This window comes from Rhizobium sp. WCS2018Hpa-16 (assembly GCF_031843705.1).
Classification (GTDB): domain Bacteria; phylum Pseudomonadota; class Alphaproteobacteria; order Rhizobiales; family Rhizobiaceae; genus Agrobacterium; species Agrobacterium tumefaciens_C.
In genome coordinates this window covers 228,293-275,692 of sequence record NZ_JAVTIX010000007.1, presented here as the reverse complement: position 1 = coordinate 275,692, position 47,400 = coordinate 228,293, and the positions used below count along the sequence as shown (strand labels likewise).

Sequence of the window (47,400 nt, the reverse complement as noted above, 5' to 3'; positions counted from 1 at the left end):
TCATAACCTGAAGGCCGCAGGTTCAAATCCTGCCCCCGCAACCAAAAATATTGGTTAACACCCTAAATTGTTAAGCCTGTGAGCAATCGCTGACGGGCTTTTTTTATCTATGAATAAAGCGCAGTTCCGTCTTCGCGATATGCCATCCTGACTGTTTAACGCAAAATCGCATTGAGGGTTTGCGGTCTTCAACCGCAGAAAACCCTCACAACGGTCGACTTGGGATTTGTAACGCTTTCGACGGCTGTACCACTATGCACAAAGTTCAGCCGTGACGGTGTATCAGCCGCGGTGCGTTCATGCCGTCCCTAATGGCGTGAGTTGTCGGGAATCTTCAAGGCGGATGTAGCGGAGGATGGACCGCCGACATATTTTTGATATTGAGACGCGCCGCAGGCATCAGAATTTTGATTAGAGCCCAGTGGACTGATCGGCGACGTTGTGCAGCTGTTTAGGGACATGAGCACCAGTGACAGGGGCACAGTGAGGATTAGCTTCATGTATGTTCCTTGGATTCAGTTGTTGTGGCAGCAAGCACTGAGAAAGTTCTCGTATCGGCAAATACTTCGTTAGGCGTAGCGTCTCACCTTTCCACATCGGAAATAATGAAATCCGAAGTAAATCATGCAACTTTTGCGGATAGCTTCGTATTTTGTTTTGGCCTTGCTCCGTTGAAATATTGCACTTGACGTCAACTTGGGCCCATCGAGTGGACTAGGGAGTGAAGCGAACTCGGCTCGGAACTTTGCCCCGACTTCTCGGTCGCAAAGCCCAATTCCCTATCTAAGGGTCGACGCACCGTTTCTCCTCCAACACAAACGGGATTGCTTGCTGTCATAGACGCGCTATATTTCCTAGGCTGACAAAGAAAAGCCTGGGAGGAGCATTTCATGAGACGGACTTGGCCTGATGAATTTAATTCTATTTTGAAAGATGCGCAGGAGGTGACGCTGGATGTGCCTGCGTCAGCACCCGCTGGGCAACCCAATGGGCAAGCGACCCGGCGGCAGGCATTGAAAGTGCGGATGACGCAGAGCGATTATGAACGTATCTGGCCGCTTGCGGAGGCGCGTTACCGTCTCGAGGGACAAATGTCTGGTAAGGCTATCACGCTGATAGCCAACAATCCTCACTATCAGAAATGGCATCCCGTCGATGGCGGTTCTGAGGAAGAAATGTCAGATAGCGGCAAGCCGTTCCAGATACCTTATGTAATCGTGCACTTCTTGCTCGATGATGTCAGCGAGCCTGTTGCTGCCTAAGACACGCGTTCTGATCCGCATAGTCTTGCCCATTTAGATCCTGTCTCGTGAGGCGGTGGCTTCCACCGTCTCATGATTGATCATCGGGACTGAAACTCTGCGATGACTTCCAGAAAAGCGGGGCCGTATCGGACCAGTTTTGCCTCACCAACGCCAGGCACTTCTGCCATTTCACTGCGGGAGGTGGGTCTGGCGCCCGCGAGTTCGATAAGCGTCTTATCGTGAAAGATGACATAGGGCGGGAGGTTCTGCGTGCGTGCGATTTCCATGCGCCGCTCCCGCAGCGCCTGAAACAGGGCCGCATCTTCGACTGGCAGATCGACCGTTTTGGCACCGCTTGATTGCCGGTCACGGCTGGTTTTGCGAGGGGCCTGTGGTTTTCGCAGCATCAGAGTTGGTTTTTCGCGCAGAAAATCCCGTCCCGTGTCGGATATCGATAGCCCGCCATGGCCTGCAAGATCGACTTCGATCAGGCGCGCAGCAATGAGTTGGCGCAGGATTGCGCGCCATGTGCGGTTATCGTGCTCCTTGCCGATGCCATAGGTAGAAATCTTGTCGTGGCCGAAGCGTGTTATGCGCTCATCTTCAGCACCGAGCAGAACGCTGATGATGTAGGCCTGTCCAAAGCGTTCTCCCGTTCGGTAGACGCAGGACAGGATTTTCTGGGCCGCGATGGCCCCATCGAACAGTTCTGGTGGTTCGGCGCAGGTATCGCAATTGCCGCAGGGTTCGCAGCTATCACCGAAATAGGAAAGCAGTGCCTGTCTTCGGCATCCCGCCGTTTCGGCAAGGCCGAGCAGGGCGTCCAGCTTTTGCCGTTCCATATGTTTGCGCTGGTCGGGCGCATCGGACTCTTCGATAAAGCGATTGCGCAGGGCAATATCGTCTGAGCCATACATCATCAGAACATCTGACGCCAAGCCGTCGCGACCGGCGCGGCCCGTTTCCTGATAATAGGCCTCGATGCTGCTTGGCAAATCGATGTGCACCACAAAGCGGACATCGGGCTTATCGATGCCCATTCCGAAAGCGATTGTTGCCACCATGATGATGGCCTCGCCGTGCTGAAAGCGGGTCTGGTTTGCTTCCCGATCTTCACGGGACATGCCCGCATGATAGGAGAGGGCATCGTAGCCTTCGCTGCGCAACCACTCGGCTGTCTCTTCCGTCTTGCGTTTCGACAGGCAGTAGATGATGCCGCTTTGATCCTGATGATCTCTCAGGAAGCGTTTGACCTGCGCCCTTGGATTGTCCTTTTCCATAATCGCATAGCGGATATTCGGCCGGTCAAACCCGGCAATAAACGCATCCTTGGCGTCGATCCGCATATGTTCGAGAATTTCGGCGCGGGTCGGCTCGTCTGCCGTGGCTGTCAGCGCCATACGTGGCGTGTTCGGAAACCGCTCTGTCAGCAAATCCAGTTGCCGGTATGGCGGGCGAAAATCATGACCCCATTGAGACAGGCAATGTGCTTCGTCGATGGCGATGAGCGACAGGGATACGCTTTCCAGTGCATCGAGCACGTCCGCTTTCAGCAATGTTTCGGGCGCGGCGTAGAGAATGCTCACCTTACCGGCGCGGATATCGGCCCATAATGCGCGGCGCTCATCCGGCAAGAGATTGGAGTTGAGCGCTTCGGCTCTGACACCTGCCTGGCGCAGAGCGGCAACCTGATCCACCATCAGCGCGATCAGCGGAGAAACGACAAGCCCCATTCCGGGGCGGCACAGGGCCGGGATCTGGTAACACAGGGATTTGCCGCCGCCTGTTGGCATCAGCACGAAGGCGTTGTTACCGGCAATCACGTGTTGGACGATGTCTGCCTGCTGGCCACGGAACGTATCGTAACCATAGACGGTTTTCAGAATATGGAAGGGATCAGTGTGCACGCATGTCTTCTTTGAGATTCGGTTCTGCGGCACCACAGTCCATATCGCCGCCAATCGCAACCCTTTGCAGTCACTGCGCGGCGGTTTTCAGACAAACATCGATCAATCCACGGATTTCAGCGCGACACGAGCCGCAATTTGTTCCAGCACACGTAGCTGCGCCCACACTCTCAACGGATCGGCAGCCTTCACGGATGGCAGCCGTGATCTGGTTGATACCGACACCGAAGCAGGAGCAGACGGTGGCACCCGGATCTGCACCATGTGCGCCCGGCCTGCCAGCAACAAGGCCAAAGCGGGCGCGGATATCATCATGGCTGGCTGAAAGTTGCGAGACGGCCCAGCTTCGCGCAACGGAAACGGGCGTGTCTGCGATGAAAATTGCGGCCAGCAGCTTGTTTCCGTCAAAGAAGGCAAGGCGGACCTGCGCTCCCTTTCTGTCGGCATATCCCACTGGTTCGATATGGGGAGCAATACCTAATACCTTGCGCGCCCATTGGGTCCAGTCATCCGGCGTTTCATCAAAGCCCAGTTCGAGGCGGTAGCCGTCTTGCGCCCTGGCCACCGCCCAATAGGCGCAATCGGGCGTGTCCGGCATTTGGCTTGATACAGCAAAGCCATAGGATTTCACGTCAAAGCGCCGCATTTTTACGGCAATGTTTTTCGATGCTGGCTGCCCGGAGAAAGCGTCGGTCAGCGGCGGAACTAGTTTGTCCACGCGCGCATTGGCCGCGAACTGATCGTTCCAGTGCATGGGCACGAAGACGTTGCCCGCTCTTTGCCGTTCTGTGACGAGGGCGCGCACGATGATGTCGCCAAGCGGGCTTTCGACTTTCACAAGATCAGCTGTCTCTATGCCCGCCTCCATGGCGTCACGAGGGTGAATTTCCGCAAAGGGCTCGGCCATATGTGCGGAAAGGCGGGCGCTTTTTCCGGTCCGCGTCATGGTGTGCCACTGGTCACGAATGCGGCCTGTATTGAGAGTGAGCGGAAAGGCGGCGCTGATGCGCGATGTCCGGGGCAGGGCGGTGGTTATGAAGCGGGCCTTGCCATCGGAATGGAAGAATTTTCCGTCTGCGAAGAACCGTGTGGTTTGCGTGGCTCCAGACACAGGCTGCGGCCAATTGAAAGGTAGCAGGTCCTCGTAGGTCGCGGGCGTCAGCGCCGCAAAGGCCCCGATATCGAAATCGCGCGTGCCGTCGTTTTCGAATGCCGACAATGCCGCATGTTCTGCAAAAATATCTGCGGGATTTGTGTAGGCGAATGCGTCTGTGAACCCCATGCGCTGGCCAACCTGCGACAATTGCCACCAGTCTGCCGCAGCCTTTCCCGGTGCGGGAAGGTAACCGCGCTGGCGGGAAATCCGCCGTTCAGAATTGGTGACCGTGCCGTCCTTTTCCCCCCAGCCAAGCGAGGGCAAGAGGACATGGGCGTATTTTGCAGTGTCTGTGGTTGCAAACATGTCTGACACGACGACGAATGGGCAGGCCTTGAGCGCCGCTTCAACCGCACTTGCATCCGGCATGGAAACAACGGGGTTGGTGGCCATGATCCAGATTGCCTTGATGCGGCCATCGGCCACGGCTTTGAACATGTCCACGGCTTTCAAGCCCGGCTTGTCGGCAATGACGGGTGAATTCCAGAAGCGCTGGACGCGGCTGCGATCCTCAGCACTTTCGATATGCATATGGGCTGCCAGCATATTGGCAAGGCCGCCGACTTCGCGGCCGCCCATGGCGTTTGGCTGGCCTGTCAGAGAGAACGGCCCCATTCCCGGCCTGCCAATGCGGCCGGTTGCCAGATGGCAATTGATGATGGCGTTGACCTTGTCCGTGCCGCTGGCTGATTGATTGACGCCCTGGCTGTAGCATGTGACGGTCTTTTGCGTGCGCTCGAACAGATCATAGAACTCGGTGAGTTCGGCAATGGTCAGCCCGGTTGCTTCTGCGATATCGGTGAGGCTGTAGTCTCCGGCGGACTGGACTGCGGCGTCGAAACCGCTGGTGAAGTTTTCCACATAGGTCTGATGGATGGCGCGGCACTTGGCCAGATGGGCCAGAAGTCCGGTAAACAGCGCCACATCGCCATCCGGTCGGACGGCCAGATGCATGTCGGCTATATCGCAGGTCATGGTTCGGCGTGGGTCGATCACGACAATCCGCATCTGCGGTCGCTCAACTTTGGCCGCGGCCAGACGCTGGTAGATGACAGGGTGACACCAGGCCAGATTGGAGCCGGTGAGGATGACCAGATCGGCTTCGAATATATCTTCGTAGAGACCCGGTACCGTATCCGAGCCGAAGGCGCGGCGGTGGCCTGCGACGGATGACGACATGCAAAGCCGCGAATTGGTATCGATATTGGCTGATCCGATGAAGCCTTTCATTAGCTTGTTGGCGACGTAATAATCTTCCGTCAGCAATTGGCCCGAGACGTAGAAGGCAACCGCATCAGGCCCGTGTTCGGCAATGGCCTCGGAAAATTTCGAGGCCACGAGATCAAGCGCACTGTTCCATGTCACCTGCTCACCATTGACCTGCGGATGCAGAAGACGTCCGTCCAGATCGATGGTTTCGGCGAGCGCCGAACCCTTGGAACAGAGCCGTCCCAGATTGGCGGGATGATCAGGATCGCCTTTGACGGTAACAGCGCCATCGTCTTCCATCTTCGCGATGACGCCGCAGCCAACGCCGCAATAGGGACAGGTGGTCTTGACCTCGTTTGCCATGGTCACTCCGCTGCAATCATGAGGCTTTCAAACGCAATCGAAAGCTTGCCGTCCACATTGCGAACTGGGATGGTGCGCACCGCACCCTCATCCGCGCCCAGCGCCTTGCCGGTTTCCAGCGAAATCACCCAGTTGTGCAGCGGGCAGGTGACCGATGCGCCATGCACGATGCCTTGTGAGAGAGGCCCACCCTTGTGGGGGCAATGGTCTTCGATGGCATAGACATCGTTTTCCGCCGTGCGGAAGACGGCGATCTTGCCGGAGGGTGTTTTGACGCAGCGCGCGCCGCGCAAGGGAATGTCTGAGATATCGCCAATATCGACCCAGTTCATCATTTTCGTCCCGTGTTTGCCGTGAGAATTTCAGGTGGGGCGAAACTCCTCTTTTCGCCCCACCCGATTGCCCATGTGTCCGGTCTGCCTCATTGGCCGGCGGTCACTCCGCGGCTTGATTGAAGCCAATGGTCGCCATGGGTTTGAACTCGTGCTTGTGTTCGCCCGACACACGCTCAGACCATGGATCGACCTGCGCGAATTTCTGGCTGAAGACGAAGCGCTCGAAATAGGCCTTGCGCTTGTCCGCATCATCAATGATCTGGCGTCGAACTTCGTCGTAGCCGATGCGCTTGGCCCATTTGTAGATGCGCTCGAGGTAGCGGCCCTGTTCGCGGTACATCTGCGTCAGTGCTACAATGTGCTCCAGCGCCTCATCCTCGGTTTTGACGAGGCCGAGAATTTCCGTGCCCTTGATGTCGAGGCCTGCTGCACCGGCGAAGTGGATTTCATAACCGCTATCGACGCAGATGACGCCGATGTCCTTGCAGGTGGCTTCGGCGCAGTTGCGCGGGCAGCCGGAAACGGCCAGCTTCAGCTTGGCAGGCGTCCATGAGCCCCACATGAATTTTTCCACGCGAATGCCAAAGCCGGTCGAATCCTGCGTGCCGAAGCGGCACCAGTCTGAGCCGACGCAGGTTTTGACGGTGCGCAGGCCCTTGGCATAGGCCTGACCGGAAATGAAACCGGCCTTGCCGAGGTCGGCCCAGACGGCGGGCAGGTCTTCTTTTTCGATGCCCAAGAGATCGATACGCTGGCCACCGGTCACCTTCACCATCGGTATCTCGAACTTGTCGACCACATCGGCAATGGCGCGCAGCTCATTGGCATTGGTCACGCCGCCCCACATGCGCGGCACGACGGAATAGGTGCCGTCCTTCTGGATATTGGCGTGAACACGCTCGTTGATGTAGCGCGACTGGTAGTCGTCGGCATATTCATCCGGCCAGTCGGATACGAGATAATAATTGAGCGCGGGGCGACATTTGGCGCAGCCGCAGGAGGTCTTCCATTCCAGTTCCTGCATCACGGCAGGAATGGTTTTAAGCCCCTTGGCCTTGATCAGACGGCGTACATCGTCATGGCCAAGGTCCGTGCAATTGCACATCGGCTGAACAGCAGCGGGATTGTAGCTGTCGCCCAGAGTCAGCGTCATCAATTGCTCGACAAGGCCCGTGCAGGAACCGCAGGAGGCCGATGCCTTGGTGTGAGCGCGCACATCATCGAGAGATGTCAGCCCCTTCGATGTAATGGTTGAGGTGATCTTGCTCTTGCAAACGCCGTTACAGCCACAGATTTCCGCATCATCCGGCAAGGCTGCAACGGCCGCCATAGGGTCCAGTGGGGACCCTCCCTGATAGGACTGGCCGAAAATGAGAGTGTCGCGCATGGCGGAGATATCGACGCCCTTTTTCTTCAGGTCGTTGAACCAGGCGCCATCGGAGGTTTCACCGTAGAGAACCGTGCCAATGATACGGTTGTCTTTCAAAATGACGCGTTTGTAGACGCCGGCGGTGGCATCGCGCAGCACGATTTCCTCGCGGTCATCACCATCGGCAAAGTCACCGATGGAAAAGAGGTTGATGCCGGTGATCTTCAGCTTGGTCGGAGTGTCCGCATGGACGAAGGCAGGCGTTGTATCGCCAGCCAGATGTGCCGCCGCCACCCGCGCCATTTCGTAAAGCGGTGCGACGAGGCCATAGACCATGCCGTCCACTTCAGCGCATTCACCAACGGACAGAATATCTCCATCCGATGTGCGCATGCCCGCATCCACGACAATACCGCGATTGACGGCAAGGCCCGCATCCTTCGCAAGGCCAATATTGGGGCGTATGCCGACCGCCATCACCACCAGCGTGGCTGGAATGATGGTGCCATTGTCGAGTTCGATGCCTTCCACCCTATCATTGCCGATGATCTGCTTCGTGTTGGCCTTGGTGATGACCTTGATGCCACGGTCTTCCATGGCCTTCTGAAGAAGGTAACCCGCCGCCGGGTCGAGCTGGCGCTCCATCAGCGTCGGCATCACATGCAGCACCGTCACGTCCATGCCGCGCATGGAAAGTCCGGCTGCCGCTTCGAGCCCCAACAATCCGCCGCCGATGACGACAGCCTTTGCGCGGGATTGGGCCGCCAACAGCATGGCATCCACATCATCGAGATCGCGATAGGTGATGACGCCGGGCAGGTCCTTGCCTGGAACCGGAATGATGAAGGGCACGGAGCCGGTGGCGATGACAAGCTTTTCGTAGGGTTCGGTTACGCCATGGTCTGACGTCACTGTCTTGGCCACGCGGTCGATGTTGACGATGCGGTGGCCCTTATAGAGCGTTATGCCGTGCTGGATGTACCATCCATCGCCATGGATGATGATGTCCTCATAGGTCTTCTCGCCCGAAAGCACCGGCGAGAGCATGATGCGGTCGTAATTGACGCGGGGTTCCGCGTTGAAAATCGTGACCTGATAATGATCTGGGGCTTTCTCGAAAAGTTCTTCCAGCATCCGCCCTGGGGCCATGCCGTTTCCGATGATGACAAGTCTTTCTGTCATGGGTGTTTACTCCGCAGCTTCGACGAAGCGGTGACGTTCGTAGAGGAACTTCAGCACGGCTTCGCGGCATTTGAGGTAGGTTCGGTCGGAGGCAAGCTCGATGCGATGGCGCGGCCTTGGCAGCGGCACGTCGAGAATTTCACCGATATGGGCGGCAGGTCCGTTGGTCATCATCACGATGCGATCCGACAGCAGAACGGCCTCGTCGACATCGTGGGTAATCATGACCATGGTGTTGCCAAGACGGGAATGGATTTCCATCACCGCATCCTGCAAATGGGCGCGGGTCAGGGCATCGAGCGCGCCGAATGGCTCATCCAGCAGCAGGATTTTCGGCTCCATGGCCAGCGCCCGAGCAATGCCGACGCGCTGTTTCATGCCGCCGGAAATTTCCGATGGTTTCTTGTCTTTCGCATGCGCCATCTGCACGAGATCGAGATTGCGCATCACCCAGTCGTGCCGCTCCGCTTTGGACTTGGAATAGCGGAAGACCTTTTCGACACCGAGATTGACGTTTTCATAGACCGTCAGCCATGGCAGCAGGCTGTGGTTTTGAAACACCACGGCGCGTTCCGGGCCGGGTTCGTTCACCTCTCGATTTTCCAGAAGCACGACGCCGGAGGAGACCTCGGTCAGGCCCGCAATGAGGTTGAGCATGGTGGACTTGCCACAGCCGGAATGGCCGATGACGGAGACGAATTCTCCCTTGTCGATGGTGAGGTTGATGCCCTTCAGCACCTCGGCGCGGACACCGCCCTTGTCGAAATATTTGTCGATGTGATCAAGCTTGAGATAGGCGTTCATGCTGTTCTCCTTCTCAGTTTGCCGCGCCGCGGGTGACGACATTGCCGAGTGCTGCCACCAGCTTGTCGAGGACAAAACCGACGACGCCGATATAGGCGAGTGCAACGATGATGTCGGGCAGGCGGGAGGAATTCCACGCGTCCCAGATGAAGAAGCCGATGCCGACGCCGCCGGTCAGCATTTCCGCTGCAACGATGGCGAGCCACGAGAGGCCGACGCCGATGCGCAGGCCCGTGAAGATGTAAGGGGCGGCGGATGGCAGCATGATCTTGTAGAAGAATTCCAGCTGGTTCAGCCGCAGCACCTGCGCCACGTTGCGATAATCCTGCGGAATGTTGCGCACGCCAACGGCGGTGTTGATGATGACGGGCCAGATGGAGGTGATGAAGATCACGAAAATCGCGGATGGATTGCTGTCCTGAAAGGCAGCTAGCGACAGTGGCAGCCAAGCCAGCGGCGGCACGGTGCGCAGCACCTGAAAGATGGGATCGAGGCCACGCATGGCCCAGATGGATTGCCCGACGACGGCACCGAGGACGACGCCGGCAATGGCGGCAAGACCGAAGCCATAGGCGACGCGTTCCAGCGAAATCAGCACCCGCCAGCCAAGGCCGATATCCTGCGAGCCATAGACGAAGAAGGGATAGGCTATCAGGTCATAGCTTTCCTGAAACACCTGGCTTGGCGGGGGCAAGGTTGCGCCGGGGGCGGAACAGAGCGCCTGCCAGAGGCCAAGCAGCAGCACCAGCACGACGAGCGGAGGAAGAACATTGCGGGCAATGGCCCCGGCAATCTTTCGCGGGTTGAAACCCCTCGCGGGGCGGCGGGCAATCGCAATCACGGTGCCGCTCTTCGGAATTGGGGTGGCCGTTGCCATGCTGTCTGTCTTGCGGGCAGTTGCGGTCATGGTTTTATCCTGTCGTGATTACGAGGCGGCCTTGATCGAAAGGCTGTCGAGATAGGCAGATGGGTTTTCCGGGTCGAAGACCTTGCCGTCGAAGAAGGTTTCCTTGCCGCGAGACTTGGATGCCGGGATATCGCTAGCAGCCACGCCCAGACCCTTGGCGGCCTCGCGCCACAGATCTTCGCGGTTAACCTGCGAGACCAGCGCCTTGATGTCGGTATCGGGTGCGAACTTGCCCCAGCGAATGTTTTCAGCCAGGAACCAGCTGTCATGGCTTTGGAACGGGTAGGACGCGCCGTCTTTCCAGAACTTCATCTGTAGATCGGTGCCCTGCGCCACGCGGCCGTTGCCATAGTTGATGTCACCCTTCAGGCGGCCCAGAACGTCTTTTGGCGGCACGTTGAACCATTGGCGCTTGCCCAGAATGGCCGACATCTCTCCCTTGTTGTCCATGCTGTCGCACCATTGCTGGGCTTCCATCACGGCCATCAGGATGGCCTTTGCGGCATTCGGGTTCTTCTCCACCCAGTCGGCGCGCATGCCGAGAGCCTTTTCCGGGTGGCCTTTCCACAGTTCGCCCGTGGTGCAGGCCGTAAAGCCGATGCTCTGATTGACGAGTTGCTCGTTCCAGGGTTCGCCCACACAGAACACATCCATGTTGCCGACCTTCATATTGGCAACCATCTGCGGCGGCGGAACGACGATGGTGGAGACATCCTTGTCAGGATTGATGCCGCCAGCGGCTAGCCAATAGCGGATCCACAGATCATGCGTGCCGCCGGGGAAGGTCATGGCGGCCTTGATTTCGTTGCCCTCGGCCTTTTTCTTCTCGAAAGCGGCCTTCAGTTTGGACGCATCCAGTTGCACCCCCGTCTCGGCATATTCCTTGGCAACCGAGATGCCCTGGCTGTCGAGGTTGAGGCGGGCGAGAATGGCCATCGGCACGGGCACATTGTTCTGCGTGACCTTGCCGGTGTGCATGAGGTAGGGCATGGGGGTCAGAATATGCGCGCCATCAATGCCGTTCGACGCGCCGCCCAGCACCAAGTTATCACGCGTGGCACCCCACGACGCCTGCTTGGCCACCTCGACATCGGGCATGCCATATTTGGCGAAGAGGCCTTTTTCGGCGGCAACGACGAGAGGCGCTGCATCCGTCAGCGCAATATAGCCGAGCTTCGCGCCGGTCACTTCAGGCGTTGCGGCTGCGGCGAATGCGCCGGATGGGAAGGCTGAGCGGATGGCGGTGATCAGGGCGGCGGTTGCCGTTGTCTTGAGCATGCCACGGCGGCTTATAGTGCTTGTGAATGTCGGTTTCATTCATGTTCCCCATTTTTAAGCCGCCGTCAGGGCGCCTGTTTCCCAAGTGCAAAAGCGAAAGTGCAAAAACAAAAAAACGCCGCTCGGAGATTGCATTTGCCGGGGGATACCCCTGGCAGCAAAAACCTTGCGACGTCTGTGTCGTTGGTAAGCAGCGGTTACGCGCTTTTATCTCCGATCGCCGTTGACCGGATATTTTAAACAAAGCAAACGCCGTGCCAGTTTTGGTGGCGTCAGACTATGCGATTGTTAGAAAAGGCTAAATCTGGAAAGGAAGAGGCGTTGATGGGTGTTTTACGAGGAAAAGCGACGGCCTAGAAATTGCGCAGCTGAGTGCGCGTGATCCATTTTTGCGCAGCATTTGTGCAGGAAGCCGAATTCAGGCCTCGTCGTTTCCAGAAATATTGCCGTCTCCTGCGCGCACTGGAAAGGCGCGGACATAGGCCTCTATGTCCGAGGGATCGAACACATGGCCATCCATGAAGCGGTCGCCATCCCTATCGCCTTCCACGCGGATATCCGGCTCGACGGGGACGTTGCTCGATCCCAGCGCGTGCCGATAAAGATCGGTCCGGTAGGCCGATGCGGCTGCCTCGGCTGCTTGCCTTGAGAAGCGCGTCTGCCCCCAGCGGATCATCTGGCTGTAGATCCACAGCGCCTGACTTTTGCGCGGGTAGTTGGCGAATGTGTCGTGGAAGGTGAAGTAGCGTTCAATCACCCGCTGATTGCCTTGCGCATCCACGCTGAAGCGACCGGCCAGCACCTGGCGCAGGATCTCCACGGGTGCGCCAATATATTTCGCAGAGCTAAGCGTTTCTGAAAGGGTGGCGTGATTGTCGATGTCGTCACACCAGTGTGCCGCCGCATCTAGCGCCACCAGCAGGCGTGAAACCGCCTCCGGCTGTGTTTCCGCCCAATCGGGTCGCATGCCCACCACCTTTTCCGGTGCGGATGGCCAGATATCCTGCTTGGCGGCGACGATGCGGCCAATGCCGCGTGCGCTGGCAATCATGTTCCAGGGTGCGCCGACGCAGAAGCCTTCGATGGCACCGGCGGCCAGCGCATCCGATGTGAGCGGTGGCGGGACGACCACAAGTTTGACGTCGCGATCCGGGTCAATGCCGCCAGCGGCCAGCCAATAGCGGAATTCGTAATTGTGGGATGAGAAGGGGTAGGTCACGCCAAAGGTCGGCACGGCTTCGCCGCGCAGGCGCATGTTTTGCAGAAGGGTTCTCAGCGCATTTGCGTTTTCCAGTGCGCTTGCTGTCTCGGACAGCCCGGTCAGCTCGCGCATGCGTGAAAACAGCCGTGTCGACAGGGTGATCGCGTTACCGCCACGTCCGAGAGAAAAGGGCGTGATGGTGGGGGAGGGGTTGGAGCCGAGATCCAACATGGATGCGACGGGCATGGGTGACAGCATATGGGCAATATCGAACTGCCGGAACGCCAGCCGGTCACGCACATTGGCCCAGGAAACGTCCTTCACCAGATCCAGCGTCAGGCCTTCACGCTCCGCAAAGCCGAATTCTGCAGCCGCGATCAGCACCGAGGCATCGACAAGCGGAATGAAGCCGGCGCGCAAGGTGCGCTGGCTATCATTGCCGATCAGTGCCGGGGCTTTGTCTACGCGACCGTTGCTGGTCATGGTCTGCTTCCTTTCGCTCCGTCAGCCGTTCACATCAACAGACCGGCCGCCGTCACCACGCTTTGCGCGATATCGGAGAGTTTTTTCTTTTCGTTCATGGCCGTCTGGCGCAAAAGCGCGAAGGCTTCTTCCTCGGAAAGACCGCGCATCTTCATGAGGATGCCCTTTGCGCGCTCAACGATCTTGCGATCCTCAAGTGCCGATTTTGCCTCAGCCAGTTCCTGCTTCAGGCGGCTGAAGGCATTGAAGCGGCTGACGGCCATATCGAGAATGGGTTTGACGCGCTCTTTCTTCAGCCCATCCACAATATAGGCCGAAACGCCTGCCTCCACGGCTGCCTCGATGGATGCTGTGTCGGATCGGTCCACAAACATGGCGATGGGTCGCCCGACAGTGCGGGTGAGCTGGAACAGATGCTCCATCATGTCGCGATTGGGATTTTCGATATCGATGACGATCACATCCGGACACAGCGTTTCTATGATGCGCGCCACGCCGTGCACTTCGTGAATGACCGTCACACGGTCATGCCCCGCTTCGCGCAATCCCTCCTCGATAATGGAGGCGCGGATGGCGTTTTCGTCGATCACCAATATGGTCAGGTCGCGCAGCGTCATGGGGCATAGATGACGCAGCGCCTATTGATTTGCAATCTTTTTCGGCGCGCTTAAAAAATAGGCGTATTCGCTTTTATTGTTTCGTCAAACCGGCTGAGGTTCACTTGGGATGCCTTGACAATGATCTTCTGTTTATAAAAGGTTAGCGACATGAGTGCAGGGGTGGAATTTTTATCAGAAACAAGTCCGATCAGCCGTAAAAGCGCGGCGGAATCGGTCTTTGAGGATTTGCGTCTGGCAATCGTCTCAGGGCGGTTGAGCATTGGCACGCGCTTGCCTGCCGAAACGCATCTGGCTGGCAAATATGGCGTTAGTCGACCCATTGTGCGTGAGGCGCTACGCTCCTTGCAGACGCTAGGAATGACGCAGACGCGGACGGGCAGCGGCACATTTGTTCTGACCGACAGGCCAAGCCCGGAGCTGAGCTATGGCGGTTACTCCGCTCGCGACCTCATCGAGGCCCGGCCCTATATCGAAGTTCCTGCTGCCGGATGGGCCGCCGTTCGGCGCACGGGTGAGCAACTCGCTGGAATCCTGAAGCTTTGCGATGCGATGGATGCGCAGGAAGATGCGCAGAAATGGGTCAAGCTGGACTCCGAATTTCACGGCGCCATTGCCGAAGCGTCCGGCAATTCGGTTTTCGCCAAGGTTCTTTCTGATGCGCGCGATTCGCTCAGCCAGCAATCGGGACTGCTGAACGTCATGGCTGACCGGCGCGCTGCCTCGAATATCGAGCATCGTCTGATTGCGGAAGCCATCGCGGCGGGATCGGATGAAGCGGCCAGAAGCGCCATGGAAGCCCATCTCGGTCGTGTCAAGCAGATCATTACGTCCATCATGACCGATCGCAGGCCACTCGGATAAGGTGGCCTTGTCTGCGTCGCAACCTTTAGCGACGCGATGGTTCCAGACGATCAACAGCCCGCCATAGGGCATTTCGCGTGGGTATCACTCCTGCCGGAGCGCTTTTGCGCCAGCATCATATCTTCAGTTGTTTTCATCCAGTTTGCGGCCTCACTCCGGGGCTTTCTGGTCATTCACGCGTGTCAGACCGTCTGGATGACGCTTGACGTCAGAAAATTTGGCACGTATTTGAGATTACAAAATCTGTCTTACAGCATAACAGACTTATATTTCGCTTTGAAATTTTTAACGCCAAGCCGCCAAAGCCGTTGCGTCTGGCCCAAGATGCCAGACCGTCATGAGACGGATTTGCGGATGACTTAAGCTCTGAGGGAGGGGCGATTGTCAGTAAAGTCAAATCAGCAAAATCACGAACGGGACCTTCAGTCCAAAGAGGACCTTGGATTTCACAAGGCTCTCAAGCCGCGCCAGATCCAGATGATTGCCATTGGCGGCGCCATCGGAACGGGGCTTTTTCTTGGGGCAGGCGGCCGTCTTGCCGCAGCGGGTCCCGCATTGGTTTTTGTCTATGCCATCTGCGGCTTCTTCGCTTTTCTGGTGCTGCGCGCACTGGGAGAGCTGATCATGCACCGCCCCTCATCCGGCTCCTTCGTGTCCTATGCCCGTGAGTTCTACGGCGAGAAAATGGCCTTTGCCGTTGGCTGGATGTACTGGATGAACTGGGCCATGACGTCAGTTGCCGATGTGACGGCGGTGGCGATCTACATGAATTTCTTCAAGCAATATGTGCCTTGGATGCAGGGTATCGACCAATGGGTCTTTGCGCTTGGCGCGCTGGTTATCGTGCTGGGCATGAACATGCTGTCGGTGAAGGTTTTCGGTGAGCTTGAGTTCTGGTTCAGCCTGATCAAGGTCGTCGCTCTTGCTACCTTTCTGGTTGTTGGTGTGTATTTCGTCATTTTTGGCACGCCCATTGAAGGCCATGTGACCGGGTTCAGCCTCATCAGTGATAATGGCGGTTTCTTCCCCAATGGCATTTTGCCAGCCTTCATCATTATCCAGGGGGTGCTGTTTGCCTATGCGTCCATTGAGCTGATCGGCACTACGGCGGGTGAAACCGAAGACCCGCGCAAGGTTATTCCCGGCGCAATCCGCACGGTGGTGTTCCGGTTGCTGGTGTTTTATGTCGGCTCGGTTCTGCTTTTGTCGCTTCTTTTGCCCTACACCGCCTACAAGGCAGGTGAGAGCCCGTTCGTGACCTTCTTCGGCTCCATCGGCATCGAGGGTGCAGATATCATTATGAACCTTGTGGTGCTCACGGCGGTTCTTTCGTCGCTCAATGCCGGGCTTTATTCCACAGGCCGCATCCTTCATTCCATGGCAATCTCCGGTTCAGCGCCGGCGGCACTGGCGAAAATGAACAAGGCTGGCGTACCCTATGGCGGCATTGCAGTCACGGCAGTCGTCACAGTTATTGGCGTTATCATGAATGCCTTCGTGCCCGCTGAAGCCTTTGAAATTGCCCTCAATCTTTCTGCGCTGGGCATTATTTGCGCGTGGGGAGTCATCGTGTTATGCCAACTCAAGCTGTGGCATCTGTCGCGGCGGGGGAAAATGAATCGTCCTGATTTCAGAATGTTTGGCGCGCCCTACACTGGCATAATGACGCTTGTCTTCCTTTTCAGCGTGCTGGTGCTGATGGCGCTGGATTATCCTGCTGGCACATTGACGGTCGGTTCGCTCGTCATTATTGCGCCAGCTCTTGTTGCGGGTTGGTATATGTTGCGAAATCGCATCCATGAACTGGCGAAAGCCGATGCAGACAGACGCTCTGGCTCCGGGGCAGATCGTGGACACTGATCTTTCGAAAATGCGGGTGGCCGTCATCGCCACCGGCGGCACCATTGCGAGCAAACGCGGTGATGATGGCGCGGCAAGGCCCGCGCTGTCGGGTGAGGCGCTGGTGTCCGGCCTGTCTTCTGCCGATGTGCTGGTCAAGCCCGTGGAGTTGATGGCTAAGGATTCCTCCAGCCTGACGCTGTCCGATATGCAGGATATCAGCGACGCGGTCGGCAAGGAGCTTGCCGATCCCGCCGTGGATGGGATCGTCATTCTGCATGGAACCGATTCCATGGAGGAAAGCGCCCTTCTGGTTCATCTCCAGCACCATCTGACCAAACCCGTCATATTTACCGGTGCCCAGTTCACCGCAGATCACCCGTGCTCGGATGGTCCGGGCAATCTTTCGGCAGCCATCGAAGCGAGTGTCGATCCATCCAATATTGAAAGGGGCGTCCTTGTCTGCTTCGGCGGAACGCTGTTTCCGGCATGGGGCCTCTACAAGTGCTCATCGGATGAGAGCAATGCCTTTGATCTGGCGGGCCATGTTCTCTGTCCGCAAAGCCCCGGCCTGTCCGCAAGCGTCAAAGATGTCAGAGTGGATATCGTCGCCATCTATCCGGGCTGTGATGCAACCCATATCGATGCCAGCCTGAATTCAGGCGCTGACGGTATCGTTCTGGCTGCGCTGGGCTCCGGCAATGCCAATGTGCGCATTGTCGAAGCCGTTGGCCGGTGCCGGGAGGCGAAGGTTCCCGTCGTCGTTTCCAGCCGCGTGCCGACGGGCATTCTCGTTGCCGGTTATGGCGGCGGCGGCGGCGGTCACGATCTGGGGGCGGCAGGCGCCATCCATTCGCAGACATTGAGAGCCGGTCAGTCTCGGATCTTGCTGGCGGCGATGATTGCCTCGGAAAAAACGACTGATGAAATCCGCGTTGCATTCAGCGATTTCGGAAAAGTGGCCAAATCGTGATTTTTTTGGGAACCTTTTAGTAGTGGATTGTGTTTTCGGCGCGGGAGACCACGCCGGGGGCATTTTATGGCAATTACATCCACTGCAGTCGTCCTGACTCTGATTGGTTTAGCAATTTTTGGCTTTGGCTCACAGCTCGCAATGCTGGGCGGCAGCCTCTATTACGCATTGGCTGGCATCGCATTCATTGTGACCGGCGCTCTGCTGTTCAAAAGAAACAAGTTTGCGCTTCACTTCTACGCGGTTTTCGTCATCGCCACGCTCTTATGGGCGTTGTGGGAAGTCGGCTTCGACTGGTGGCAACTGGGTCCACGCGGAGGCTTCATCATCGTGGTCGGCATGTGGCTTCTGATGCCATGGATCAGAAAGCCTCTGGGCTTTACTAGCCCCACAGGTATCTCCTACGGCGCAAATGCGGTTCCACTTTTAACTGCCGTTCTGGTTTCCGTGGGTGCAGCAGCATTTGCGATGACGCAGGACCCGAATGACATCGAAGGCGCGCTGCCCACCGACGTGGTGACCGCATCGCCTTCTTTTGGAAATCCGGTTCCCGATAATGAATGGCATCAATACGGCCGCACCTCCTATGGCCAACGCTACTCGCCGCTGGCGCAGATCAACACGCAGAATGTCGGCGACCTCAAAGAAGCCTGGCGCTACCAGACGGGCGACGTCAAATTGCCTGACGATGTCGGTGAGACAACCTATCAGGTGACTCCCTTAAAAGTCGGCAATTCGCTTTACCTTTGCACACCGCATAACTGGGCCATCGCCATCGATGCGGCCACCGGCAAGGAAAAGTGGAAATATGATCCGAATGCAGGTCTAAACCCGGATCGTCAACACCAGACATGCCGTGGCGTAACCTATTACGCGGATCCGGCTGCACAGGCAGGTGCCGCCTGCGCACAGCGTGTCTATCTGCCAACGTCGGATGCGCGTCTGATTGCGCTTGATGCTTTGACCGGGCTCGTCTGCGAAGGCTTTGCGGATAAGGGCACGTTGCAGCTCGCCAACGGTATGAAGTACAATCCGGCGGGTTACTATTACTCTACATCCCCGCCTGTCGTCGTCGGCAACAAGATCATCATCGGTGGCGCGGTCAACGACAATTATTCAACGCAGTCGCAGTCCGGCGTCATCAGGGCATTCGATGTCAACACCGGTGCGCTGATCTGGAACTGGGATTCGGGCAACCCGACCCAGACGCAACCGCTTCAGGCTGGTCAAACCTATACGACCAACTCGCCCAACAGCTGGTCCATCTTTAGCGTCGATGAAGCGCTGGGTCTCGTTTACATTCCGCTGGGCAATCAGGTTCCGGACCAGCTCGGCATGGGCCGCAGCGAAAGCGTCGAGAAATACTCGTCCTCCATCGTCGCGCTCGATATTAACACCGGACAGGATCGCTGGGTACGCCAGACCGTGCACCATGACCTCTGGGATATGGATGTTCCCGCGCAGCCCGTGTTGCTCGATATTACCAAGCCGGATGGCCAGTCCGTTCCGGCTCTGGTCGGGCCAACGAAGCAGGGCGATATCTATGTGCTGGATCGACGCAATGGCGAGCCACTGCTGGGCATAACGGAAGAGAAAGCACCAGGTGGTGCAATCCCTGAAGATTTCACGTCTCCGACGCAGCCCACATCCGCTCTCTCGTTCAAGCCAGAGCCGCTGGTTGAATCGAACATGTGGGGTGTCTCCATGTTCGACCAGCTGGCCTGCCGGATCAAATTCCATCAGTTGAACTATGAGGGCCGTTATACGCCGCCGTCCCTTAATGGCTCACTGATTTATCCCGGCAATTTCGGTACCTTTAACTGGGGTTCTGTTGCAGTCGATCCGGAGCGGCAGGTGATGTTCGGCATGCCGACATACCTTGCCTTTACATCTCAGCTCGTGCCACGCGACCAGATTCCGCCGAAGGGTCAGGACGAAAAAGGCAGTGAGCAGGGTCTGAACAGAAATGATGGCGCGCCCTATGGCGTGTTGATGGGACCCTTCCTCGGACCGCTCGGCATTCCATGCCAGGCTCCACCATGGGGTTATGTTGCGGGTGCTGATCTGCGCACGGGTGACGTTGCCTACAAGCACAAGAACGGCACCGTCTATGACATGACGCCGCTTCCCCTGCCTTTCAAGGTTGGCGTTCCCGGCATTGGTGGACCCATGATTACCAAGGGTGGCGTTGCCTTCCTCGGTGCGGCGGTGGACAATTATCTCCGCGCCTATGATCTGACCACGGGCAAGCAGCTTTGGGAAGGCCGTCTTCCAGCCGGTGGACAGGCTACGCCGATGACCTATGCCATGGATGATGGAAAGCAGTATGTGGTGATGGTGGCAGGCGGCCATGGCTCTGTCGGCACAAAGCCCGGTGACTATGTGATCGCCTATACGCTGCCATAAACAGCCATATTATCGATAATTCAAGATTGAAGCCGGGAAGAGATTCCCGGTTTTTTCGTGCGATAGGATGAGCCGTAAAACATCGAAAATCAACGCTTGCAAGCGAATATGTAATAACATAACAATTATTCGACTTGACGGTATGTCGCGATTGCGTCTAACTGGTTGCGACGGTTCCAAGCGAGCAATCGTAAGGAATAATAGGGAATACGGTGAGGACTTATATCCGATGCCGTGGCTGCCCCCGCAACTGTGAGCGGATTGTCGAGCCCTATGACGCTTTTTTTAAAAGTGTCATGCCACTGCAAAGCGATTTGCGGGAAGGTTGGGCGAAGGCGCAAATCCGTAAGCCAGGAGACCTGCCGTCATATGTTCAATCCAATTCGCGGGCGGGGATGCCCGGAACAGGAGACGTCGTGATTGCATCGAGCGCTAGCCTGCGCCTTATTCATCTGCCATGTCCCGGTTTCAGATCGTCCCAACGTCCCGTCTTTGCGGGCTGACTGTCTAAACATGTTCATACCCAGTTGCGCCTTGCGCAACTTATGACGATCGGGGACTATCGAAATGACATTACACTTCAGGCACGCCATGGGCGCTGCCATCTTCGCGGTTGCAAGCTCGTTTGCGGCGCTGCCTTCTGCCCATGCGGCGCAGACGTCCTATCCTTTGACACTCAAGAATTGCGGTCGGGATGTCACCTTCACGCATGCGCCTGAGCGTACTGTCGCCGTTGGACAGAGCACCACGGAAATTCTCTATCTGCTGGGCCTCTCAGATAAGGTCGTCGGCACGGCGGTTTGGGTCGGCCCTGTGATCAAGGGCTATGAAGAAGCCAATGCCAAGATCGACCGGCTTGCGGATAATGACCCGAGTTTCGAGAGCGTTCTGGCCAAGAAGCCGGATCTGGTCACGGTGCAATATCAATGGCATGTCGGCCCGGAAGGTGTGGTTGCCAAGCCTGAACAATTCGAAGAGCTGAAAATTCCAGTCTACACATCGCCCGCCGATTGCACCGGCAAGGACAATTCCGGTGGTGGGGATGGCGTGCGCCATTCCGTGTTCACCATGGACCTGATCTATCAGGAAGTGACCGACCTTGCGCAAATCTTCAATGTTCAGGACAAGGGCGAAAAGCTGGTGGCCGAACTGAAGGCACGCGAAGATGCCGCTCGCAAGAAGATCGTTTCCGCCAAGGGCCAGCTTTCCGCAGTCTTCTGGTTTTCCAGCGCAGAGCTTGCAATCGACCCTTACGTTGCGGGCAAGAACGGTGCGCCTGGCTATATCATGTCCGCACTGGGCATCAAAAACGTCATAGACAGCGATGAAGAGTGGCCGACAGTCGGTTGGGAAACCATCGCCAAGGCCAACCCCACGATCGTCGTCGCGGGCAAGATGGATCGCAGGCGCTTTCCGGCAGATGATGTCGCGCTCAAGCAGAAATTCCTGAAGGAAGATCCGGTCACAAGCTTGATGCCATCAGTCAAAGAGGGCCATATCGTCACCATGGATGCACAGGCCATGAACCCGACGATCCGCACCATCGATGGTATCGAAGTTCTGGCCGACGCTATCGTCCAGCTTGGACTTTCCAACTAGGCCATGGGTGCCTGCTTCACAATAACCCGTGCCGTCTTGCTGGCGGTCGGGCTCCTGGGCCTGGCGCTCTGGCTCGGAGCCGCCATCGGCGAGACATCCATTTCGATGGATGTCGTTGCCAAGGCGGTGGCGAACCGCGTGTTAGATGCCGGTTATCCGCTGGATGCGATCGATGAAGGCATCATCTGGAACTACCGCCTCAGTCGGGCGGTGGTTGCGGCCTGCTGCGGTGCAGCCCTTGCGTTGTCGGGTGTCGTGCTTCAGGCGCTGTTGCGCAATCCGTTGGCTGATCCCTATATTCTGGGCATTTCAGCCGGTGCATCGACGGGCGCTGTTGGCGTTGCCATTCTAGGCTTTGGCGCTGGCATGCTCACCATGCCGCTCGGCGCATTCCTTGGTGCGCTCACAGCCTTTGCCCTCGTCAGCCTGCTGGCCTTGAGGGCTGGCAGCGGAAACAGCGCCATCATTCTGGCGGGTGTGGCGGGTTCGCAGCTTTTCAATGCCATCACCTCCTTTATCGTGACGAAGGCTGCCAATGCCGAGCAGGCGCGGGGCATCATGTTCTGGCTGCTCGGCAATCTCTCCGGTGTGCGCTGGCCAGATGTGTGGCTGGCCTTGCCAGTCACACTTATCGGTCTTTTGGTCTGCCTGTGGCATGCGCGTGCGCTGGATGCCTTTACCTTCGGCTCCGGTTCCGCTGCCTCGCTCGGCATACCGGTTCGGCGTGTCTACATTGTTCTCACCGGCATCTGCGCGCTGATGACGGCCATCATGGTCAGCATCGTCGGCTCCATCGGCTTTATCGGTCTCGTCATTCCCCATGCCGCACGCATGATCGTCGGCGTCCGCCATGGGCGCCTGTTGCCCGCTGCGGCCCTGACCGGTGCCGTGTTCATGATTGCGGCAGACATTGTCTCGCGCACCATCATCACCGGGCAGGTCCTGCCGATTGGTGTCATCACGGCGCTGTTCGGTGCCCCTGCCTTCGCGCTCATTCTCAGCCAGCGACGGAGATCGGTATGACCCTTTGCGCGAACGATCTATGCTGGTCTGCCGGTGGCGTCGATATTGTCAGGAATGTCAGTCTGGAAATCCGGCCGGGCGAGTTTCTGGGCATTGTCGGACCCAATGGTTCCGGCAAGACGAGCCTCATGTCGCTTCTCTGCGGCCTTCGAAAGGCTAGATACGGCGATGTCACGCTGGACGGCAAGCCCATGGAGAGCTTGAACCGTCAAACGATCGCACGCTCTATTGCGCTCGTCGAACAGCAAGCCGAAACGCAGGAGCGGATCAACGCCCGTCAGGCCGTGGAGCTTGGCCGCACACCGCATAAGGGTGCCCTGTCGCCATGGTCGGCGCAGGATGATGCCATTGTGGATCAGGCATTGCAGGATGTCGATGCAAAGCATCTTTCAAAGCGCATGTGGCACACGCTATCGGGGGGCGAGCGGCAGCGGCTGCACATCGCCCGCGCCTTGGCGCAAAAGCCGGATATTCTGCTTCTGGATGAGCCGACCAATCACCTCGATATCGGCCATCAGATCGCGCTGTTGCATCTCGTGCGCCAGCAGCGGCTGACGGTCGCCGCAGCGCTGCATGATCTCAACCATGCGGCCATGTTTTGTGACCGGGTGGCGGTGATGAAGGCGGGAACGCTTGTGGCGCTTGGCAAACCATCGACGGTCTTCACGGCTAGCCTGATCGCGGATGTGTTTGGTGTCGAAGTCGATGTTGAAGCGAGTGATGGCGACATGTGCCATATTCGCTATCGGTCTCCGAGATAAGGGTTGGCGCGGCATCTTCGAAAAGGCCTGTTGCCTTTCTCGTCCAATTCCCGCTGCCGCGCCTCTTGAATTGCAGCGACGGCCTCCCACATCTCAACCAACCCGCTGGTCCGGGCCCCTCTGGTGAAAGTCTCGGCGCTTTCACGATGTCGGACCTTTTCCGACATCATCGCCGAGTGTGCAGAGGTTACGCATGATTTCCGATATTGCCGCATGGCTCATCACGCTTTTTGTCCTGAACCCCATTCAGGCAGAGGTGCAGGACCGCCTTCAGGGCGCAAACGCCTCAGCCCAATCCCTTCAGCAGTCGCAGCAATGCGTGGCCGCGCAGGGGCCGAAGCTTCTTCAGCGCGCAGGCGAAGATCCATCATGGGCCATTGCAACAATTGCGGGCTACAGCTTCGGCTGGACGTCACCCGTGCAGTTGCTGGATGCTGATGATCCGAACTGCGCCGAGTTGACGCGGCTGCTCCAGTCCAGCGAGAGTGAAGAGGCCAATAGCTGAACTGCAAGTTTTCAATGCTTGATCGGGTGAGACAAAGGTGCGCGGCACATCACCCTGCTGCATGGGCAGCATGTTACAGATGGCCTTCTGGCCAAGCGTGCAGCCGCTTTTCGTCAGATGATTTCGTGAAAATGTTGTAAACAGGACCAAAGCAGGCCACGCTGCTGGTTCAACGCATGGCAAATGTTTTCACGCGTGCTCAACCGGGACCATCGCCCTCCATGATCCAGCAGTCCAGTCTTTCAGAGATTTTATTGTGGCTATCGCAGCAAGGCTACGAGGGCATTGAAGAGGAAAAGTTGCTGTCGGGCTTTTGCACGCGCTGCAATGAGGTTGGCATTTCGATTTCGTCCGCCCTGGTGCTGATGGATACGCTTCACCCGGATTTCGAGGGGCATGCCTTTCGCTGGGATAGTGGCGATGCGGCAGCGTCATCCAGCGTCTATGATTTTACCGATGATGGCAAAGCCCGCGAGGATTGGGAAAGCTCCGTCTTTTTCCATCTCATCAAGGAAAACACGAGTGAAGCCCGGCATCGCTTCTTCGAAGGCGGGCGCTCGACCTTTCGCAAGCTGAACGACATGATGGAGGCCGGACACACCGATTATCTGGCGACCATTCACCGCTTTACCGACCGTGGCAGTGTGGGTGAGATGAATGCCTTTTACTCCCACTGGCTGACACGCCATGCGGAAGGCTTTCACGATGATGAGCTGGCCGCGTTGCGCATGCTGTTGCCCACGCTTGCCCTTGCCTTCAAGACCGCATGCTGCATGCGTATCATCAGCACCATCAGCGATGTCTATCTGGGACGGGATGCGGGCCGCAAGGTCATCAGCGGAACCATTACGCGCGGCGAAGTGGAAAAGATCGATGCTGTCTTATGGTTTTCCGATTTGCGGGATTTCACCGGCATTTCCGAGCGCGCCGAGCCCGACCAGATCATTCCGTTTCTCAATGACTATGCTGGTGTGGTCATCGAAGCCATCCACGCCCATGGCGGCAGCGTTCTGAAATTGATCGGGGACGGCATTCTGGCCATTTTCCGCGATGCAGATCAACGCTCAGGCTGTGCTGCCGCGCTGGCTGCCGAGATCACCCTTCGAACCAACCTGACCGTGCTGAACCACCGCCGCAAACAGGAAGGACTGCCCATAACGGATGTCTATCTGGGCCTGCATGTGGGGGAAGTCTTTTACGGCAATATCGGCAGCCGCAACCGGCTGGATTTTACCGTCGTCGGCCCCGCCGTCAATGTCGTCAGCCGTATCAGCGGGTTGTGCAGCTCGGTGGGGCGCGACACGGTCATGTCCCGCGAGTTCATGTTGATGTGCCCGGATGATATGCGCGACCTTATGGTCTCCATCGGGCGCTATGCCCTGCGGGGCTTTGCCCGGGCGCACGAGCTCTTCACCATCGACCCGGAAATGAGCTGAGAACGCGCGCGCCTTATATTAGCAACAGGACGGTTTCGCCTGTTTTGCGCCTTGTGCTGTGGTGAGGGCAGGCGTAGCAAAATTGCGGAGATCGGCATTTGCCGTGCATTGTGATTCGTACAATGTCGAACGGCCTGTCGCCCTGATCTGCGTCCGGGATGGGTTGCCATGCAAAAAGGTTTTCTACTGGGGTTGCTCGCTTACGCCAGCTTTTCCTGGGGAGACGCCACCATCAAGTCGCTCGGCTCAGAGGTCAGTGTCTTCGAGATCGGCTTTTTCAGCATCCTCTCATCCGCATCCATGATCTTCTTTTTCAAGCCCAAAGACGAGCATTGGCGCCATTTCTGGCGCATGAGCAGACCGTGGGCTGTCCATGCGCGCGCCATATCCGGGTTGTTTGCCGGCATTCTCGGTATCTATGCCTTTACCAGCGTGCCGCTGGCGGAAGCCTATGCGCTGATCTTTCTGTCCCCTCTTTTCGTCACCATCCTGTCGGCGCTGGTGCTGAAAGAGGATATCGGACTGTGGCGCTGGTCGGCGGTCATGGCTGGCATCGTCGGCGTCATTCTCGTTGTTCGTCCCGGCTTCAAGACGCTGGAACTAGGGCACTTCGCTGCAATTTGTGTTGCCTTTCTGGCGGGCCTCACCATTGTTCTGCTGCGCTCACTGGCAGGGCGGGAAAAGCGGACTTCCATCATGGGCGTGCTTGTTCTCTATGGCCTGACCTTCAACGGCGTCTTGATGTATCAGGATTTTCAGGTGCCGACATGGCATCAGATCGGTGCCTTCATCATCATTGGCGTCTGCACCGCCGTCGGGCAACTGACGCTGCTCAACGCAACTAAGATTGCGCCCGCCAGCCAGATCGCGCCGTCGCATTACTCGCAGATCTTATGGGCGGTTGCCATTGGCGCGTTCTTCTTTGCCGAATATCCGGACACGCTTGCCATTTCAGGTCTGGTCGTGATCGCCGCTGCCGGATTGCTGACGATGATGCGCGAGAAAATCCGCCTTGGTGTGGTGCGCTGGAACCCGTTTTTCCGAAACCGGCTCTGAACCGTTTACAGCGGTTGCCCCACCTGCTCCAGCAACCAGTTCTGAAATGCCCGCGCCAGCACATTGTCCTGCCGTCCTTCGGGCAGGGCAATGTAGTAACTGTTTTCCGTTTGCAGCGGCACATCAAACACCACCTGCAGAAGGCCGGAATTCAGTTCTGCCTCGATCAGATATCGGGGCAGAAGTGCAAAACCCAACCCGCTGATGGCGGCCTCGATGAGCATCGAAAACTGATCGAAGCGGCTGCCGCGATAGGCGCTGTCGGTGGCCAATCCATCCATCTCGAACCATTCGGTCCATAATTTCGGGCGCGTGGAAACGTGCAGAAGCGGGCCGTCCAGCATGTCAGCCCGAGTCTCCACCGGGCGGGAGGCGAGCAGGGCAGGGCTTGCGACGGGAACGATGACTTCGTTGCACAGAAAGGTGCAGGTGCCATGCGCCCAGACCGGCTGGCCGTAATGTATGGCAATATCGAAACCTTCCTCATCGAAATCGAAGGGTTGGGAACGTGATGCCACCGTCAGCACCGTATCTGGCCGGGTGCTCAGGAATTTGTGGAGGCGGGGAGTGAGCCAGCGGCTGCCGAATGTCGGAAGCGTGGCTATGGACAGCGACGCATTGGATGCACCTGATGTGACAGCGCGCACCATCAGCTGCTCGGATTGATGCAGCAATCTTTGCACGTCTGGCAGGAATTTGCGCCCCGCATCTGATAGCACCACCCGTCTTCGAATACGCTCGAACAGCAGCATGCCGGTCTGGGCCTCCAGATCGCTGATCTGGCGGCTGACTGCGCTTTGTGTCAGGTTCAGCTCTTCTGCCGCGCGCGTGAAATTTCCGTGCCTTGCCGCGCATTCGAACGCCTGCAAAGTGACGATATCAGGAACCAGCCGTCTGCGTGTGTCCATTCCAGTCTCGCATCAACAGAACCGGTTTCCTCATTTGAAAACGGCACTTGAACCCGTATATGATCTGGAAAGAGAATGAAACGGGTATGGCCTCGCGTCAATGTCCCGTTATCTGGAACCAAGGAGCTTTTGTCATGAGCCAATCCGCAAGCAAGGTCGATGTCGTCAAGGAAGCCCGAGCACTTCTCGAAAAGATGGGCGTTTCGCCGGCACTTTATCAGGGTGGCGATATGGCGTCTTTCAGCCCTGTCAGCGGCGAGGAAATCGCCCGGCTGAAAACGGTTTCGCCAAGCGACGTCTCAGCCATGGTCGAAAAAGCGGATGCGGCCTTCCGCACATGGCGTCTGGTGCCAGCGCCCAAGCGCGGCGAGCTGGTTCGCCTGCTGGGTGAAGAATTGCGTGCAGCGAAGGATGATCTTGGCCGGCTCGTTTCGCTGGAAGCTGGCAAGATCACCTCTGAAGGTCTCGGCGAAGTGCAGGAAATGATCGATATCTGCGATTTCGCAGTCGGTCTTTCGCGTCAGCTCTACGGCCTGACGATTGCAACCGAGCGCCGTGGCCACCGCATGATGGAAACATGGCATCCCCTTGGTGTCGTTGGTGTCATCTCTGCCTTCAATTTTCCCGTTGCCGTCTGGGCGTGGAATGCGGCGCTGGCCATCGTCTGCGGCAATGCCGTCGTCTGGAAGCCATCGGAAAAGACACCGCTGACGGCCCTTGCCGTTCAGGGCATTTTCGAGCGCGCCATTGCCCGCTTTGGCGACGCGCCTGCTGGCTTGAGCCAGGTTATCATCGGTGATCGCACCGTTGGTGAGGCGCTGGTCGATCATCCGAAAGTGCCGCTGGTCTCTGCCACCGGTTCCACCCGCATGGGCCGCGATGTGGCCCCACGTCTGGCCAAGCGTTTTGCCCGCGCCATTCTGGAGCTTGGCGGCAACAATGCCGGTATCGTCTGCCCTTCTGCCGATCTCGACATGGCGCTGCGCGCCATCGCCTTCGGTGCCATGGGCACGGCCGGTCAGCGTTGCACAACGCTTCGCCGTCTCTTCGTGCATGACAGCGTCTATGACCAGCTCGTTCCGCGTCTGAAAAAGGCCTATGCGTCCGTTTCCATCGGCAACCCGCTGGAAACCGCCGCACTTGTCGGCCCGCTCATCGACAAGGCAGCGTTTGATGGCATGCAGAAGGCATTGGAAGAGGCTGGCAAGCATGGCGGCATCATCACCGGTGGTGAGCGTGTTGCGGACGCTGGAAAGGACACCGCTTTTTACGTCAAACCCGCGCTGGTCGAAATGCCGAAGCAGGTTGGACCTGTTCTGGAAGAAACCTTCGCGCCGATTCTTTATGTGATGAAATACAGCGATTTCGATCAGGCGGTTGCAGATCACAACGCTGTTGCCGCCGGTCTGTCGTCGTCCATCTTCACCCGCGACCTTCAGGAAGCAGAGCGCTTCATGGCGGCGGATGGTTCCGATTGCGGCATCGCCAATGTCAATATCGGCACGTCAGGTGCGGAAATTGGCGGTGCCTTCGGTGGTGAGAAGGAAACAGGCGGCGGTCGCGAATCCGGCTCCGACGCATGGAAGGCCTATATGCGCCGTGCGACCAACACCGTGAACTATTCCAAGGCGCTGCCACTGGCGCAGGGCGTGACATTCGATATCGAGTAGTTTGGCGATATCGAATAATCTGGCGACATCGAACTAGCTTTAAAAATGGCCGCTGGCGAGATTGCGTTCTCGCCAGCGGCTTTTTGTTAGCCTATCGACATCAGGCTTGCATTTCCGCCTGCTGCCGTGGTGTTGACGCTGACGGACACTTCTTCCAGCAACCAGTTCAGATTGTAGGGCTGCTCAGCGCCTTGCAATTGCTCTGTCGTGGCGCATTGAACCAGAACCAGCGGGCCGGGAAGGCCAGCGATGCGGGTGTTGAGCTGCTGCACCCGCTCTGCGTCCCCCTCGATCAATGCACCGGCAAACGGTCCCGCTGTTTCCCAATCGCTGGACCATGTGATGCGGGCAGCCACATTGGATGGCAGACCATCAAGCTCCGCGTCCAGCTTCGTGTCGCGGTCGATCACGACAGTATTTCCGGCTGCAAGGGCGGCTGCCAGTTGGCGGAAAAGCCCGTCCTTAGTCTCCGGCGCAAGCAGCACCTGACCACGCGGATGCAGCGCATAAAGATTGCGCTCACCAACGGGGCCTGCAAGTTCGGTCTCAAAGCCCAGGCCCGAAAGATCGCCAGAAGCCCGCACCACTTGCGCGGCGGCCTTGTCGCCTTTCGTGTCCAGCCAGTTGGCGAGATCGGCAATTGCCGTGTCGGGCTGCTGGCCCTTGCGCTCAACCAGAGGCGGGTTTTTGGTCAGCCGTCCCAGATAGAGCGGGCCGCCAGCTTTCGGGCCGGTGCCGGACAGACCACGGCCACCGAAGGGCTGCACTCCCACGACCGCACCGATGATGTTGCGATTGACATAGAGATTGCCAGCCTTCACCCGCGAAAGCACATGCGCGATGGTCGTATCGAGGCGCGTATGCAGGCCAAAGGTCAGGCCGTAGCCGGTAGCGTTGATGTCGTCGATCAACCGGTCGAGCTTTTCGCGCTTGAAGCGGATGACGTGCAGAACCGGGCCGAAGACTTCGCGCTTGAGATCGGACAGGGATTTCAGCTCGATGATGGTCGGCGGCACGAAGGTGCCCTTGTCCGTTTCACCGGTGGGTGTGATCTGCTCGATCGTGTTGCCCATCGCACGCATGGCTTCGATGTGTTTTTCGATATTGTCCTTGGCTTCCAGTGTAATCACCGGGCCGACATCCACCGATAGCTGGTCGGTTCTGCCGATGCGCAATTCGTGTAGAGCGCCCTTCAGCATGGTCAGCGTTCGGTCAGCAACGTCGTTTTGAAGGCAGAGCACGCGCAGCGCCGAGCAACGTTGACCGGCACTGTCGAAGGCGGATGCTATGACATCGGCCACGACCTGCTCGGCAAGTGCCGAAGAATCGACGATCATGGCGTTCTGGCCACCGGTTTCGGCGATGAGCGGAATGGGGCGGCCATCGCTCGATACACGCTCGGCCAGTTGCTTCTGGATCAGACGAGCAACTTCCGTGGAGCCGGTAAACATCACGCCTGCCGTCTGTGCCGCACCCACCAGCTGGGCTCCGGTTTTGCCTTCGCCGGGAAGAAGCTGGACAGCGTCAGTGGGAACGCCCACCTCATGCAGCATGCGGATGGCCTCAGCAGCAATCAGCGGCGTTTCTTCCGCAGGTTTTGCCAGCACGGGGTTGCCAGCCACAAGAGCTGCCGCAACCTGCCCGATAAAGATCGCCAGCGGGAAATTCCACGGGCTGATGCAGACGATGGGGCCAAGGGCCTGCTGCTGCGGCCCGAATGTAGCGCGGGCTTCATGGGCATAGTAGCGCAGGAAATCGATCGCTTCGCGCACTTCGGCAATGGCGTTGGGTGCCGATTTACCAGCCTCGCGCATGATAAGGCCAAGCAGGGTCGGCAATCGCTCCTGCATGACGTCAGCTGCTTTTTCGAGGCAGGCTGCGCGCTCTTCAACTGATGTTTGCGACCAGTTGGACGTGGCTGCGGCTTCCAGCGCCTTGGCAACGTCTTCTTCGCTCGGCTCGGTCACGGTGCCGACCACATCCGTGTGGTCGCCGGGGTTGAGAACAGAACGCGTTGTATCTGAGGACAGAGGCGAGGCTGCTTTCCATTCCATGGCGACGCTTGCGGACAAGGCTTCGCTGAGCGTTGCCAGAACCATGTCATTGGCAAGATCCAGCCCTGCCGAGTTGGTGCGGGTGCCGAAGAGATTGGCGGGCTTTGCGATTTTTTCGTGCTGCGCGCCGGGAGCGGGCATGGCTTTCACCACGGTGACCGGGTCATCCAGAAGCTGGTCGATGGCGACATTCGGATCGGCGATACGGTTGACGAAGGAGGAGTTCGCGCCGTTTTCCAGCAACCGGCGCACAAGGTAGGCCAGAAGCGTTTCATGGGTTCCGACCGGCGCATAGAAGCGGCAAGGGCGGTCGAGATTGTTCTTGCCGACGACCTCACTGTAGAGCGGCTCTCCCATGCCGTGCAGGCATTGGAACTCATAATCCCCGATTTTAAAATCGGGACCGGCCAGATGGTAGATCGTCGCCAGGGATTGGGCATTGTGGGTGGCAAATTGCGGGAACACAACATCGCGGGCGGCCAGAAGCTTGGTGGCGCAGGCAATGTAGGACACATCCGTGTGAACCTTGCGGGTAAAGACGGGGAAGTCTGTCAGGCCATCCAGCTGTGCCCGCTTGATTTCGGCATCCCAATAGGCACCCTTAACGAGGCGCACCATGATGCGGCGGCTGGACCGGCGGGCCAGATCGATAATATAATCCAGCACGAAGGGGCAGCGGCGGCTATAGGCCTGCACGACGAAGCCAAGACCGTGCCAGTTGCCAAGCTCTGTATCCAGCGCAAGCGTTTCGAGAAGGTCGAGCGAAAGCTCCAGCCGGTCAGCTTCCTCGGCGTCAATGTTCAGGCCGATGTCATAACCCTTGGCCAGCAGCATCAGGGATTTGACGCGCGGCAGAAGCTCATCCATCACACGCTGCGCCTGCGCTCTCACATAGCGCGGGTGGAGGGCGGAGAGCTTGATGGAAATGCCGGGGCCGTTATAGACGCCGCGACCGGCGGACGCCTTGCCGATGGCATGAATGGCCTGCTCGTAATCGCGGTAGTAGCGCTCGGCGTCCTTGGCCGTGGTCGCTGCTTCACCCAGCATGTCGTAGGAATATTGAAAGCCCTGCGCTTCAAGCGGTTTGGAGCGGTTGATGGCTTCAGCGATCGTCTGGCCTGTCACGAACTGTTCGCCCATCATCCGCATGGCCATATCCACGCCCCGGCGAATGACAGGCTCGCCCGCACGGGAGATCAGTTTTGTCAGCGCTGCGGATAGCCCCTTGTCGTTGACGGTGGAGGTCAGCTTGCCGGTGATGACGAGACCCCAGGTGGCGGCGTTGACGAAGAGCGAACGACCGCCGCCCAGATGCGAGCGCCAGTCGCCGGTGGCGATCTTGTCACGGATCAGCGCGTCACGGGTGGCAGCATCGGGAATGCGCAACAGCGCTTCGGCAAGGCACATCAGCGCCACGCCTTCCTGGCTGGAAAGCGAATATTCCTGCACCAGTCCCTCGACACCGGTGCCTTTCGCCTTAGCGCGAAGGGCGGTGACCAGTTTGCGCCCGATAGTGCGGATCGTCGCCGCCTGTTCCGGCGACACGGTGGCGGCCTCAAGCAGTGGTGCCACGCATTCCGGTTCAGACCGGCGCGTCGCCTCGGTAATAGCCCGGCGAAGCGGCGTCTGCGGCTGTGTCTGCGGTGCAAAACGGGCAAATACACCGTCTGCTGCATCGGTCTGTGGTGTGGCAAGCGCGGCTACATATTCGGCCATGGGTCCGGTCCCTGATATCGGTGATGAGCGCCTCGATCTCGACGCTGTTGTTCTGATATGATCTTACCATTGCCGGTGAAGTTGCTATGGTCCTATTTCAGCGATATATTGGGACAAAATAACTTATAATATCGGCTTTTGAAGGCAAAATGGATGCCAAAACCATCTGAAACAGGCGATCTTGATCACTTCGATCTGAAGATACTGGGCGCTTTGAGCGAGGATGGGCGCATGTCCATTCTGGAGTTGTCGCGGCAGGTTGGACTGTCGAAAACACCATGCCAGACACGGCTGAAGCGTCTGGTCGATCAAGGCTATATTCTGGGCTTCCGCGCCATGCTCAACCCGGCCAAGCTGGGGCTGGAGCATATTGCGTTCACGGAGGTCAAATTGTCGGATACGCGCGAAAAGGCGCTGGAGGATTTCAACACTGCCGTGCGCAAAATCAAGGAAGTGGAAGAGTGCCACATGATCGCGGGTGCCTTCGACTATCTCTTAAAGGTCCGCACCACCGATATCCGCAAATACAGGCGCGTACTGGGCGAAAAAATCTCGAGCCTGCCCTTTGTCGCCAACACATCGACCTTTGTGGTGATGCAGTCTGTGAAGGAAGGCGGAATATAAAAAGGGCGCAGCCATGAGGCCGCGCCGTTTTGAAGTGTTTTGAAGTTTGACTTAGCGGACTGCTGATGCTGCCGTGACAGCTGTCATCTGGGCATCGGGACCAAACTCGTTTTCATCCTGAATGCCGAGCAGTTCCTGAAGGCGCAGACGGGCGCGGCTGACGCGGCTCTTAATGGTGCCGACAGGGCAGCCGCAGATTTCCGCAGCTTCCTCATAGGCGAAACCGGATGCACCGATCAGCAGAATGGCTTCACGCTGGTCTTCAGGCAATTTGGCAAGCGCCGTCTTGAAATCCGCCAGATCGACAGAACCATGCTGTTCCGGTGGAACCGACAGACGCGATGTGTAAGCACCATCCGTATCTTGGACTTCACGGCCGGATTTTCTGATCTGGCTGTAGAATTCGTTGCGAAGGATCGTGACCAGCCATGCACGCATATTGGTGCCGGGCTGATAGCTTTCCTGCTTTGCCCACGCCTTCATGATCGTGTCCTGCACCAAATCATCGGCGCGGTCACGGGATCGGATGAGGGAAATGGCAAAGGCGCGCAGATTTGGCAAGGCCGCCAGCATCTCACGCTTGAAATTGTATTCGTTCTTGTTTGGCTCTTCTACCATCACAGACCCGACGCTTTCGCTTTGTTTTCAGCTTCGTCGAGTTTTTCAAGCAAATCGAGGAACTTGTCTGGAATGCCCTCGTCTTGAACTGTGTCGTAAAGTTCGCGTAATTTGCGGGATATCACCGTTCGCCCCGAATCCGGGACTGTCGGCGACTTCCCCTTATCAGACGGTTCCTGATCTGATTGAAACATGCTCATGATTTCCGGTATTCCTAATGTGTCATGACTCATAATGCCTATCTAAAAAAAATGTTCCAGCCGACCGGAACTTTTTTTTAAATGCCACGTTTTTTCGTTTAGGTTTGCGATGCAAGCCGCACGATTCCAGGGGAGAATTTTATGTCAGTTTCTACACGCATTGCACCACACCTGCCTTATTTGCGCAGGTTCGCGCGTGCTGTTTGCGGTTCACAATCCACTGGTGACGCTTACGTTGCCGCCAGCCTGGAAGCATTGATTGCCGATGTCAGCATTTTTCCGCAGACCAGCAGTGACCGGGTCTCGCTCTATCAATTGTTCGTATCGATTTTTAGTTCCGTCACGATCAACATCAAGACCGATGAAAATCTCACAGGCTGGGAAAAGCGCGCCTCCGCGAACCTCTCTGCCGTGCCAGCGGTTCCACGCCAGGCGTTCCTCCTGACCACAGTCGAGGAATTCTCCATGGCCGAAGTCGCAGAAATCCTTCGCGTGCCTGAAGCACATGTTGGCAAGCTGATCGATGAAGCGGCATCCGAAATTGCCCGTCAGGTCGCCACTGACATCATGATCATCGAAGACGAGCCATTGATTGCGATGGACATCGAGCAGATGGTGACGGATCTGGGCCATAACGTGACCGGCATTGCGCGCACCCACAAGGAAGCGCTTGAGCTGTTCCACCGCACCCAGCCGAAGATGATCCTCGCGGATATTCAGCTGGCAGACGGAAGCTCCGGTCTGGAAGCCATGAAGGAAATCCTTCAGATGACAACGCTTCCCGTGATCTTCATCACTGCCTTCCCTGAGCGTCTTCTCACAGGCGAGCGTCCTGAGCCGACATTCCTTGTGACCAAGCCGTTCAATCCTGATATGGTGAAGGCGCTGATCAGCCAGGCGTTGTTCTTCAATGAAAGTTCACGTGTCGCTGCTTAAATAGCCCTCTACTTAGAAGATTTTGGAACTCGGGTTGTTACTCGGCGTTGAGGTCTGCGTGTTTGTTGAAAACAAAGCGACCTTGATCGCCGTTCCCCGTTAGGAGACCATATTGCATCGGCTGGCGTGGCATAATGCGGGGCGGGATGAGGGCGACCTTCACGATTCACTCGTGTTGGCTCTTCTCGATTCCGACGAAACGGTCATGCTGCAGGACCGTGACAAAGAGTATATCTTCATCGCGAACTTGCCCGATGTGTGGAACCTCCCACAGGAAACGGCTCAGGAGCCAACTGACACCAGCATGTTCGGCGAAGATTTGGCCGCCCGGTTGGCCGATCTCAAGAAAGACCTGACCTCTGCCGGTAGCAGGGGCATGCTGGAAGTGAATGCCGGCAAGGACCGCGTCTTCCAGTTTCACGTCTATTCCACCGTCAACATGTCCGGGCAGCGAGTTCTCAAAACGACGATCCGAGAGATCACCGCCGAGAGAAGACGCGAGCAATTGCTCCGCTCGCTTCTGCGCGAAGTCAGCCACAGGTCCAAAAATCTCCTCGCCATCATCCAGAGCCTTGCTGCACAGACGGCGCGGTTCAGCTTCACCAAAGAAGATTTTCTGCGGAAGTTCCGGGGCAGGTTGCATGCGCTTGCTCAGTCGCAGGATCTGATCACGGATTCCGACTGGCGTGGCGCGGAAATTTTCGACCTGCTCAAGCAGCAGGCCGATCTCTATCTGCCGGAATATCCGCACCTGATTCAGATGAGGGGCGAAAACCTTCTTCTTAATCCCAATGGTGCGCTTTATGTGGGACTGGCTTTCCACGAACTGGTCGTCAACACCGTCAGCCATGGCGGAAACCTGTCCCGCCACCTTCCCCTGACGCTGGATTGCCGTAAGGACGGAGAGTTCTTCGAGGTGCGCTGGACAGAGCCTCTCGGTGGCAGCGGTGCCGTCATGTCCTCTGGTGATGGGGACAAGAGAAGCAATTTCGGCAGCGTTGTGCTGGAAAAGGTTGTTCCCGCAGCCCTGGGTGGCGAAGCGCGCTATCAGGTGCATGCCGACAATATTGACTATTTCCTGAGATTTCCCGCACCTATTCCAACCTGAGTGTTGGAGTTTTGCCTGCTCATATCGCCTGAACCTTTGAGGGTTCTGGCGAGCTCGCAATTTTGATTTCTGATAGAAGTGGCCAAAACGAAAAAAAGCACGGCTCCGTAGAGCCGTGCTATTCAGTGCAGGTTTTCAGGGGCAAAACCTGCTGCGCCAAGCCTCAGGCGGGGACGGGGAGTGGCTTGGCTTGCCATAAAAACGCGGACCTTATTCTTTGGTTCCCACGATTTTCAAATTTTTTTTCGAGAGCTTAAAACTTTTTTGCGCAGGCGATTTCGCCGGTGTTGAGCGGGCTATGAATGGGTGCTGGCACGCCTACTATGGAGAGGCGCTGCTGCATTTTCGATCACGGCGTCCTCACAAACTGGTGCTGACTGCTTAAAAAAATGGCGGAACCAATTTTGACCCGACGCCGTTTGCAATTCAACAGGTTCGCAAACGGCTCGACCGGAGCGAACAGGTTAGTTGAAACGATAAGGAAGGTACGAAATGAAAAAGACACTCACCACGATCGTCACAGCCGCTCTCTTGGGTTCCACAACGTTCGCACCTCTTGCCATGGCACAGGGCACAACTGCACCTGCAGCACCAAGCGCAACCGCGCCTGCGACGACTGCAGCACCTGATGCGGCGATGCCGTCCACTACCGCTGCTTCTGGCTCTTATCTGACAGAGCAGGGCGCAACGCAGATCAGCGCCAATGACTATATCGGTAGCGCCGTTTACACGGCTGCTGACGAAAGCATCGGTAGCGTGACCAACCTCATTCTCGAAGAAAATGGCGGCATCGTCGCAGCCGTTGTCGGCGTGGGTGGCTTCCTCGGCCTGGGTGCCAAGGATGTAGCCGTTCCTATGAGCAAGCTGACAGTGACACGCGATACGGCCAACGGCACAATCCGTCTCACCACCACCGAGACTGCTGAAACGTTGAAGGCCGCACCTGAATTCGTCACGATGAAGGAAAAGGCCGATGGCACGACGCCAGCGCCAGCCGCTGACGGAACCACGACCACGGCACCAAAGCCATAATCTCTTCCTGGGAGAGAGGCGCTACGACATGATGACGTAGCGGAAACACCGGTCCTCTGGGCCGGTGTTTTTTTGTGCTTTTCACATCCGTTTTACACATTTGCGCTCAGGGGCACCGGGCGTGATAGTGGGTAGACCACTTTGCCATCCTCTTCCCCACGGGGAAACGCGCCTTCCCTGTGCCGTCGCTCGGCTTCCTTGTAGCCTGCCGGGCTTATGCCAATGTAGCGCTTGAACATGCGTGAAAAGTAATAGGCGTCCGTATAGCCAGACTGCTCCGCCGCCTGCTTGACGTGACAACCGCTCGCCAAAAGCCCCATGGCGCGCTCCATTCGTTTGAATTCCTGAAATTTGACGGGCGTCCAGCCGATCTGTCGTTTGAACTCACGCTTGAAATAGTCGGGATTATAGGGTGCTGATTCAACGACGCTCTCGGCCAGCGTTTCTTTCACAGGGTCCATGGCAATCTGGTTTGCTGCAACCATGATGGCCAGCGATAGCGCATCAGGATTGCCGACATTGCCCACGGCCTGTTCGCGCCATTCCACAAAAGCTTCGTTGATAAACTCCATCAGCAACACCATGAACAGATGATGCTGCATAAGCGTGGTGGATGATGGAGGTGCGATGTCGTGGAAACGCCTGACAATCGGCTCCAGAATGCTCCAGTGCGACAGAGTAAGGCATGTCTTCAGCCTGATCTGCGAGACAAAATCGAGCCTTCCGAAAAGGTCGAGAGTGAAATGCTGAGCGATGCCGGTGTAAAGGTCTCTGGAGCCGGAGCGACCGACAAAGCGCGTGTTTGCCGGTATCAGCATCGCCGTTCCCGGCTCCATCGTGATCGTCTGACCCTCGATCTCATAGGTCGCCTTGCCCGTCAGGCAAACCAGAAAATCATGCACGCTGTTGGTCTTGTCGATGCTCCATGTGGGGGAGTGCAGCATCTTGATGGTGGAGCGCGTTAGCGTCAGAGCCAGAGCATTCGGCGGTATTTCAGCGAAAACATTACCTTCGATTTTGTCCATCTCTTTTCCCAAAAATGTCGATTTGCATCATGCCACTTTGGAAGTCATATTATCTCTTGAGCCTGAAAAAGAAACAGGCTGGTGAGGAAATGGGAGGATTTGAGGTTTTCGAGGTTCAACCCTGAAAAAGGGATGAATTGGCAGAGAATCTCAATTTTAGCGAAGATGCAGAATAAAGAACATCACTATCAGCGTGGCAGGTCTCCTGTCACGGCGGTTTCGCTCGCGCTTTGGAGGCGCAATCATTCGCTGACCAGCACGCCATGGCATGGAAGATCACGCGCATGAGTGGAGACAATCGCTTCCTCGGGCTGTTTTATCTGTCGCCCTATATCATCGGCCTGCTGATCTTCACGACGCTGCCATTCATGGCGTCGCTCTATCTCAGCTTCACCAATTACAATCTGCTGGATCAGCCCACATTCACCGGCCTTGCCAATTACATCAAGCTGTTCACCAATGATCGCACATTCCGCAAATCGCTGTGGGTGACGCTGATCTATGTGTTCACCACGGTGCCGCTGAAGCTTGTCTTCGCGCTCTTCATTGCCGTCATCCTGAACTATAAGCTCAAGGCCATCAATTTCTTCCGCACGGCCTATTATGTGCCATCCATTCTGGGTGGCTCGATCGCGATCGCGGTTTTGTGGCGCTACATCTTTGCCGATACGGGCCTCGTCAATATGGGCCTCAATTTGCTCGGCTTTGAAGGCGTCAACTGGTTCGGAGATCCGACCAACGCCCTTTTCACCATCACCCTCCTGCGCATCTGGCAGTTCGGGTCCGCCATGGTCATCTTCCTGGCAGCATTGCAGAGCGTCGATAATTCGCTCTACGAGGCCGCCTCCATCGATGGCGCCGGCAAATGGAAGACGTTTGTCCACATCACGCTGCCGCTGATCACGCCGGTCATCTTCTTCAATCTGATCATGCAGATGGTGCAGGCGTTTCAGGAGTTTAACGGCCCCTACATCATCACGCAGGGCGGGCCGCTGAAGTCCACCTATCTGCTGCCACTCTATATTTATGACGAAGCGTTCAAGCGGTTCGACATGGGATACGCCTCGGCCATCGCATGGGTCCTGTTCGTCATCATCATGGTGCTGACCGTCATTGCCTTCTGGTCGTCTCGCCATTGGGTCTACTACGCTGGCGATAAAAGGAGCTGACCATGGTCGATCACGCTGTTTCCACTTTCGACGCTGCTGCCATGGATGCCGAACGCGCCCGCAGCCGGGAGCGCATCCGCACCCGTATCAGCACCACCATCCGCTATTTCATGCTGACGGCGGTCGGTCTGTTGATGCTCTATCCGCTGATCTGGCTGATCGGCGCATCCTTCAAGACCAATGCCGAAATCTTCAACAATCCCGGTTTCTGGCCTGAAAATCCGACGCTGGACGGTTATATCCAGGGCTGGAAGACGTCGACGCCCTATACATTCGCAACATTCTTCCTCAACACGCTCTGGATCGTGCTTCCGAAGATGATCGGCACGGCCATATCCTGCACGGCCGTGGCCTATGGCTTTGCAAGATTTGAGTTTCCGGGCAAGAAAATCCTGTTTGCATCGCTGATTGCGACGCTTCTTCTACCGAATGTCGTCACCCGCATTCCGCAATATCTGCTGTTTCGCGATCTCGGCTGGCTGGATACCTATCTGCCACTCTGGGTTCCCTCGGCCTTTGCGGGCGATGCCTTCTTCGTCTTCATGCTGGTCCAGTTCCTGCGCGCCATCCCGCGCGACATGGAAGAGGCGGCGCGGGTGGATGGCGCATCCACCATGCAGACATTGCTGTTCATCGTCGTTCCCTTGCTCACACCCGCATTGATCTCTGTCTGCCTGTTTCAGTTCATGTGGACCATGAACGACTTCCTCGGGCCGTTGATCTACCTCTCATCCATCGAAAAATACCCCGTGTCGCTGGCTTTGAAACTGTCGATCGACACCACCGAAGCCTTCGACTGGAACCGCATTCTCGCCATGTCGGTCCTCGCCATCACGCCCGCACTCGTCGTGTTCTTCGTGGCGCAGAAATACTTCATCGACGGCATCTCCGCTGGCGGCATCAAAGGATAATCGAAATGGCAAGCCTTCAACTCAGGAACCTCGAAAAAGACTATGCGTCCTTCCGTGCCGTGCATGGCATCAATCTCGATATCGAGGATGGCGAGTTCATGGTGCTGGTCGGTCCGTCAGGCTGCGCCAAGTCCACGACGCTTCGCATGATCGCGGGTCTGGAGCGCATCACCGGCGGAGAAATCCGCATTGGTGGCGAACTCGTCAACGACAAGCCGCCGGGCGAACGCGGCATTTCCATGGTGTTCCAGAATTACGCGCTCTACCCGCATATGAAGGTGCACAAGAACCTGTCCTTCAGCATGCGGCTGAAGCGCCGCTCCAAGGCCGATATTGAAGAGGCAACGCAGAATGTGTCAGAGACACTGGAAATCCAGGCGCTTCTCGACCGTTTGCCCAAGCAGCTTTCCGGCGGGCAGGCGCAGCGCGTGGCAGTGGGCCGTGCGCTCATCAAGAAGCCGCAGGTCTTTCTGTTCGATGAGCCCCTGTCCAATCTCGATGCGAAACTGCGTGCCTCGATGCGGGTGCGCATCACCGATCTTCACAAGCGTCTCAAGGCTGATGGGCAGCAGGCAACCGTGGTCTATGTCACGCACGACCAGACAGAAGCCATGACCATGGGCGACCGCATCTGCGTGATGAAGGAGGGCCACATCATGCAGGTGGCTGATCCGGTGACGCTCTATAACAGGCCCGCCAACGCCTTTGTCGCCGGCTTCATCGGCAGCCCGGAAATGAACCTCATCAATGGAACGCTGGAAGGCGATGGCGCGATTAATATTGCAGGCCAGAGTGTGCAGCTCGGGCCCGAGCTGACGAACCGCCTGCGCGCAGATGCGCCGAAGGAGGTCATTTTAGGGGTTCGCCCGCAGCATTTCAGCCTTGCGACGCCAGACACGCCCAATGCCCTTTCGGGCCGTATCAGCCATGTCGAATTCATGGGGCACGAGGTCTATCTGCACATTCAGGCGGGAGAGAACCGTGTCATCGCCGTGGTTCAGGCGCAGGCCTATGACCGCAGGACCGCCCGGGACGAGCAGGTTTGGCTGACGGCGGATGCGCGCTCGGCCCATGTGTTCTCCCGTCAATCGGGCGAGAATATCAGCCTTGCCTAGAGGCATCGGATTTCAACGTTGAATGATCGGGAGGATCTTTAATGAAACGTGCATTGATACTGGCTGTGCTTTTTGCCGCCACAAGCTTTGCCAATACGGCATCTGCTGCAAACCTGCGCATGTCGTGGTGGGGAAGCGATGACCGGCACCTGGCCACGCAGGAAGCCTTGAAAGTGTGTGGCGCAAAATTCGGCCACACGATTGCGCCTGAGTTTACCGGCTGGCAGGGCCATCAGGAAAAGATCGCCACGCAGCTGGCTGGCCGCACCGAGCCTGATATCATGCAGGTCAACTGGCCATGGCTGCCGCTGTTTTCGAAGAATGGTGATGGCTTTGCCGATCTCAACCAGTTCAAGGACGTGATTGATCTCAGCCAATGGACGCAGGCCGATCTCGACAGCACGACCGTCAAGGGCAAGCTGAACGGCGTTGCGGTTTCCACCACTGGCCGCATTTTCATGTTCAACAAGACGATCTACGAAAAGGCAGGCATCGCCATCCCCACGACCTGGGATGAGGTCTTTGCCGCTGCGCCGGTTCTCAAGGAAAAGCTCGGCGAAGGTTACTACCCATTTGAAGCGGCACCTTCCGAGGGCAATGGCCTCAATGCCCGTATCGTCGTTATCCTGCGTGCCACGCAGATGACCGGCAAGACCTTCATCGATCCCGAAACCAACAAGATTGCATGGAGTGAAGCAGAGTTTGCCGAGGCCTTGAACTTCTACCAGTCGATGGTGGACAAGCACGTCATCGAATCCTGGAAGAGCTCGTCTGGCGGCGGCAATCGTCCTTTGTTTGAAAATCCGAAATGGGCTAATGGCCGTTACGCAGGCACCTATCAGTGGGACAGCACCTACGGCAAAATCGCGGCACCGCTCGAAAAGGGTCTGGGACTCGTGCCCGCCCATTCGCCGAAATCCGAGGGTGGCAAGTCCGAGGGCATTTATCGCAAGCCATCCATGCTGTTTTCCATCTCCAAGAACAGCAAGGAGCCGAAGGCGGCAGCGCAGATCATCAACTGCCTGCTGAACGACCCTGAAGCCGTAGCCATTCTAGGTGCCACACGCGGTATTCCCTCCAGCAAGATCGCCATTAAGACACTGACGGATGCGGGCAAGATCAAGCCGGTGCAGGCGCAATCCTACAAGGTTGTGGTCGAGTCCGAAGGTCCGAAGGTCTCGCCGCTGATCGAGCATCCACGTATCACCGAGGCTTTCGACACCAATCTTGAAGCCTTCGCCTATGGCCAGCAATCCGCCGAAGACACAGCCGCCGAAATCATCGCGGGTGTTGATGAAGCGCTTTCCGGTCTCTGAGGACGCCCGCTTATGACCAACACCGCTGTCCTGCTTCTTACCGCGTCGTCGCGAACCGCAACATTCAGTGTGGATGCCGAAACGCATCTGCATGCACTGGATGCGCGGCTTGGCTGGCGCGTGACGCATAAGGACGGCGGTGTGGGTGTGGAGGGTCAGACATCGACAGTCGTCTTCACCGTGGCGGGGCTTGAGCCCGGTCGTTCCTACGATCTCAATATCGGTGATGCCGTGCTGCCCTTCTCCACGAAGGCCGAAACTGGCATCATCGATATCAGGGATTATGGTGCGTCACCCGGCAACAACGATAATGCCGGTTCTATCGCACGCGCCATATCAGCGGTTCCCGAAGGCGGGACGCTCAAAATTTCGAGCGGCCTTTGGAAAACTGGACCGATCTACCTCAAGAGCCGGATGACCTTGCTTCTGGAAGAAGGGGCCGAATTATCCGCACTGTCCGACTGGAGCGATCTACATATTTTTCCGGCCCGCCATGCCGATGGACGCGTACTCGGCACGTGGGAGGGTGTTGCCGAACCCAGTTTCGAAAGCGTCATCAATGCCATAGACTGTGAAGATCTGACCATCACAGGCCCCGGCGTCGTCGATGGTGGCGGCGATTGTGGGGATTGGTGGACATGGCCGAAGGAGACGAGACGAGGCGCGCGCCGTCCGCGCACGCTCTTCCTCTCCGGTTGCCGTGACCTTGTGTTATCGGGCTTCACGGTGCGCAACTCGCCCTCATGGACCGTCCACCCTGTCTTGTGTGACCGGCTTCTGGCTGCGGATCTTCGCATCGAGAACGATCCGGGCTCGCCCAATACGGATGGTTTCAACCCCGAATGCTGTCAGGATGTCCGGCTTGTCGGCCTGTTCATTTCCGTGGGTGATGACTGCATTGCCATCAAGGCCGGAAAGCGGCATCCGCTCGGCGGGCCTGACAGGCCGACAGAGCGGATTGATATCCGAAATTGCCTCATGCAGCGCGGCCATGGCGCCGTCGTCATGGGCAGCGAAATGAGCGCTGGCGTCAGCGATGTCTCGATCAGCCGCTGTCATTTCATCGGCACGGATCGCGGGTTGCGCATCAAGACACGCCGCGGGCGTGGTGGCTCGGTTGCCAATATCAGCATGGTGGATTGCTGCATGGATCAGGTCGCGATGCCGGTCGCGGTCAACGCCTTCTATTTCTGCGATGCCGATGGCCTATCGGATTATGTTCAATCGCGTCTGCCTCTGCCCGTTACGCCTGAGACACCAGGCCTGTCAGGTCTGACGCTCCGCAATATCGAGGTCACGGCCGCCCATACCGCCGCCGCCGTCTTTTACGGCCTGCCGGAAGCGCCGATCCGCGATGTGGTGATCGAGAATTATCGGGTCACGTTCGATCCGCATGCCGAGCCGCAGATTGCTGAAATGGCGAGCGAACTTCCGGCGCTCAGACATGCGGGCATCATTGCCGAAAACACTCTCTTCAAAACACTGTCGGGACTTTTTCCCGCCTCCATCTATCCAACCGAGAATGACAGAGCTCATGCTGAACAGCTACTTTGATGAATACGCCCGCGACTATGCTTATTATAAGGGCGGTTCGTGGTGTTACGAGGACGGGTGTCTCTACCGCAGCCTGATTGCGCTTCATGAGGCAACCGGCGAGCAGCGCTGGCTCGACCATCTTCTGCGGCTGGTCAACGGCCAGCTGGATGCGGCAAACCGGCTGGCCGGATATCGCATCGATGAGTTCAATATCGATAATGTGCTGGCGGGGCGGGCGTTGACTTATCTTTATGGCCTGACCGGCGAGAGCAAATGGCTCGAGGCCGCTAAGCCGCTATCAGAGCAACTGCAATTTCATCCGCGCACCCAGGCGGGGCCTTACTGGCACAAGCTGCGATACCCGCATCAGGTCTGGCTCGACGGTCTCTATATGGCGCTGCCCTTCAAGCTGGAATATGCAAGGGCGGCCAAGCTGCCGCATATGCGTGATGATGCCGTCAGCCAGTTTCTCACAGCCCTTGATCTGACCTATCATGAAACGTCAGGCCTTTATCGTCACGGCTTTGACGAGTCGCGCCTGCAAGGCTGGGCCGACAAGACCACGGGCCTGTCGCCCACCCATTGGGGCCGCGCCATCGGCTGGCTTGCCATGGCATTCGTCGATATGATCGAGAACCTGCCCGCAGGCAGCGCGCGTGATGAAATCGAACGACGCGCAAGCCTTTTGGCGCAGCGTGTCCAGCCCTTGCAGCTGGAAGACGGGCGCTGGCTGCAGGTGGTGGATGCGCCAGAGATTGATGGCAACTATGCGGAAAGCTCTGCAACAGCCATGTTCGCCACTTTCTATCTGAAAGGCGCTCGCCTGAAGGTCGCTGGTTTCGACGCCGATATCGGACACAGGGCGCTCAACGCTCTCAAGACCCATGCCATAAAGCCGGATGCCGACCAGCGTCTGCGGCTTGGCCAGATCTGCTGTGTGGCGGGGCTTGGTGGGTTTGAAGGGGTCTACCGCGATGGTACGGTCGAATATTACCTGTCTGAGGTCATTCGTGCCGATGACATCAAGGGGGTCGCCCCCTTGATGATGGCTCATGCTGAAACTCTTAGAGCCGGCTATCCTGCCCGCGTTGTCGAGGCAGGATAGGTTTCTCGGGCGCTGAGCCTAAAGGCTTTCGTTGCGGGAAGAGTGCCAGCGCCATGCGGAGCTGATAATGTCTTCCAGCGTGTATTGCGGTTCCCAGCCAAGCACTTCGCGTGCCTTGTCATTGTTGGCAACGAGTGTCGTGGAATCACCTGCGCGGCGCTCGGCATATTCCACCGGGAAGGGGCGGCCTGAGACTTTCGAGATCGTATCGAGCAATTCCTTGACGGTCGTTCCCGTTCCGGTTCCGAGATTGAGCTCAACCGTTTCGCCACCATTCCAAAGATATTCGACAGCGCGAATATGGGCGTCGGCCAGATCCAGAATGTGGATGTAGTCACGCACACAGGTGCCGTCGCGGGTTTCATAATCCGTGCCGAACACCTTGAAGCCTTCACGGCGTCCGAGCGCTGCCTCGATGGCAAGCGGAATGGCATGGGTTTCAGGCTTGTGCCATTCGCCGATGCGTCCTTCAAAATCCGCGCCTGCCGCGTTGAAATAGCGCAGCATGACGGATTTCAGGTCCTTATAGGTGCTGTAATCCTTCAACGCCTGCTCAACCACCCATTTCGTGCGGCCATAGGGGTTGATCGGCGCCTGCGGATGCGTCTCATCCAATGGCACGCGCTCAGGCAGACCATAGGTGGCGCAGGTGGAGGAGAACACGAAGGCTTTTACGCCCGCATCCATGGTCGCAGACAGAAGCGTCAGCGCGCCGATGACGTTGTTGTCGTAAAAGGACACCGGGCTTTTAACGGATTCGCCCACTTCGATCAGGGCTGCGAAATGCAGGACGGCATCGGGCTTGTATTTGGCGAAAACCTCGTCGAGGCGCGCCTTGTCCCTGATGTCACCCTGCTCGAAAGGTCCCCAGCGCACAAATTCTTCGTGGCCGTTGGAAAGATTGTCGAAAACGACAGGCTCATAGCCGCGTTCGGCGAGCAGCATGCACGTGTGGGAACCGATATATCCGGCACCGCCAACAACAAGGACTTTTTTCCGCATCCAGCGTTTTCTCCATTACGAACCGTTGGCAAACTGCCTAACATTTTGTCGTCAGAAGGGCAGCGGAATTTTTCGCAGGTGCAAAAATAAAGCCGCCTTCCGGTGTGGAAGGCGGCTTTGCGATTGAATGGTCTTATTTCTTCTTCAGGATCGTCGTTCGTGTCGCCACGTAACCGACCGCAATTGCCGTCAGCAGCGTTACGAACGGTCTTGCGGCGAGCGCACTGCCTGCCAGTGATTGCGCCGCAAGCGGCGCAGCGGCAAGTGGCATCACAGGTGCTGCAGCGTAGACGCGTGGTCTGCGCTTAATGGCAAGAGCAACCAGCATAAAGACGCCAAGAAGGAATGCGCCACCTGCAATGACGAGTGCGGCAGGGCCAGCACCGATTTCATCTGCAAGGTAGATCGCACCGCCCACAAAGGCCGCGACGAAGGCAATCAGGAAGAAAACGCTCGCCAATGTCCACAACAGGATTGTGGACTTGATGCGGCGTGTTACCATCTGGCCTTCCCGCTGCGTGTCGCCAAGATAAAGCAGAAGCGATTGAAGCATCTGCTCGCCTTAACGACGGGTAACGAGGGCGATCAGGAAGCCCGCTGCAACCGCAATGCCGAGCGACTGAAGCGGGTTCTTCTGAACCTGATAGGTCAGGTTGTCATTGATGGACTGAATTTCGTTGCGAACAGTCGCGACAGTTTCTTCGCCAGCAGCCATTGCGTCATCTGCAGCACGCGAGGCGCGAGCCTTGACTTCATGCGATACGCCAGCGCCCAGTGCCTTAACGCTGCCAGCCAGGTTGGCCAGATCTTCGCGAAGCTGAGCAAGCTGCGCAGAAAC

Annotated in this window: 39 protein-coding genes and 1 riboswitch (1 of these 40 running past the window's edge); of the genes, 22 read left to right on the top strand and 17 right to left on the bottom strand. The window is 57.4% G+C overall.

All coding sequences use genetic code 11. The features are described 5' to 3' along the window. The first annotated feature begins 890 nt into the window (after positions 1-890). Positions 891-1,262, top strand: a complete 372-nt coding sequence (locus RQI55_RS19450) for a hypothetical protein (protein WP_243254981.1) — start codon at positions 891-893, stop codon at positions 1,260-1,262. An 80-nt stretch (positions 1,263-1,342) separates the two neighbouring features. Here the strand turns inward: RQI55_RS19450 and recQ are convergent, their stop codons facing one another. The 9 genes from recQ to RQI55_RS19405 all read right to left on the bottom strand — a co-directional run bounded on the left by recQ (position 1,343) and on the right by RQI55_RS19405 (position 14,055). Continuing rightward, on the bottom strand, positions 1,343-3,151 hold the full coding sequence (recQ, locus tag RQI55_RS19445; protein WP_243254982.1) for a DNA helicase RecQ: 1,809 nt from the start codon (positions 3,149-3,151) through the stop codon (positions 1,343-1,345). Positions 3,152-3,221: 70 nt separating this feature from the next. After that, positions 3,222-5,879 carry a nitrate reductase gene (locus tag RQI55_RS19440; protein WP_243254983.1) on the bottom strand — a complete coding sequence of 886 codons (2,658 nt, stop codon included), beginning with the start codon at positions 5,877-5,879 and terminating at the stop codon, positions 3,222-3,224. A 2-nt stretch (positions 5,880-5,881) separates the two neighbouring features. Then, on the bottom strand, positions 5,882-6,211 hold the full coding sequence (gene nirD, locus RQI55_RS19435) for a nitrite reductase small subunit NirD (protein ID WP_243254984.1): 330 nt from the start codon (positions 6,209-6,211) through the stop codon (positions 5,882-5,884). A gap of 103 nt (positions 6,212-6,314) precedes the next feature. Beyond that, positions 6,315-8,765, bottom strand: coding sequence for a nitrite reductase large subunit NirB (gene nirB / locus RQI55_RS19430; protein ID WP_243254985.1), 2,451 nt, complete (start codon positions 8,763-8,765; stop codon positions 6,315-6,317). Positions 8,766-8,771: 6 nt separating this feature from the next. Further along, positions 8,772-9,569: an ABC transporter ATP-binding protein gene (locus tag RQI55_RS19425; RefSeq protein ID WP_243254986.1), complete on the bottom strand. Its 798-nt coding sequence runs from the start codon at positions 9,567-9,569 to the stop codon at positions 8,772-8,774. A 13-nt stretch (positions 9,570-9,582) separates the two neighbouring features. Continuing rightward, positions 9,583-10,446 carry a nitrate ABC transporter permease gene (gene ntrB, locus RQI55_RS19420; RefSeq protein WP_409233756.1) on the bottom strand — a complete coding sequence of 288 codons (864 nt, stop codon included), beginning with the start codon at positions 10,444-10,446 and terminating at the stop codon, positions 9,583-9,585. A 48-nt stretch (positions 10,447-10,494) separates the two neighbouring features. Then, positions 10,495-11,793, bottom strand: a complete 1,299-nt coding sequence (locus tag RQI55_RS19415) for a CmpA/NrtA family ABC transporter substrate-binding protein (RefSeq protein WP_243254988.1) — start codon at positions 11,791-11,793, stop codon at positions 10,495-10,497. 379 nt (positions 11,794-12,172) lie between these two features. Continuing rightward, on the bottom strand, positions 12,173-13,438 hold the full coding sequence (locus tag RQI55_RS19410) for a CmpA/NrtA family ABC transporter substrate-binding protein (protein WP_243254989.1): 1,266 nt from the start codon (positions 13,436-13,438) through the stop codon (positions 12,173-12,175). Positions 13,439-13,467: 29 nt separating this feature from the next. Then, positions 13,468-14,055 (bottom strand): ANTAR domain-containing response regulator, encoded by a 588-nt coding sequence (locus tag RQI55_RS19405; protein ID WP_243254990.1) that lies wholly within the window; start codon positions 14,053-14,055, stop codon positions 13,468-13,470. A 150-nt stretch (positions 14,056-14,205) separates the two neighbouring features. Between RQI55_RS19405 and RQI55_RS19400 the strand changes: the two genes are divergently transcribed. From RQI55_RS19400 to RQI55_RS19355, 10 genes are all read left to right on the top strand, one after another. Next, positions 14,206-14,919, top strand: coding sequence for a FadR/GntR family transcriptional regulator (locus tag RQI55_RS19400; RefSeq protein WP_243254991.1), 714 nt, complete (start codon positions 14,206-14,208; stop codon positions 14,917-14,919). 381 nt (positions 14,920-15,300) lie between these two features. Then, positions 15,301-16,779 carry an amino acid permease gene (locus RQI55_RS19395; protein ID WP_042617730.1) on the top strand — a complete coding sequence of 493 codons (1,479 nt, stop codon included), beginning with the start codon at positions 15,301-15,303 and terminating at the stop codon, positions 16,777-16,779. Beyond that, entirely contained in the window at positions 16,736-17,731 is a 996-nt protein-coding gene (locus RQI55_RS19390) for an asparaginase (RefSeq protein WP_243254992.1), read from the top strand. The genes RQI55_RS19395 and RQI55_RS19390 overlap by 44 nt, the downstream gene beginning before the upstream one ends. Positions 17,732-17,797: 66 nt before the next feature. Continuing rightward, a complete protein-coding gene (locus RQI55_RS19385; protein ID WP_311273272.1) occupies positions 17,798-20,137 on the top strand; it encodes a glucose/quinate/shikimate family membrane-bound PQQ-dependent dehydrogenase in 2,340 nt (779 codons plus the stop codon). 154 nt (positions 20,138-20,291) lie between these two features. After that, positions 20,292-20,519, top strand: a riboswitch (cobalamin riboswitch). A gap of 209 nt (positions 20,520-20,728) precedes the next feature. After that, positions 20,729-21,736, top strand: coding sequence for an ABC transporter substrate-binding protein (locus tag RQI55_RS19380; protein ID WP_243256910.1), 1,008 nt, complete (start codon positions 20,729-20,731; stop codon positions 21,734-21,736). 3 nt (positions 21,737-21,739) lie between these two features. Continuing rightward, positions 21,740-22,759: an iron ABC transporter permease gene (locus tag RQI55_RS19375; RefSeq protein ID WP_243254994.1), complete on the top strand. Its 1,020-nt coding sequence runs from the start codon at positions 21,740-21,742 to the stop codon at positions 22,757-22,759. Further along, positions 22,756-23,520, top strand: a complete 765-nt coding sequence (locus tag RQI55_RS19370; protein ID WP_243254995.1) for an ABC transporter ATP-binding protein — start codon at positions 22,756-22,758, stop codon at positions 23,518-23,520. The genes RQI55_RS19375 and RQI55_RS19370 overlap by 4 nt, the downstream gene beginning before the upstream one ends. A 193-nt stretch (positions 23,521-23,713) precedes the next feature. Next, positions 23,714-24,025 carry a hypothetical protein gene (locus RQI55_RS19365; protein WP_243254996.1) on the top strand — a complete coding sequence of 104 codons (312 nt, stop codon included), beginning with the start codon at positions 23,714-23,716 and terminating at the stop codon, positions 24,023-24,025. A gap of 176 nt (positions 24,026-24,201) precedes the next feature. Then, positions 24,202-25,461 carry an adenylate/guanylate cyclase domain-containing protein gene (locus tag RQI55_RS19360; protein WP_243254997.1) on the top strand — a complete coding sequence of 420 codons (1,260 nt, stop codon included), beginning with the start codon at positions 24,202-24,204 and terminating at the stop codon, positions 25,459-25,461. A 168-nt stretch (positions 25,462-25,629) separates the two neighbouring features. Then, complete coding sequence (locus RQI55_RS19355) at positions 25,630-26,517, top strand: DMT family transporter (RefSeq protein WP_311273271.1); 888 nt, start codon at positions 25,630-25,632, stop codon at positions 26,515-26,517. Positions 26,518-26,522: 5 nt separating this feature from the next. On the opposite strand, the gene RQI55_RS19350 is transcribed toward RQI55_RS19355, so the two are convergent. Continuing rightward, positions 26,523-27,425, bottom strand: a complete 903-nt coding sequence (locus tag RQI55_RS19350) for a LysR family transcriptional regulator (protein ID WP_243254999.1) — start codon at positions 27,423-27,425, stop codon at positions 26,523-26,525. A gap of 134 nt (positions 27,426-27,559) precedes the next feature. Here RQI55_RS19350 and RQI55_RS19345 point away from each other — a divergent pair, with 134 nt between their 5' ends. Beyond that, complete coding sequence (locus RQI55_RS19345) at positions 27,560-29,095, top strand: aldehyde dehydrogenase family protein (protein ID WP_243255000.1); 1,536 nt, start codon at positions 27,560-27,562, stop codon at positions 29,093-29,095. Between the two features lie 86 nt (positions 29,096-29,181). Here RQI55_RS19345 and putA read toward each other — a convergent pair whose 3' ends face one another. Then, positions 29,182-32,865, bottom strand: coding sequence for a trifunctional transcriptional regulator/proline dehydrogenase/L-glutamate gamma-semialdehyde dehydrogenase (gene putA, locus RQI55_RS19340; RefSeq protein WP_243255001.1), 3,684 nt, complete (start codon positions 32,863-32,865; stop codon positions 29,182-29,184). A 153-nt stretch (positions 32,866-33,018) separates the two neighbouring features. On the opposite strand from putA, the gene RQI55_RS19335 reads away from it, so the two are divergent. Beyond that, positions 33,019-33,489, top strand: coding sequence for an Lrp/AsnC ligand binding domain-containing protein (locus tag RQI55_RS19335; protein ID WP_243255002.1), 471 nt, complete (start codon positions 33,019-33,021; stop codon positions 33,487-33,489). 51 nt (positions 33,490-33,540) lie between these two features. Here RQI55_RS19335 and RQI55_RS19330 read toward each other — a convergent pair whose 3' ends face one another. Continuing rightward, positions 33,541-34,107 (bottom strand): sigma-70 family RNA polymerase sigma factor, encoded by a 567-nt coding sequence (locus tag RQI55_RS19330; RefSeq protein WP_042617718.1) that lies wholly within the window; start codon positions 34,105-34,107, stop codon positions 33,541-33,543. Beyond that, positions 34,107-34,307, bottom strand: a complete 201-nt coding sequence (locus RQI55_RS19325) for a NepR family anti-sigma factor (RefSeq protein ID WP_042617819.1) — start codon at positions 34,305-34,307, stop codon at positions 34,107-34,109. The genes RQI55_RS19330 and RQI55_RS19325 overlap by 1 nt, the downstream gene beginning before the upstream one ends. Before the next feature lie 141 nt (positions 34,308-34,448). On the opposite strand from RQI55_RS19325, the gene RQI55_RS19320 reads away from it, so the two are divergent. From RQI55_RS19320 to RQI55_RS19310, 3 genes are all read left to right on the top strand, one after another. Beyond that, the gene (locus RQI55_RS19320) at positions 34,449-35,243 is read left to right on the top strand and encodes a response regulator (RefSeq protein ID WP_192068050.1); all 795 of its coding nucleotides are present in this window, start codon (positions 34,449-34,451) and stop codon (positions 35,241-35,243) included. A gap of 112 nt (positions 35,244-35,355) precedes the next feature. Beyond that, on the top strand, positions 35,356-36,351 hold the full coding sequence (locus RQI55_RS19315) for a sensor histidine kinase (RefSeq protein WP_243255003.1): 996 nt from the start codon (positions 35,356-35,358) through the stop codon (positions 36,349-36,351). Positions 36,352-36,843: 492 nt separating this feature from the next. Then, positions 36,844-37,383: a PRC-barrel domain-containing protein gene (locus tag RQI55_RS19310; RefSeq protein ID WP_311273270.1), complete on the top strand. Its 540-nt coding sequence runs from the start codon at positions 36,844-36,846 to the stop codon at positions 37,381-37,383. Between the two features lie 92 nt (positions 37,384-37,475). On the opposite strand, the gene RQI55_RS19305 is transcribed toward RQI55_RS19310, so the two are convergent. Further along, positions 37,476-38,408 carry an AraC family transcriptional regulator gene (locus RQI55_RS19305; protein WP_243255005.1) on the bottom strand — a complete coding sequence of 311 codons (933 nt, stop codon included), beginning with the start codon at positions 38,406-38,408 and terminating at the stop codon, positions 37,476-37,478. Positions 38,409-38,692: 284 nt separating this feature from the next. On the opposite strand from RQI55_RS19305, the gene RQI55_RS19300 reads away from it, so the two are divergent. The 6 genes from RQI55_RS19300 to RQI55_RS19275 are packed head-to-tail and all read left to right on the top strand — an operon-like array spanning position 38,693 to position 45,560. Further along, positions 38,693-39,577 (top strand): carbohydrate ABC transporter permease, encoded by an 885-nt coding sequence (locus RQI55_RS19300; RefSeq protein WP_192068054.1) that lies wholly within the window; start codon positions 38,693-38,695, stop codon positions 39,575-39,577. Positions 39,578-39,618: 41 nt separating this feature from the next. Further along, complete coding sequence (locus RQI55_RS19295; protein WP_409233755.1) at positions 39,619-40,488, top strand: carbohydrate ABC transporter permease; 870 nt, start codon at positions 39,619-39,621, stop codon at positions 40,486-40,488. A gap of 5 nt (positions 40,489-40,493) precedes the next feature. Further along, positions 40,494-41,603 carry an ABC transporter ATP-binding protein gene (locus tag RQI55_RS19290; protein ID WP_243255006.1) on the top strand — a complete coding sequence of 370 codons (1,110 nt, stop codon included), beginning with the start codon at positions 40,494-40,496 and terminating at the stop codon, positions 41,601-41,603. Between the two features lie 41 nt (positions 41,604-41,644). Next, positions 41,645-42,919, top strand: a complete 1,275-nt coding sequence (locus RQI55_RS19285) for an ABC transporter substrate-binding protein (protein WP_243255007.1) — start codon at positions 41,645-41,647, stop codon at positions 42,917-42,919. Positions 42,920-42,931: 12 nt separating this feature from the next. Next, positions 42,932-44,473: a glycoside hydrolase family 28 protein gene (locus RQI55_RS19280; protein ID WP_311273269.1), complete on the top strand. Its 1,542-nt coding sequence runs from the start codon at positions 42,932-42,934 to the stop codon at positions 44,471-44,473. Continuing rightward, positions 44,454-45,560 carry a glycoside hydrolase family 105 protein gene (locus RQI55_RS19275; protein WP_243255009.1) on the top strand — a complete coding sequence of 369 codons (1,107 nt, stop codon included), beginning with the start codon at positions 44,454-44,456 and terminating at the stop codon, positions 45,558-45,560. The genes RQI55_RS19280 and RQI55_RS19275 overlap by 20 nt, the downstream gene beginning before the upstream one ends. A gap of 18 nt (positions 45,561-45,578) precedes the next feature. Here the strand turns inward: RQI55_RS19275 and galE are convergent, their stop codons facing one another. From galE to RQI55_RS19260, 3 genes are all read right to left on the bottom strand, one after another. Further along, a complete protein-coding gene (galE, locus tag RQI55_RS19270) occupies positions 45,579-46,562 on the bottom strand; it encodes a UDP-glucose 4-epimerase GalE (protein ID WP_243255010.1) in 984 nt (327 codons plus the stop codon). 133 nt (positions 46,563-46,695) lie between these two features. Next, positions 46,696-47,115, bottom strand: a complete 420-nt coding sequence (locus tag RQI55_RS19265; RefSeq protein ID WP_243255011.1) for a hypothetical protein — start codon at positions 47,113-47,115, stop codon at positions 46,696-46,698. A gap of 9 nt (positions 47,116-47,124) precedes the next feature. Further along, positions 47,125-47,400: the 3' portion of a DUF883 family protein gene (locus RQI55_RS19260; RefSeq protein WP_042617707.1), read on the bottom strand. It continues 66 nt past the right edge of the window; only the last 276 of its 342 coding nucleotides appear in the window; its start codon lies off the right edge, out of view — the gene reads right to left on this strand; the stop codon is at positions 47,125-47,127.

What these genes read in the sequence shown, in the direction of transcription:
- RQI55_RS19450 (WP_243254981.1), top strand. Translation starts at nt 891, where the DNA reads ATGAGACGGACTTGGCCTGATGAATTTAATTCTATTTTGAAAGATGCG.
- RQI55_RS19440 (WP_243254983.1), bottom strand. Translation starts at nt 5,879, where the DNA reads ATGGCAAACGAGGTCAAGACCACCTGTCCCTATTGCGGCGTTGGCTGC.
- nirD (WP_243254984.1), bottom strand. Translation starts at nt 6,211, where the DNA reads ATGAACTGGGTCGATATTGGCGATATCTCAGACATTCCCTTGCGCGGC.
- nirB (WP_243254985.1), bottom strand. Translation starts at nt 8,765, where the DNA reads ATGACAGAAAGACTTGTCATCATCGGAAACGGCATGGCCCCAGGGCGG.
- RQI55_RS19425 (WP_243254986.1), bottom strand. Translation starts at nt 9,569, where the DNA reads ATGAACGCCTATCTCAAGCTTGATCACATCGACAAATATTTCGACAAG.
- ntrB (WP_409233756.1), bottom strand. Translation starts at nt 10,446, where the DNA reads ATGGCAACGGCCACCCCAATTCCGAAGAGCGGCACCGTGATTGCGATT.
- RQI55_RS19415 (WP_243254988.1), bottom strand. Translation starts at nt 11,793, where the DNA reads ATGAAACCGACATTCACAAGCACTATAAGCCGCCGTGGCATGCTCAAG.
- RQI55_RS19410 (WP_243254989.1), bottom strand. Translation starts at nt 13,438, where the DNA reads ATGACCAGCAACGGTCGCGTAGACAAAGCCCCGGCACTGATCGGCAAT.
- RQI55_RS19405 (WP_243254990.1), bottom strand. Translation starts at nt 14,055, where the DNA reads ATGACGCTGCGCGACCTGACCATATTGGTGATCGACGAAAACGCCATC.
- RQI55_RS19400 (WP_243254991.1), top strand. Translation starts at nt 14,206, where the DNA reads ATGAGTGCAGGGGTGGAATTTTTATCAGAAACAAGTCCGATCAGCCGT.
- RQI55_RS19390 (WP_243254992.1), top strand. Translation starts at nt 16,736, where the DNA reads ATGCAGACAGACGCTCTGGCTCCGGGGCAGATCGTGGACACTGATCTT.
- RQI55_RS19385 (WP_311273272.1), top strand. Translation starts at nt 17,798, where the DNA reads ATGGCAATTACATCCACTGCAGTCGTCCTGACTCTGATTGGTTTAGCA.
- RQI55_RS19380 (WP_243256910.1), top strand. Translation starts at nt 20,729, where the DNA reads ATGGGCGCTGCCATCTTCGCGGTTGCAAGCTCGTTTGCGGCGCTGCCT.
- RQI55_RS19375 (WP_243254994.1), top strand. Translation starts at nt 21,740, where the DNA reads ATGGGTGCCTGCTTCACAATAACCCGTGCCGTCTTGCTGGCGGTCGGG.
- RQI55_RS19370 (WP_243254995.1), top strand. Translation starts at nt 22,756, where the DNA reads ATGACCCTTTGCGCGAACGATCTATGCTGGTCTGCCGGTGGCGTCGAT.
- RQI55_RS19365 (WP_243254996.1), top strand. Translation starts at nt 23,714, where the DNA reads ATGATTTCCGATATTGCCGCATGGCTCATCACGCTTTTTGTCCTGAAC.
- RQI55_RS19360 (WP_243254997.1), top strand. Translation starts at nt 24,202, where the DNA reads ATGGCAAATGTTTTCACGCGTGCTCAACCGGGACCATCGCCCTCCATG.
- RQI55_RS19355 (WP_311273271.1), top strand. Translation starts at nt 25,630, where the DNA reads ATGCAAAAAGGTTTTCTACTGGGGTTGCTCGCTTACGCCAGCTTTTCC.
- RQI55_RS19350 (WP_243254999.1), bottom strand. Translation starts at nt 27,425, where the DNA reads ATGGACACACGCAGACGGCTGGTTCCTGATATCGTCACTTTGCAGGCG.
- RQI55_RS19345 (WP_243255000.1), top strand. Translation starts at nt 27,560, where the DNA reads ATGAGCCAATCCGCAAGCAAGGTCGATGTCGTCAAGGAAGCCCGAGCA.
- putA (WP_243255001.1), bottom strand. Translation starts at nt 32,865, where the DNA reads ATGGCCGAATATGTAGCCGCGCTTGCCACACCACAGACCGATGCAGCA.
- RQI55_RS19335 (WP_243255002.1), top strand. Translation starts at nt 33,019, where the DNA reads ATGCCAAAACCATCTGAAACAGGCGATCTTGATCACTTCGATCTGAAG.
- RQI55_RS19330 (WP_042617718.1), bottom strand. Translation starts at nt 34,107, where the DNA reads ATGGTAGAAGAGCCAAACAAGAACGAATACAATTTCAAGCGTGAGATG.
- RQI55_RS19325 (WP_042617819.1), bottom strand. Translation starts at nt 34,307, where the DNA reads ATGAGCATGTTTCAATCAGATCAGGAACCGTCTGATAAGGGGAAGTCG.
- RQI55_RS19320 (WP_192068050.1), top strand. Translation starts at nt 34,449, where the DNA reads ATGTCAGTTTCTACACGCATTGCACCACACCTGCCTTATTTGCGCAGG.
- RQI55_RS19310 (WP_311273270.1), top strand. Translation starts at nt 36,844, where the DNA reads ATGAAAAAGACACTCACCACGATCGTCACAGCCGCTCTCTTGGGTTCC.
- RQI55_RS19305 (WP_243255005.1), bottom strand. Translation starts at nt 38,408, where the DNA reads ATGGACAAAATCGAAGGTAATGTTTTCGCTGAAATACCGCCGAATGCT.
- RQI55_RS19300 (WP_192068054.1), top strand. Translation starts at nt 38,693, where the DNA reads ATGAGTGGAGACAATCGCTTCCTCGGGCTGTTTTATCTGTCGCCCTAT.
- RQI55_RS19295 (WP_409233755.1), top strand. Translation starts at nt 39,619, where the DNA reads ATGGATGCCGAACGCGCCCGCAGCCGGGAGCGCATCCGCACCCGTATC.
- RQI55_RS19290 (WP_243255006.1), top strand. Translation starts at nt 40,494, where the DNA reads ATGGCAAGCCTTCAACTCAGGAACCTCGAAAAAGACTATGCGTCCTTC.
- RQI55_RS19285 (WP_243255007.1), top strand. Translation starts at nt 41,645, where the DNA reads ATGAAACGTGCATTGATACTGGCTGTGCTTTTTGCCGCCACAAGCTTT.
- RQI55_RS19280 (WP_311273269.1), top strand. Translation starts at nt 42,932, where the DNA reads ATGACCAACACCGCTGTCCTGCTTCTTACCGCGTCGTCGCGAACCGCA.
- RQI55_RS19275 (WP_243255009.1), top strand. Translation starts at nt 44,454, where the DNA reads ATGCTGAACAGCTACTTTGATGAATACGCCCGCGACTATGCTTATTAT.
- galE (WP_243255010.1), bottom strand. Translation starts at nt 46,562, where the DNA reads ATGCGGAAAAAAGTCCTTGTTGTTGGCGGTGCCGGATATATCGGTTCC.
- RQI55_RS19265 (WP_243255011.1), bottom strand. Translation starts at nt 47,115, where the DNA reads ATGCTTCAATCGCTTCTGCTTTATCTTGGCGACACGCAGCGGGAAGGC.